Origin of the sequence: Cryobacterium psychrotolerans, assembly GCF_900101115.1 — a bacterium.
Taxonomy (GTDB): domain Bacteria; phylum Actinomycetota; class Actinomycetes; order Actinomycetales; family Microbacteriaceae; genus Cryobacterium; species Cryobacterium psychrotolerans.
In genome coordinates, this window is record NZ_FNFU01000019.1 from 1 (window position 1) to 54968 (window position 54968).

Here is a 54968-nt window from a genome sequence, read left to right on the forward strand (position 1 = left end):
GTCCCTCTCCGGCGGCTCCCGAGCCGACTCCCGCCGACTCGTGGACGTCGGCACAATGATGGCCGAAGCCGAAGCCGCCGAACAGCTCGCCAGACAAGCCGCCGAACAAGCCGCCGACCAGGCCGCGGAACACCCCGAGTGGGACCTCCCGGCCGCCGCCCTCGAAGCGCCCTGGCACGCGCCACTCGGCGACGCCGTCACCGCCGGCCGGATCGGCCTCGACACCGCCGGCTTCCTCCGCAAGGGCCTCGGCGAACCAGCCGCCGGCGTCACCCCGGAGATGCTCCACGACGCCCTGACCGCCCTGATCGAACGCTGCACGGACCTCCGCACCGCCGATCGCGGAATTGCCGCCCGCCAGGGCCTGAACGCGGAACAGGCCTTCACCGCCGCCCGCCACGCCCGCGACCAGATCGACACCAACGGGATCGCCGCCCGCGCCGACGCCCTGCGCGCCGCCCAATACCTCCGCACCTGGCGCAAGCCCAACGGCATGGTCCACGGCGACTTCGACCTCAACCCCGAAAACGGCACCTTCCTCCTCGAAGTCCTCGCCCAGATCACCGGACCCCGCCGCGGCGGCCCCCGCTTCGTCGACAAAGAACGAAAGGCCCGAGCCCAGAAAATCATCGACGACCCCCGCAGCACCAACCAAATCCACGCCGAAACCCTCATCGAACTCATCCACATCGCCGTCAACGCCGACCCCGGCACCGTGTTCTCCGGCTCCCGGCCCACCGCACGAGTGGTCGTGCAACGGGGCACCCCCGGCACCCAGACCGGGAACGGGACGAGCCAGACCGGGAACGGGACGACCACGACCGGGAACGGCAGCACGACCGACCACGGCGCACTCCACGACCACGGCGCGATCGAGGGCCACCCCGACCCGATCCCCCAAGCCGACATCGACCGGCACCTCTGCGACGGATTCACCGCGATCGCCTTCGACGACGACCAGGTCGTCGACATCGGCCGGGAAAAACGCCTCTTCACCGAACGCCAAAAACTCGCCCTCGCCGTCCGCGACGGCGGCTGCCTCTGGCCCGGCTGCGACAAACCCCCCTCCTGGACAGAAGCGCATCACATCAACGAATGGCTCGCCAAGGTCGGCCTCACCAACATCGCCGACGGCATCCTGCTCTGCAGACCAGACCATCTCCGCCTCCATAACGAAGGCTGGACGATCAAACGAGAGGCAACCGGAACCTACTGGCTCGTTCCCCCACCCGGGAAAGACCCCGACCAAACCCCGATCCGCCTCGCCAGCAAAGCGGCCCTGCACCTTAGCTCCCCCGTCACCCTCCCCGCCATCGAGGCGGACGCAGACACAGACACAGACACAGACACAGACACAGACACGACTGGCAGTGTCCGGTCAAACAGCGCCTAGGCGGACGGAGCGCAATTCACGACAGCGCCCGGATCCCCGCCGCGACGCCTGCCGCCGCAATAACGACCAGGATGAACGGCACGCGCAGCGCGAACAGTGCGATCGCCACGACGACCGCGGGAACCCGGGCGTCGACCACGATCTCCTCGCCGGCGCCGAAGGTCTGCACGGCCGCGAGGGCAGCCAGGAGGGCGATCGTCAAGAGGTCGGCCACGCGTGCCGCGGCGGGTTTCTCCAGCAGGCTGGGCGGAACCAGGTATCCGGCGACCTTGAGGGCCAGCACCGCGATGGAAGCGAGGATGATGATCTGCCAGAACGTCAAGAGGCCGTCTCCACGCGCGTGCCGGACGCCGGCAGGGCGGCACCCGGAACCGGCAGGACGTCTTCCGGAACCGGCAGGGTGGCGTCGGACATCGACGGGGCCGCGCCGGGAACCGGTGCGGGGCCATCCGGTGTCCCCAGCCAATTGAACAGGCCGATGGCGACCGCGACGAGCGCGGCGACCAGCACGGGCAGGCCGGGCATCAGCACGGGGGTCAGAACCACCGCGACCACTGCCGCGGCGACAGCCACCGCTCCCGCCTGCACCCGCTTCAGTCGTGGCCAGAGCAAACCGACGAATGCGGCGGCGGCCGCGGCATCCAGACCAAAGGCACGCGTATCACCGAGTGCCTCGCCGATAAGCGCGCCCGCCAGTGTGGTGAGGTTCCAGCCCACAAAGACGGCGATGCCGGTCACCCAGAAACCGGTCCGCCGGCTGCGGGGCGTCGGCTGGGCGAGGGCAACGGCGGTTGATTCATCGATGGTGATCCAGGCGGCGGCGAGCCGTTTCCACGGGCCACCGCCGACGATGGGCGCGGTGCGGATCCCGTAGATGCCGTTGCGCGTGCCCAGGAGGGCCGCACCGGCAATGGCGGCGGGACCGGCTGCCGCACCGCCGGCGGCAAGAACCCCGACGAGGGCGAACTGCGACCCTCCCGAGAACATGACGAGGCTGATGAAGCAGGTCTGCCAGATGTCCAGACCGGACGCCACCGACAGCGCCCCGAAAGAAATCCCGTAGGCCGCGGTAGCGAGGCCGACCGCCAGGCCGGCTCGCGCGGCCGACCTGTGGTGGCGGTCGAAGCCGCCGGGGTCATTCATGTGGGCGGCCCTTCAGCGACCGAGGTCGACGCCGTGGACGCCGTTGTGGAACCGCAGCGAGGGGAAAATTGCCGACACCGAGAAACCGACGCCCGGTACCGTGCGCGCACTGAAGACGCCGCCGAAAGCCTGGGTGCGTTCCCGCATCTGGGTGAGGCCGGCGCCGGTGAGGCTGCCACTGAGAGATTTCAGATCATCATCGATCGTGTACGAGGTGCGTGCCGCGATGTCGCCCTCGCTGCCTCCCTCGCGTCGGGCGGCGGCCCGGATGCCATCGTCATCGACGAGCAGCTGCAGACCGCCCTGGGTCCAGGTGAAGGAAATCCGTGCCGAGGTGCCGACGCCGCCGTGGACGAGTGTGTTGGCCAGCGCGCTCTGCAGGATCCGGTAGATCGCCAACTCTGCCCCCGGCTTCAGCGGAAACTTCTCCCCCGACTCCGTGAGGCTCACCTCGAGCCCCGCATCCCGCATGACCCGAACCAGGTCTTCCGTGGACTGCAGGTTTGGCGTTGGCCGGTTGGATGCTTCACCGTCGCGCACGAGCGTCAGCACCCGGCGCATATCGGCCAGGGCGATCCGCCCGTCGTCGACGAGCGCGGCCGCCGCACGAACGACCGTCGACGGGTCGCTCCTGGCCGCGTACTTCGCACCCTCGGCGCGCGTGATCAGCTGGGCGAGCGAGAGGATGGCGCCATCCTGCAGCTCGCCGATGATGCCCAGGCGCCCTTGCTGCTCGGCGAGGGCGAGCTCCAGCTCGATGCGCAGGCGTTCGGCGGCAATGCGGTCGAAGACGGTGTGCCGGGCCTTCGCGGCGGCCCTGATCCAGAGCACGAGCAGCGCCGCGACAGTCAGGGCGAGGACGGCACTGAGGATGAGCCAGGGGTCCACCCGAACCGCCTTTCGTCGTGCACGCCTTCTGCGGCGAGGGAAGAAAAAAGGCCGTCCAGGGTGGAGCCCGGAACGGCCTTTCGCTCCCCGAGTTGGACTCGAACCAACAACCTGCCGGTTAACAGCCGGCTGCTCTGCCAATTGAGCTATCGAGGAATGCTTTGAACATGAAACGCTTGAACACAGCGTTGCTACTTTACCAAAGGTTCACCGTGTGCCAAATCCACTCGGCCCGTCAGTAGCCGGACCGGGGGTCGACAACGCCGACGAAGCGCCCATCGTCAAGGAAAGCACGCGTATTGAGGCGAATTCTCTCGGCGAGCAGGGGCGCTGTCATCTCGGGCGTGTCGGCCATGTGCGGCGTGACCAGGCAGCGAGGTTCGCTCCACAACGGATGCCCGTCCGGCAGCGGCTCCGGATCGGTCACGTCGAGCGCTGCACCGGCAATCTCGCCCGCAGCGAGGGCAGCCACGAGGGCGTCGGTGTCGACGAGGGCTCCCCGGCCGACGTTGACCAGGTTCGCGTGCGCCGGCATGAGGGCGAACTCCTCGGCGCCGAGCAGCTGCCGGGTTCCGGCAGTGAGCGCGGCGGCCACGACGACCACGTCCGCATCGGGGAGCACGTCGTGGAGGGCATCCGTCTGCACGGTGCGCGCGGCCCCGGGCACCGGCGCCGCGATTCGGCGGACGACCGTGACGACGGCGCCGAAGGGTGCGATGAGGCGGATCAGTTCGAGCGCGATGCCGCCGGCGCCGATGATCACGATGTTACGGCCGTACAGAGAACTGCCCTCGGGAACGGCGTTCCAGTTTGCTGCCCGCGCGCGTTTCTGCAGCACGCGCAAGAGGGCGAGGGTGAGCGCCAGCGCGTGCTCGGCGACTGGCTGGGCGTAGGCACCCTTTGCGCTCGTCCAGAGCAGTCGGGGCCGGGCCTGTGCGGCCAGGACACCGCTGAACCCGTCGACCCCGGCCCAGGGCAGCTGCACCCATTCGATCTGGGGGTTCGCCGCCAGCGTGGCCCCGAGATCGTCGGCACGGCTGTACGAGAGCCAGATCAGCCCTCGGGTCTCGGCAGAGAGCTCGGCGACCTGGCCGCCGGCGTCGCGAACGGCCGCGGCGAAGACCCCGGAGGCAGTCGGCAGGACCGCGATGGGGCCGGGCGTGGGTCGTTCCGCCGGCGGAAGCGCGGTGACGCCGCCGGCCAGCACGGCCCGGTGCTGCCCCGTCAAGCGCACGGTCGTCGCCTGAGCGACGGTCTCAGTATCCGTTGACATGCTCCGCCATCCCGCCGCCGGTCGCCGCGACCTCCTCGGTCTCGGCGGCCTCCTCGGCCACGGCAAGGTGCACCCGGGCGGCCGGTCCTTCTCCGGACAGTGCAGCCCCGAGGCCCGCCACGTAGGGGTGCCACGGGTTGTCGAAGACCTCGTCGATCGTGCCGAGACCCACCAGGACGCCCTGGTACATCACGCCGATCCGGTTCGCAACGCGGCGCAGGACGGCCAGGTCGCTGCTGATCACGAGCGCCGAGAAGGCTCGTTCGCGCTGCAGCTCACCGATCAGGTCGATCACGGCGTTGCGCACGGTGACGTCAACTCCGGCGGTGGGCTCATCGGCGATGAGCAGCGACGGGCCGAACACGAGGGCCCGGGCCAGTGCGACGCGCTGGCGCTGCCCGCCGCTCAGCTCGTAGGGGAACTTGCCGAGCAGGGACAAGGGCAGCCGCACCGCGTCCACCATCGTGGCAACCCGGGTGTCGAGTTCCTTGCGGTCGAAGCGCTGGTCCCGTTCGAGCACGGGTTCAGCGACGATCTCGGCGACGGTCATGCTGGGCGGAAGCGTGTCTGCGGCGTCCTGCGCCACCAGGCCCACCCCGTAGGTCAGGCGGGCAAGCGCCCGTCGGCCGATCCGCCGGAGCGGGATGCCGAGCACCGCCGCCTCTCCCCCGGTGATCTGCGCCCGCACTCCCCCGAAGCCGCCCGAATAGGCGGCGCCGGAGAGCACGCGGGCGATCGTGCTCTTACCCGAGCCGCTCTCGCCGAGGAGTCCGAGCACCTCACCGGGCGCGACGCGCAGGGTGAGCCCATGCACGGCCACGAAGGCCGGGCTGGCACCATGAGCCGGGTACTCGATCGTCAGGTCACTCGTGGTGATCGGGTAGTCCGGTGCGGCGCCGCGTGTCATGGGTCTATCCTGCCGCACGCAGCTTGCGCAGACCCTCCCGACGCTGGGCCTGTTCGGCCGGATCCGGCACCGGCAGCGAAGCGAGCAGCCGCTGGGTGTAGGGATCCTTCGGCGCGCCGAGGACTTCGGCGCCGGTGCCCTCCTCCACCAGCTTGCCCTTGTACAGCACAGCGATGCGGTCGGCGAGGATGTCGACGACGGCCAGGTCGTGGCTGATGAACAGCGCCGCGAAGCCGAACTCCCGCTGAAGTTCCGCGAAGAGCTCCAACACGCGGGCCTGAACCGAGACGTCCAGGGCCGACGTGGGCTCATCGGCGATAAGCAACGAGGGTTCGAGGGCGAGGGAACGTGCCAGGCTGGCACGCTGGCGCTGCCCACCGCTGAGCTCGTGCGGGTAACGGTCGCCGTAGGCGCGTGGCAGCTGAACGGCCTCGAGGAGTTCGTTCACCCGCGCCCGGGCCGCCCCGGGGTTGGACGCCCGGCCGTGCACGACGAGCGGCTCCGCGACACATTCGGCAATGGTCAGCAGCGGGTTGAAGCTCGACGCCGGGTCCTGGAAGACGAAGCCGATGTCGCTGCGAAACTTCTTGAACTCTCGTTCCTTGAACCCGTGCATCTCGTGACCGAGGACCTTGAGCGAGCCGCCCGTGACCCGGGTCAGGCCGGCGATGGCGCGACCGGTCGTGGTCTTGCCCGATCCGCTCTCGCCGACCAGGCCGAGCACCTCGCCGGGGCGGATCGAGAAGCTGATCCCGTCGACCGCCGTGAAGCCGTGGCGGCCGAGCCGGCCGGGGTATTCGATCCGCAGGTCTTTGGCCTCGACGACGGGCGTCTGCTCGGCCCAGCCGGGTGCGCGAGCCTCCGCCCTGGCCGCGGCCCGGACGATGCCCTGCCCCACGTGCGGCACGGCCGCCAGCAGCTTCTTCGTGTACTCGTGCTGGGGCGAGCTGAACAGCTTCTGCGCCGGGGCCTCTTCGACCACCTTGCCCTCGAACATCACGGCGACGCGGTCGGCCAGGTCGGCGACGACACCCATGTTGTGGGTGATCAACACGATTGCGGTGCCGAATTCGTCGCGGACGCGGCGGAGCAGGTCGAGGATTTCGGCCTGCACGGTCACGTCGAGCGCCGTCGTCGGCTCGTCCGCGACGATGAGCCCCGGGTCGAGCACCAGGGCCATGGCGATGACGACGCGTTGCTTCTGCCCGCCGGAGAACTGGTGCGGGTAGTAGTTGACGCGGGTCTCGGGGTCGGGGATGCCGACGCGACCGAGGATCTCGATCGCCTTGACCCTGGCCTCCTTCTTGCTGAACTGGCCGTGGGCACGGATGCCCTCTGCGATCTGCCAGCCGACGGTGTACACCGGGTTCAGCGCGGTCGAGGGCTCCTGGAAGACCATCGAGACGTCCGTGCCGCGCACCTGGCGCAGCTGCTGCTTGGTGAGCGAGACGATGTTGCTCTCGCTGGAGCCGTCCTTGCTGCTGAGGATGACGGCGCCGTTCATGGTCGCCGTCTCCGGCAGCAGGCCGAGGATCGTCTTGGCGGTGACGGTCTTTCCGCTGCCGCTCTCCCCGACGATGGCGAGGACTTCACCGGGGGCGACGGTCAGGCTGACGTCGTCGACGGCCTTGACCGCGCCGGCGTCCGTGGCGAAGGAGATGCCCAGGTTCGTGATCGTGAGGACATTGTTCATGGCCTGGTTTCCAATCCTGTGTCGGGGTGCGTTGCGTTGCTCTCCAGCCCGTCCAGGCCACCGGGGCCGGCGACGAGGGTGCCACCGGGAACGACGGAGGTTTCTGCGACCAGACCCGACGCCTGGGCGACGCGGCGTCGGCCACGCAGACGCGGGTCGGCCAGGTCGTTGAGGCTCTCGCCCACAAGGGTGATGCCGAGCACCACGAGAACGATCGCGAGGCCGGGGAACAGTGACGTCCACCAGATCCCGCTCGTGACATCCGACAGGGCCTTGTTGAGGTCGTAGCCCCACTCGGCCGCGGCGGTCGGCTCGATGCCGAAGCCGACGAAGCCGAGACCCGCGAGGGTGAGGATCGCCTCGGAGGCGTTGAGCGTGAAGATCAGCGGCAGCGTGCGGGTGGCGTTGCGCAGCACGTGCCGGAACATGATCCGGCTGTTGCTGGCGCCGAGCACGCGAGCGGATTCCACGTAGGCTTCCGCCTTGATCCGCACGGTTTCCGCGCGAATCACCCGGAAGTACTGCGGGATGAACACCACGGTGATCGAGATCGCCGCGGCCAGCACACCGCCGATCAGGTCGGACCGCCCACCGGAGATCACGATCGACATCACGATGGCCAGCAGCAGCGACGGAAAGGCGTACACGGCGTCGGAGACGACGACGAGCACGCGGTCGAGCCAGCCGCCGAAGTATCCGGAGACCAGGCCGAGCACCACGCCGGCGAAGATTGACAGGACCACGGCGACAACGATCACGAAGATCGCAGTCTGCGCACCCCAGAGCACCCGGGACAGCACGTCGTACCCGCCCACCGTTGTGCCGAAGAGATGCTCGCCGCTCGGGGGCTGCTGCGAACCGAACCGGCCGCTCTCATCACGCAACTGGCTGAAGCCGTAGGGTGCGAGCAGGGGGGCGAAGATCGCGGTCAGGATGAAGACGCCGGTGATGACGAGGCCGGCGACGAGCATCCCGCGCTGCAGTCCGACGCTCTGGCGCAACTGGTGGATGACGGGCAGGCGGGAGAACAGGCCGGGCTTGCGCGGGACTGTCAGGTCGGAGGTCGAGGTCATGACTAGTACCTCACTCTCGGGTCGATGATCGCCGCAATGATGTCGACGATGAAGTTGGACAGGGCGACGATGACGGCGAGCAGGGCGACGATGCCCTGCACGGCGACGTAGTCGCGAGCCTTGATGAACTCAATCAGCACGAAGCCGAGGCCCTTCCATTCGAAGGTGGTCTCGGTCAGCACCGCGCCGCCGAGCAGCAAGGCGATCTGCAGGCCGATGACGGTGATGATCGGGATGAGCGCCGGACGATAGGCGTGCTTGCTCACGAGCCGGAACTCGCTCACTCCGCGCGACCGGGCTGCGTCGACATAGTCCGTGCCGAGCGTGCCGATGACGTTCGTGCGGACGAGCCGCAGGAAGACACCGGCGGTAAGGAGGCCGAGGGCAAGGGACGGCAGCACGGCGTGCTGGAGCACGTCGATGAGCACGTCGGTGTTCCCGGCCTGAAAGGCAACCTGGATGGCGTCGATCGTGTAGAGGCCTGTCGGGTTCGTCAGGAGCTGCATCTCGAGTTCCGAGCCGGTCGTGGCGCGCCCGGCGACGGGGAGCACGTTGAGCCAGACCGCGAAGACGAGCTTGAAGAGCAGGCCGGAGAAGAACACCGGGGTGGCGTAGCAGAGGATCGCGAAGACCCGCAGGAGCGCGTCCTGACCCTTGTCCCGGAAGTACGCGGCGACCATGCCGAGCGGAATGCCGACGATGAACGCGACGAGGAGCCCGTAGAACGCGAGCTCCGCAGTGGCCACACCGTAGGCCAGGAGCACCTCGGAGACCGGACGGTTCGTGCTGATCGTGGTGCCGAAGTTGCCGGTGAAGATCTGGCCGAGGTACTCGACGTACTGCACCAGGATCGGACGGTCGTAGCCGGCCGCGTGGATCCGTTCCGCCAGCTGCTCCGGACCCAGGCGTCCGCCCAGGGCCGCCGTGATCGGGTCACCGGTGGCGCGCATCAGCCAGAACACCATGGAGACCAGGATGAAGATGGTCGGGAAGATGAGCAGGAACCGGATCAGCAGGTAGCGCCCGATCCCACCCCCGGCTGGTTTGCTCTTGCGCCCAGCCGGCCGGCCGGCCGGGACTGCCGGCGTCGTTGCCACAGTGGTCATTCTTCTTACCTCACGATTACAAAGAGAAGGGGCACCCGGCGAGAACGCCGGGCACCCCCACTTACCGAACTAGAGAAGACTCTAGTCTCTGAATCGCTTAACCCTTGGACAAAGCGGCGTAGCGGAACTTGAACGACGCGTCGAGCGTGTCTTCCACGCCCGCGACGTCTTTTCCGGTGACGGCAACCTGCGCGCCCTGGAGAAGGGGCACGGTCGACAGGTCGGCCGCGACCTTGTCCTGGATCTCCTCGATCAGCTTGGCGCGCTCCTCCGGGTCAGCCGTGACGCCCTGCTTCAGGATCAGGTCGTTGACTTCCTGGTTGTTGTAGTGGTTCTTCAGGAAGCCACCCTCGAGGAAGAACGGGGTCAGGTAGTTGTCGGCGTCGGAGTAGTCCGGGAACCAGCCGAGCTGGTACGCCGGGTAGGCGTCCGTGGTGCGGTCCTTCGCGTACTGAACCCACTCGGTCGACTGGAGCTTGACCGAGAACAGTCCGGAAGCCTCAAGCTGGTCCTTGACGAGTGCGTACTCGTCGGCGGAGCCGGGGCCGTAGTGGTCCGGGTTGTACTGGAGGTTGAGCTCGACCGGGGTGGTCACGCCGGCATCCTCGAGAACAGCCTTCGCCTTGTCGGCGTCCGGTGCGCCCTCGCCGTCGCCGTAGAGGCCCTTGAGGGACTCCGTGGCGCCGGTCAGGCCCTCGGGAACGAAGGAGAACAGCGGGGTGTAGGTGCCCTTGTACACCTGGTCGGCGATTTCTTCACGGTCGACGAGGTTGGCGACAGCCTGGCGCACGGCCAGTGCCTTGGCCGGGTCGGCGTCGGCGGTCTTCGCACCGAACGGCTGCGTGTCGAAGTTGAACGTGATGTAACGGATTTCGCCACCCGGTCCGTCAACGACCTTGACCTTGTCGTTTCCGCGCAGGTCCTCGATGTCGGTGGCCGACAGGCTGCGGAATGCAACGTCGATGTTGCCCTCCTGCACGTCGAGCTTCAGGTTCGAGGCCTCGGTGTAGTACTTGACACGGACGACGTCGGTCTCCGCGGCTCCGAGGAGGCCCTCGTAGTCCTTGTTCGCCTTGTAGCCGATGAGGTTGTTGAAGTCGTAGCTCGTGATGACGTACTGGCCTGCGAAGGCGTTGGCCTCCACGATGTCGTCGTCGGGCGTCAGCGCGTCGGCGGAGAAGGACTCCTCGTCGACGATCGGGCCGGCCGGGCTCGACAGGATCTGCGGGAAGATCTGGTCATTGGCGGCCTTGAGGGTGAAGACGACGGTGGTGTCGTCCGGCGCCGCGGTGCTGGCGAGGTTGTAGAGCAGCGAGGAAGGCCCGTTGTCGGCGGCGATCTTCAGCTGGCGATCGAAGCTGAACTTCACGTCGGAGGACGTGAGGTCGTTGCCGTTGGCCCACTTGAGGCCAGGCTTCAGGGTGACCGTGTACTCGGTCGGCGCCGTGAACTCGGCCTTGGTCGCGATGTCGGGTTCGACGTCCGGGCTGCCGTACGGGGTGTTCATCAGGAAGGGAAAGACCTGGTTCTGAACGGAGAACGAACCGTTGTCGTACGAGCCGGCCGGGTCAAGCGTGGTGACCTTGTCCGTCGTGCCGATGGTGATCGGTCCGCCGGCCTTGGTGTCGCCGCCGGTTGAGCCGCCGGCGGAGCAGCCTGCAAGCACGAGTGCCGCGGCTGCGAAGGCAGCCGATGCAGCGAGTGCGCGCTTGCGGTTTGTGGATGCGGATGTCATATCCGAAACCTCTTCCTGTAGGTGATTCCTTAGGTGTGTCTTATGCCCGGCGCGCGCGATAACGGCAGCCGTGCATAGCTGTAAGCATAGAATTAGCACAGAACGGGCGGTTCAGTGGCGCCACACGGGGCATCTTTACAGACCTGCAACCTAACCGAGTCGCCCAGCGACGGACTTCACTCCTCGCGGAGGTTGCGCCGTTCGGCTTCGACGCGCACGAGTTCACGCTGCAGGGTGGAGTAGACCTCGCGGTTGGCGGCATCCGTGCGTTGCAATCTGCCCAGCAGCTCCGCCTTCTGTCGCAGCAGGTCTCGGTCGACCAGGGCGATCGTGATGTCTCGCACGTAGCGATCGATGTCGCGCTGGGTGCGTTCGGGCAGCGGCGCCATGGCCAGCTGCCTGACCAGGTTCGCGAGCTGCTCCGGCACCTCGGCGACGACAAGGTCCAGCCAGTCCGGGTCCGCCACGTGCGGCAGGCTGGCGAGAATCCCGTCCCGCACGACGGCGAGTGACGGGTTGGCGAACGTCGTGTGCACCGCGCGGGCCAGGAGCTCGGGGGTGACGACGCCCGGATGCTGCAGGATCGCCATCAGGCCGTCCCGCTCCAGGCGTGTGACCGGGTCGGTCGGCAGCTCCAGGAGCGAGAAGGGTTTCTCGGCCGGGGCGCTGTCAGCGCCCTCCCGGCGACTCGCCGCGGCGGCGGGCTCGGGGGCGCGGCCGCGGGCCTGGGCGGCCGTGACGGCCTTCTTCACCTCGCCCAGCTCCATGCCGAGCATCCTGGAGAGCTCGTGGGTGTAGCCGGGACGCAGCGCCGGGTCCCGGATGTCGCCGACGATCGGCGCGGCGGCGCGGAGGGCCGCGACCCGCCCCTCGACCGTGTCGAGGTTGTACTGGCCGAGCAGCTGGCGGATCATGAACTCGAACATCGGCTTCTTCGAGTCGACAAGACGGCGCACCGCGTCGTCGCCGCGGTGCAAGCGCAGGTCGCACGGGTCGAGGCCGTCCGGCCCGACGGCGACGAAGGTCTGCGCGGCGAAGCGCTGCTCCTCGCTGAACGCGCGGACGGCGGCCTTCTGGCCGGCGGCATCCGGGTCGAAGGTGAAAACGACCTCGCCGAGGCGGCTGTCATCGCCAAGCACGCGGCGCAGCACCTTGATGTGGTCGACGCCGAACGAGGTGCCGCAGGTGGCGACGGCCGTGGTGACCCCGGCCATGTGGCAGGCCATCACGTCGGTGTAGCCCTCGACCACGACGACCTGGTGGCTGCGGGAGATGTCGCGCTTGGCCAGGTCGAGGCCGTAGAGCACCTGGGCCTTGTGGTAGACCGGCGTCTCCGGGGTGTTCAGGTACTTGGGGCCTTTGTCGTCCTCGAGCAGCTTGCGCGCCCCGAAGCCGATGGTCTGCCCGGTGATGTCCCGGATGGGCCACACCAGCCGGCCGCGGAACCGGTCGTAGACGCCGCTCGACCCCTCGCGGCTGGAGACGAGGCCGGAGAGGGTGAGCTCCTCTGTGGAGAATCCCCTGCCGCGCAGGTGGTTGGTGAGCTCATCCCAGCTCTTGGGAGCGAAACCGACCCCGAATCGTTCGGCGGCTGTGGCGTCGAAGCCGCGCTCGCCGAGGAAAGTGCGGCCGACCTGTGCGCCCGTGCTACCGAGCTGTTCGACGAAGAAGTCGGCGGCGGCCTGGTTGGCGGCCAGCAGGCGGGCGCGGTTGCTGTGGTCGGGGGCTCCCCCGCCGTCCTCGTAGTGAAGCTGCAGGCCGACCCGGCCAGCCAGCCGTTCGACGGCCTCGGAGAAGCTGACGTGGTCCATCTTCTGCAGGAACGAGTAGACGTCGCCGCTCTCGCCGCAGCCGAAGCAGTGGTAGAAGCCGACCTGGGGGCGCACGTGGAAGCTGGGGCTGCGTTCGTCGTGGAAGGGGCACAGGCCCTTCATCGATCCGACGCCGGCGGACTTGAGGCTCACGTAGTCGCCGATGATGTCGGCGATGTTCGTGCGGGCCTTGACCTCTTCGATGTCGCTCTGTCGGATCAGGCCTGCCATGGCTGAATGCTCCTCCCGCCCATGTCAGTCCTGCACGAGACGTTCGTACCAGGCCAGTGCGGACTGGTCGGTGAGGCTGGCCACCTGGTCGACGACGACCCGCTTGCGGGCGTCGTCATCCGGCGCGGCCTGCCAGTCCTCGCGGAAGCCGGGGTCGAGCTGAGCGTCGCCGGTGGCGAGCAGGGCGTCGGCGAGGAGCGTGAGCACCTGCCGCTGCTGGACGTAGATCGGCTTGCGCGTGTTCCGGGTCATCACGAAGGCCGCCACGATGCCCTTCAGCACCGCGATTTCGGCCTGGATCTCGATCGGCACGACCACGTGCGCCCCGAACCGGATGAGGCGCTCCCCCGGGTAGGCCTCGCGCGTTGCCCGCACGGCCGCGCCGGAGAATCGGCCGATGAGCTGGCTGGTGAGGTTCTTCAGGCGCCCCTGGTCGCGCCGGCCGGCGGTCCAGCCGTCGAGCCAGACATCGAGGGAGTCCAGGCGGTCAAAGGCCCGGATCAGCTGGTCGTAGGTGAGCTCGCCGCCGATCCACTCGTACATCGACGAGACGAGTTCGTCGTGGTCGACCCTGCTGCCCAGGGCGGCGACATCCACATAGCCGTTCACCACGGCATCCTCGAAATCGTGCACGGAGTAGGCGATGTCGTCAGAAAGGTCCATGACCTGGGCCTCGATGCAGAGCTGCCGGTCCGGCGCCCCACTGCGCAGCCACTCGAAGGCGGCGACGTCCTCGGCGTAGAAGCCGAACTTCGCGCGGCCGCTCGGGTCATTGACCGAGGAGCCCTCCGGCCACGGGTATTTGCAACTCGCGTCGAGGCTGGCCCGGGTGAGGTTCAGCCCGTAGCTGCGGCCGTCGTCGCCGAAGACCTTGGGTTCGAGGCGGGTGAGCAGGCGCAGGGTCTGGGCGTTGCCCTCGAACCCGCCCACGTCGAGCGACCAGGTGTTGAGCGCCTTCTCGCCGTTGTGGCCGAACGGCGGATGCCCGATGTCGTGCGCGAGGCAGGCCGTGTCGACGATGTCGGGGTCGAGGCCGAGCCGCAGGGCGAGCTCACGGCCGATCTGGGCGACCTCGAGCGAGTGGGTCAGCCGGTTGCGGGCGAAGTCGAGGCCAGCCGTCGGGCTGAGCACCTGCGTCTTCGCGGCCAGGCGACGGAGGGCACTGGAGTGCAGGAGGCGGGCGCGGTCGCGCGCGAAATCGCTGCGGCCCGAATTGTGTTCCTCCGGCAGCCAGCGCTCCTCGTCGTGCGTGCCGTACCCCGTAGCGTTAGCCACCGCTTGTGTCCCCTTCACCCTCGGTCAGATTGGCACGTTCCGCTCCGGCCAGCTCCTGGGAATCCAGCCAGTGCTCCGGCAGCGCCGTTCTCTTCGGCGTCCCGGCCCGACCGCGAGGCCCCTCGGCGCCTTCACCCGGGTAGGGCAGGGTGCCGTCGAGGGTTGCCAGCAGCTCTTCGAGCTGGGCCAGCGAGCCCACCGTGGCCAGGCTGGCCCGGAGGTCTCCGCCCACGGGGTAGCCCTTGAAGTACCATGCCACGTGCTTGCGCACATCGCGGCAGGCGCGCTCTTCGCTGTCGAAGAACTCGGTGAGCAGTTCCGCGTGCCGATAGAAGGTCGCCGCGACCTGGCCGAGGTCGGGCTGAATTTTCGCCGTCTCCAGGTCACCGCGGAAGGCGGCGGCCAGGTCGCCGAACAGCCACGGGCGCCCCAGGCAGCCCCGGCCGACGACGACGCCGTCGCAGCCGGTCTCCCCGACCATCCGCAGGGCGTCCTCGGCAGACCAGATGTCGCCGTTGCCCAACACGGGCGGGCCGGAGATCGCATTCTTGAGCTTTTCGATGGCCGACCAGTCGGCCTGGCCGGAATAGAACTCGGCTGCGGTGCGGGCGTGCAGGGCAATCGCCGCGACGCCGGCGCCCTCGGCCGCCTTGCCGGCCTCCAGGTAGGTGAGGTGGTCGGAGTCGATGCCCTTGCGCATCTTGATGGTGAGCGGAATCGGACCCGCCGCCTTCACCGCTGCCTCGACGATCTGACGGAACAGGCCGAGTTTCCACGGCAGCGCCGCTCCCCCGCCCTTGCGGGTGACCTTGGGGACCGGGCATCCGAAGTTCAGGTCGATGTGGTCTGCCCGGTCTTCGGCGACGAGCATGGTGACGGCCTCGGCGACCGTTTTCGGGTCGACCCCGTAGAGCTGGATGGAGCGCGTCGATTCGCTCTCGTGGTGATTGATCAGTCGCATCGAGCCCGGCGTGCGTTCGACCAGGGCGCGGGAGGTGATCATCTCGCTGACATAAAGCCCGGCGCCGAATTCGCGGCACAGCCTGCGGAACGCGGTATTGGTGATGCCGGCCATGGGCGCCAGGACGACGGGGACGTCGAGTTCAAGGGGGCCGATGCGTAGCGCCGGCGTAGTCGCTGTGCCTGCCGGCGTAGTCGCTGCTGAAGGAATCATCGTCATCAATTCTCCCAGACTTTAAATACCACCGCGAAACCGCAGTTGTGCTCGATATGAACGCGCCATAACGCGCACAACTGCGGTTTCGCGGTGGGTGGCGGGGCTAGGAACCGCAGGCGGAGCCGCCGCAGCAGCCGCCGCCGGACTGACCGAGCAGCTCGATCTCGGGGACGGTGGCGTCGGTGGCGTCGGTGGGAACTTCCTGGGTGGTGGTTGCGTCAGTCATGCGCTGTTCTCCTCGGATTTATCGGTCCGCGCCTGGCGGAGGGCTTGGGCAAAGGTATCAGGATCCTGCGCTCCGGAGATGCCGTATCGTCCGTCGATCACAAAGAAGGGGACGCCCTGGATGCCGTAGGCGGTGGCCTGGGCGACATCCGCCTTGACGTCGCCCAGGAATTCATGGTCGGTGAGCGCCCGCACGACGTCTGCCCGGTCCAGGCCGATGCCCTCGGCGAGGTCGGCCAGATCCGCGATCCGCCCGACATGGCCGCCGTCGACGAAGTACGACTTGAGCAGGGCTTCCTTCATGTCGAGCTGGCGCCCGCGGGATTTGGCGTAGTGCAGCAGCTCGTGGGAAATGACCGTGTTGGTCTGGTGCACGGCGTCATAGTCGTAGTGGAGACCGACGCTTTCGGCGATCCCGGTGACGCGTTCGAGCATCTCTTCGACCTGCGCGAGCGGCAGTCCCTTGCGCTGGCTCAGGTATTCGACCGGGCTGCCCTCGAAGTCGACCGGGGTATCCGGTGCGAGCTCGAAGCTGTGATATTCGACCTCGATCTCCCCGCCTTCGATGTCAGCGCCGAAGAGGGCGGCCCCGGCCTCGAACTTGCGCTTCCCGATGTAGCACCAGGGGCACTGCACGTCGGACCAGATGTCTACTTTGATGGTTTCGCTCACTCTGGCGCAACCGTGCCCGGTCGTCGGAATATTCCCGCTCAGGTGGCGGGCGTGTCGACGGCGCCGCCGTAGCGGCGGTTCCGTGAGGCGTACAGCTCGATGGCCTGCCAGAGGTCGGCGCGGGTGAAGTCCGGCCAGAGCGTGTCGAGGAAGACCATTTCGGCGTACGCGCTCTGCCAGAGCAGGAAGTTGCTGGTGCGCTGCTCGCCGGAGCTCCGCACGAACAGGTCCACGTCGGGCAGGTCCGCGGTGTACAGGTGCCGCTGGATGGCCTTCTCGGTGATGCCGGACGGCTTCAGCCTGCCCGCGGCGACGTCCTCGGCGAGGGCGCGCACGGCATCCGTGATCTCGGTGCGGCCGCCGTAGTTCACGCACATGGTGAGCGTGAGCACGTCGTTGCCGGCGGTGAGCCTCTCGGCATACTGCAGTTCGTTGATGACGGATGCCCAGAGCCGGGGCTTCCGGCCGGCCCACCGCACGCGCACCCCCCACTCGTTCAGCTGATCCCGGCGGCGGTGCAGCACGTCCCGGTTGAAGCCCATCAGGAAGCGGACCTCGTCGGGCGAGCGCTTCCAGTTCTCGGTGGAGAACGCGTAGACGCTGAGCTGCTTCACGCCGATCTGGATGGCCCCGGCGACGACGTCGAGCAGCGCCGCCTCCCCCGCCTTGTGCCCCTCGACGCGGGGCAGGCCGCGGGCGTTGGCCCAGCGGCCGTTGCCGTCCATGACGACGGCGACGTGCCCGGGAACGGCCCCGGACGGCAGCGACGAAGGGTACAGGCCCGTCCAGTCGAGCGGTTTGAAGGGGACGGCGTCTTTGTGGGTGAACGGTTTGGGGCCGCGGCTGAACGGGTTCAGGGTCATTTGCTGACATGCTCCAGTGATCGGAGGCCGCGTTCCAGGTGGAACTGCGTGTACGCGGCGACGACGCCGGTGGCCTGGGCCTGGGTGCGCTCGGGTGTGGCCTTCGCGTGCTCCCAGTCTCCGGTGAGCAGGGCGCTCAGGAGGGCGACCGCCTCGACGTCGAGGCGCGGCGACCCGGGCGGAGCGCAGTCATCGCAGACGATGCCGCCCAGTTGCACGACGACGGCGGAATGGTCGCCGACCGTGCCGCACCGCGCGCAGTCCTGGAAGCTCGGCGCCCAACCGGCCATCGACAGGGCTCGGAGCAGGTACGAGTCGAGGGTGAGGCCGGCGCCGTGCTCGCGACGCGACAGCGAGCGGAGCGCGCCGACGAGCAGCAGGTACTGCTGCAGGGAGCCTTCGGACTCGGTGAGTTTGTCGGCGGTTTCGACCATCACGCTGGCCGCGGTGTAGCTGGGGTAGTCCGCCGTGATCAGGGCACCGTAGGAACCGAGCGACTCCGCCTGGGTGATGATGTCGAGGCTGCGGCCCTCATACAACTGCACGTCGGCGACCATGAATGGTTCGAGCCGGGCGCCGAATTTCGACGCTGTGCGCCGGACCCCCTTGGCGACGGCCCTGACCTTGCCGTGCTGCCGGGTGAGCAGGGTGACGATGCGGTCGGCTTCACCCAGTTTGTGGGTGCGCAGCACGACGGCTTCATCACGGTAGACAGGCACGGGGCAATTCTCCCACTATCGGCCGGGGAGCGGGTGAAGGGCGCGGTCGGCGGGCTCGTTGCGTGGTACTAGTTGTTAGTGCCCTCCACCCTTTTCACGATTCCCCTCTGGCTCGACCTTGCCGCCGTCGGGATCGGGGCGATCCAGGGCGCCATGTTCGCCGGCCGTTTCAAGGACGCCCGGTTCGACCTGCTCGGCGTAGCCCTGATCGGCGTCGTGGTCGGCCTGGGCGGCGGACTCCTGCGCGACATCTTCCTCGGCGGCGTTCCGGCCGCGCTGCTGAGCAATTGGTACCTCCCGGTGGCGACCGGCGCTGCGCTCCTCGGCATGCTGCTGCAGAGCCACTTCAACCGTCTGGGCCCACTGATCATCGGGCTCGACGCTGTGACGATTGGGCTGTTCGGCGCCATCGGCACCTCGAAGGCGCTCGCCGCCGGTCTCCCCGAGGTCCCCTCCCTCTTCGTCGGCGTGGTCTCGGCCGTCGGCGGTTCGGCCGTGCGGGACATGATGCTCAACGTGCCCATCGCGGTCATGCACGTCGGCTCGCACTACGCGGTTGCCGCGGGAGTCGGCAGCGGCCTGCTCGTCATGCTCTTCCTGCTGGATGTGCCGATCACGATCGCCGGGATCGTCTGCGTTGTCGCGACCACCGTCATCCGGGTGCTCTCGGCGCGGTACGGATGGAGCCTCCCGCAGCAGCGGGCGATCGGCAGCTGGCCGCGGTGGCGCCGCACGGACGGCCGCACGGAGGGCCGCCCGGCGCCGCGCGCGGCGGGCCGCCGCTGGCGCTGGGGCCCCTAGCCAGGTCGACCGAATACGGGTGTCGTTCGGCCCGGAGGAGGCATACGCTGTGCGTGTGACCAGAGCCCAGCGGGTGCTTCTCGTCGCCATCATCGTCACCTTCGTGGCGTTCCTCGATGGCGCGGTCATCAACGTCGCGCTGCCGGCCATGCGCGAGGACCTGGGCGGCGGACTCGCGTTGCAGCAGTGGGTCGTCGACGGCTACCTGATCACGCTGGGCGCATTCATCCTGATCGCCGGATCCCTGTCGGACTCGTTCGGCCGGATGCGGATTATGCGCATCGGCCTTTACGGCTTCGGGGCCACCTCCCTGCTCTGCGCGGTCGCCCCGACGGCGCTGGTGCTCGTCATCGCCCGTATCCTGCAGGGCGCGGCCGGGGCCCTGCTCGTGCCGAGTTCGCTCGCGCTGATCATCTCGACGTTCGCCCCGTCCGAACAGGGCAAGGCCATCGGCAAGTGGACGGCGTGGACGACCGCCGCGTTCGTCGTCGGGCCGCTCGTCGGCGGCATGCTCGTCGACGCGGCATCCTGGCGGCTCATCTTCGCGATCAATGTGCTGCCGATAGCGGTTGCCTTGTGGCTGCTTGCGGGCCTGGGCACCGACGCGCCCAATCCGGCCCGGCCGCGCGTCGACGTCGTGGGCGCCATCCTCGGCGTACTGGGCCTCGGCGGCCCCGTCTTCGCCCTGATCGAACAGGGACGCCTGGGCTGGTCGAGCCCGGCCATCTACCTGCCGTTCGTGCTCGGGATTGCCTGCTTCGCCGCCTTCCTCTGGTGGGAGAACCGCTGCGACGATCCGATGATGCCGCTCGAAATGTTCACCGTGCGCAACTTCGGCATGGGCAACATCGCCACCGTCTTCATTTATGCGGCGTTCACCTTCGGTCCTTTCGTGCTCACGGTGTTCCTGCAGGAGGTCGGCGGGTACACCGCGCTTGCGGCCGGCGTGGCCACACTGCCCGCGGTGGTGCTGCTGATCCTGCTCGCCTCCTGGTTCGGCGCCCGGGCCGATCGGATCGGGCCGCGCCTGTTCATGACGGTCGGCCCGCTCGTCTGCGCGGTCGGCTTTCTCCTCACCCTGACCATGACCTCGGAGGCCGCCTATTGGACGCAGGTCCTGCCCGGTATCTCCGTCTTCGGCCTCGGCATGGCCATCACGGTCGCTCCCCTGACCACGGCGATCCTGGGCGCCGTCGACCCGGCCAGGGCGGGCATCGGCTCTGCCATCAACAATGCCGTCGCCCGGGTCGCCGGGCTCATCGCGGTCGCCTGCACGGGAATCATCGTCGGTTCGGCGCTCGACCTGAACGGCTACCTGCGGGCGGCGATGGTCACTTCGGCGCTCCTGGTGGTGGGCGGCCTCGTCTCCCTGGCGGGCATCCGCAATCCCACGCTGACCGGTGCGGGGTCGGCGGTGTCGGCGGAGCCCACCCCGTAAATCCGGTTCGCCTACGCAGCCGAGTCGGGCTCTTCCATCCACCACTCCGTGAACTCGTTCGCCCGGCCGTCCGGAGCCAGCCGGATTACCCAGAGGTTCCGGTAGCTCGGCCCGTCGCGGTAGACCGTCGTCGCCAGGACGACGGCTACATCGTCGGTGATCGCCAGTGGCGCCCAGCGGAACGAGGTCTCCCCCGGTTCGTCGGCGGCGAACAGCCACTCGGCGACGATGGCATCCTGCCCGACCCAGGGGTCGGCGTAGGGCTCGGTTCGGTACACGGCCCGCTCGGTGAACAGCGCCCGGATGTCCCCTGGCCGGTTTGATTCCCAGGCGCGGCGGTAACCGTCAATCCACGAGGCAAGCGCCGCTAGTTCAGCCATGGCACTGTTCTACCCCGTGAGGGCCTCGGCGGACAGGCCACTGGTATTTCATCCCCTGCGGGGTGAGACTGGAAGGCAACGGTTCACGTCTCATGGAGGTTCCTCATGACACAACACTCGGCCGGCGCGCCGGAGCTGATGCCGGTGCTTTCCCGAGGGAAGCACCGCACCCCGCGGAGCGGCGGATGCTTCATGGAATTCGCGTCCTACCTCGCAGGCGAATCCTGGAGCGACCATCCGGCCTGCACGCACCCGACGCTCGCGTCGATGGCGAGGATGGTGAACGACTGCACCTCCGACGCGGCCCGGTCCCGGCTGACGAGCCTGATTCCGTCCGTCATCGGCCTGCGCGGCGACGACCCGCGAGTCGAGTTGCTTGTCGCCCTGCGCGCGGCAACCCAGGCACTGCCGGTCGCCAGCATGGAGCGCCAGCGTGCCCTGGCGGTGGGCATCCTCACCTGCGAACGCAACCTCGCCGGGATGGACGCCGGGTCTTCGGCGAACGTCACGGAACAGGTCAGGGAGGCCTTCCGGCGGGCGCCGGACACCGAGCGCTGGGCGCGGGACTTCATCGGGTTCGTCGGCTCCCGGCCCCGCTCGAAATTCACCACCCACAGTGCCGAGTCGATCCTGCGCATTTCCGTTCCGGGCATCGCGGAGGCCTGCGTGCCCGACACGGACGCGCGCCTGTACGACCTCCTCGCCCGGGCCATCGAAGATTGCACCCGCATCCTCGGGGCGCCGGCGACGGCTCGCTCCGCGTCGGTCCCGGTCCTGCGCTGACAACCGCTGACAAACGCTGAAAAACGCTGACAACGACGGGGCGGGGCCGGCTGGTGATCCAGCCGGCCCCGCCCCGCAACCGGTCCCGGTCCCGTGCCCTGTCGCGGGCGGTGCTGTCCTAGGCCGTGGCGAGTTCGCGGTTGCCGACCTCGGCACGAACGCCGCGGTTGACCGCCGACACGACCGACTTCAGCGACGCGGTGGAGATGTCAGCGTCGATTCCCACTCCCCAGTAGCGCTTGCCGTTGACGTCGAGTTCGACGTAGGCGGCAGCGAGGGCGTCCCCGCCGGCCGACATGGCGTGCTCGACGTAGTCATAAAGCGTGATCTCGATGCCCCGCTCCGCCATCACGCCGAGGAACGCCGCGATCGGGCCGTTGCCCGACCCGGTCGCATTGGCCACGGAGTCGTCGTCGCGCAGGTCGACCGTGAGCTCGACCGTGCCGGACAGGTCGCTGGCGGTGCGGGTCGAGTAGAGCTCGAACCGCCCCCACTTGGCATCCGGGTTGGACCGCTTCGCCGGCAGGTACTCGTCGTTGAAGATGTCCCAGATCTGCTCGCTCGTCACCTCGCCGCCCTCGGCGTCGGTCTTGGCCTGGACGACGCCGGAGAATTCGATCTGCAGCTTGCGCGGCAGGTCGAGGGCGTGGTCGGTCTTCAGCAGGTAGGCCACGCCGCCCTTGCCGGACTGCGAGTTGACGCGGATGACGGCCTCGTAGCTGCGGCCGAGGTCCTTCGGGTCGATCGGCAGGTAGGGCACGGCCCACGCCAGCTCGTCAACGGAGCGGCCCTGCGCCGCGGCATCCGCGGCCATCGCCTCGAAGCCCTTCTTGATGGCGTCCTGGTGTGAACCGCTGAAGGCGGTGAACACGAGGTCGCCCGCCCACGGGCTGCGCTCGGGCACGGGCAGCTGGTTGCAGTATTCAGCCGTGCGCTTGATCTCGTCGATATTGCCGAAGTCGATCTGCGGGTCGATGCCCTGCGTGAACATGTTGATGCCGAGGGCGACGAGGTCGACGTTGCCGGTGCGCTCGCCGTTGCCGAACAGGCAGCCCTCGATGCGGTCGGCCCCGGCCAGGTAGCCGAGCTCCGCTGCGGCGATCGCGGTGCCGCGGTCGTTGTGCGGGTGCAGCGACAGGATGATGTTCTCGCGGTGGGCGAGGTGACGGGACATCCACTCGATCGAGTCCGCGTAGACGTTCGGGGTGGCCATTTCGACGGTAGCGGGCAGGTTGATGATGACCTTGCGCTCCGGCGTCGGCTCGAGGATCTCGATGACCTGGTTGCACACGTCTACCGCGAACTCGAGCTCCGTGCCGGTGTAGCTCTCCGGCGAGTACTCGTAGTAGACGGTCGTTCCCGGGATAGTCGCCTCGGCCGCGCGGCAGAGGCGCGCGCCGGACAGGGCGATGTCGGTGATGCCCTGCTTGTCCTGGCGGAAGACGACCTCGCGCTGCAACACACTCGTGGAGTTGTAGAAGTGCACGATGGCCTGCTTCGCCCCTGCGATGGACTCGTAGGTGCGGTGGATCAGGTGCTCGCGAGCCTGGGTGAGCACCTGGATGGTCACGTCATCCGGGATGGCGTCGTCTTCGATCAGGCTGCGCACGAAGTCGAAGTCGGTCTGGCTGGCGGACGGGAAGCCGACCTCGATCTCCTTGTAGCCCATCCGGACCAGCAGGTCGAACATGATGCGCTTGCGCTCGGGGCTCATCGGGTCGATGAGTGCCTGGTTGCCGTCGCGCAGGTCGACCGCGCACCAGCGCGGGGCCTGAACGATGTGCCTGTCCGGCCAGGTGCGGTCGGGCAGCGAGACCCGGAACTGCTCGTGGTACGGACGGTACTTGTGGATCGGCATGGCCGATGCGGTCTGGTTGTTCTTCATGATCCCTGATCTCCTCGCGAATGGTGGTCAGCCCACGACAGACTCCGCGACGAGTGAGGCCTCAGATTAGGTCTCGTCGCGGCAGCTAAGGAGGAGCACACCGAACAGCACCATTTCAGGCTAGCACCGTTCGCCGGCCAACGGATGCCAGCCGCGAGAATCGTCGTTTCCGCCGAGAGTCGCCGTTGGACCGGCGATTCTCGGCGGAAACGGCGACTCTGGGCGAGCGGCCGGGACGGCTAGAAGCCGAGGCGGCCGAGCTGCTTCGCGTCGCGCTGCCACTCCTTGGCGACCTTGACCCGGAGCGAGAGGAAGACCCGCTTGCCGACGAGCGGTTCGATCTGCTTGCGGGCGCGCACGCCGACATCCTTCAGCCGGCTGCCCGACTTTCCGATGATGATGCCCTTCTGGCTGTCCCGTTCGACGAACAGGTTGGCGTAGATCTCGACCAGCTCCTGGTCGTCGCGCTCGATCATGTCGTCGATGGTCACGGCGATGGAGTGCGGCAGCTCGTCGGTGACGCCCTCGAGCGCGGCCTCGCGGATGTACTCCGAGATGCGCGACTCCAGGGTCTCGTCGGTCACCGTGTCCGCCGGGTACAGCGGGGCATCGGCGGTCGGCAGCAGACGCAGGAGCTCGGCGCTGAGTACGTCGAGCTGGATGCGGCTCTGGGAGGAGATCGGCACGATCGCCTCCCAATCCCGCAGCTGCGACACCGCCAGGAGCTGCGCGGCCACGTTGGTCTTGGACGAGGCGTCGATTTTGGTGACGATGGCCACCTTCTTCGCGCGCGGGAAGGAATCCAGCTGCTCGTTGATGAACCGGTCGCCCGGGCCGATCGGCTCGTTGGCCGGGATGCACAGCCCCACGACGTCGACCCCGGCCAGCGTGGTCTGCACGAGGCTGTTCAGACGTTCGCCGAGCAGCGTGCGCGGCCGGTGGATGCCCGGGGTGTCGACCAGGATCAGCTGCCCGTTCTTCTGGTGCACGATGCCGCGGATGGCGCGGCGCGTGGTCTGCGGCTTCGACGAGGTGATCGCGACCTTCTCCCCCACCAGTGCGTTCGTCAGCGTGGACTTGCCGACGTTCGGCCTGCCCACGAAGGACACGAATCCCGCTCGGTACGCGTCTTCTTTAGCCATGGCCATTTGCTCCTTCATCGTCCGACATTCCCAGGAATGCGGTCTGCGCATCAATCAGCGCTTCGTCTCGTTCCACCAGCACGGTGCTAATTCTCTTGCGTCGGCCCTCGGTGCGCTCGGCGGTGAGCACCAGGCCGCTCACCGAGGCGACGGATCCGGCGACCGGCAGGCGTCCGAGCGTCTTCGCCAGCAGCCCGCCCACCGAGTCGACGTCGTCGTCGTCCAGGTCGAGGTCGAACAGTTCGCCGAGCTCGTCGACGGGAAGCCGCGCGGCCACCCGGAAGCGTCCGCCGCCGAGGTCCTCGACCTCCACGACGTCCCGGTCGTACTCGTCGGAGATGTCGCCGACGAGTTCCTCGATCAGGTCCTCCAGGGTGACCAGGCCGGCGATGCCGCCGTACTCGTCGACCACCATCGCAAGGTGGTTGGACTCCAGCTGCATCTGGCGCAGCAGGTCGTCGGCCTTCTTCGATTCGGGCACGAAGACGGCGGGCCGGGCCAGTTCGCCCACGGTCAGCTGCTCCACGTTCAACGGCCGCTCATAGACGAGCCTGGCCACATCGCGCAGGTACAGGATGCCGGTGACGTCGTCGACCTCGCCGTCGACGACGGGCACCCGGGAGTAGCCCTTGCTCAGGAAGATGCCCATGGCGGCGCCGATGGACGCGCCGGCGTCGATGGTCACCATGTCGGTGCGCGGGATCATCACCTCGCGCACGACGGTGTCGTTGAACTCGAAGATCGAGTGGATGAGTTCCCGGTCCTCCTCCTCCAGCACGTCGAGTTCGGTGGCCTCGTCCACCATGCTCAGCAGCTGGTTCTCCGAGGTGAAGGTGGCGAGGCGGGTGCGGCCGGGTGTCACCCGGTTGCCCAGCGCGACCAGGGCGTTCGCGATCGGACCGAGCAGCACCCGGACGAAGTGCACCAGCGGCGCCGTGCCGGCCAGGAGGCTCGTCGGGTGTGCGCGGCCCACGCTGCGCGGGCTGGCACCGACGAGCACGAAGGACACGGCCGTCATGATCAGGGCGGAGAGCAGAAGCGCCAGCCACAACTCCTCGATGGAGGTGGCGAAGACGAGGGTCACGAGCACTGCGGCGGTCGTCTCGGCGATGATGCGCACGAAATTGAGGGCGTTGAGGTGGGCGCCGGTGTCCCGCGCGATCGCCTGGAGGGAGCGCTTGGCGCGCGAGGTGTCGGCCAGGTCGAAGATGTCCGCCCGGGATTGCGCGGTGATGGCGGCGTCCACGGCGGCCATCAGCCCGCCGAACGCCACCAGCAGGATCGCCGCCGTGACAAACCACCCGATCATCATCAACCGCGCGTGCGTTCCTGCAGGGTGAAACCGATCAGGATGTCCCGCTGGATGCCGAACATCTCTTTTTCCTCGGCCGGCTCGGCGTGGTCGAACCCGAGCAGGTGCAGCACGCCGTGGGTCGTCAGCAGGAGCAGTTCCTCGAGGGTGGAGTGCCCGGCGGTCTCCGCCTGGGCCTGGGCCACCTGCGGGCAGAGCACGATGTCGCCGAGTAGTCCGGGCGGCGTCTCGTTGTCCTCCGTGCCCGGGCGCAGCTCGTCCATCGGGAAGCTGAGCACGTCGGTCGGGCCGGGCTCGTCCATCCACTGCACGTGGAGCTGCTCCATGGCGCCCTCGTCCACGAGCACGATCGCGAGCTCGGCATCCGCGTGCACGTGCATCGCGTCGAGCGCGTACGCGGCCAGCCGGAGGATGGCGGCCTCGTCGACTCGGATGTTCGACTCGTTATTGATTTCGATGCTCAACTGGGTCTCCGTTTCGGAAGGCGATCACGCGGGCCGGCGGAGCGCGGGGTGGCACGGGCGGCGAATTCGCGCGCCTGGTCGCTTTCGTAGCGCTGGGCCTGCTTCTGCGCGTCGTATTCGGTGTACGCGTCGACGATGCGTCCCACGAGGGAGTGCCGCACGACATCCGCGCTGGTCAGCTGCACGAAGTGGATGTCGTCGAGATTGTCGAGCACACGGCTGACGAGCTTGAGGCCGCTCGCACCGGCGGGCAGGTCGACCTGGGTCACGTCACCGGTGATGACCATCCGGGAGCCGAAGCCGAGCCGGGTGAGGAACATCTTCATCTGTTCCGGCGTGGTGTTCTGGGCCTCGTCGAGCACGACGAAGGATGAGTTGAGCGTGCGCCCGCGCATGTACGCGAGCGGGGCAACCTCGATCGTGCCGGCCGCGAGGAGCTTGGGGACGAGCTCGGGGTCCATCATCTCGAAGAGGGCGTCGTAGAGCGGCCGGAGGTACGGGTCGATCTTCTCGGTGAGGGTGCCCGGCAGGAAGCCCAGGCGTTCACCGGCCTCGACTGCCGGGCGGGTGAGGATGATCCGGTCGACCTCCTTGCGCTGCAGCGCCTGCACGGCCTTGGCCATCGCAAGGTAGGTCTTGCCGGTTCCGGCCGGGCCGATTCCGAAGGTGATGGTGTTCTCGTCGATCGCGTCGACGTAGTGCTTCTGGCCGAGGGTCTTCGGGCGGATGCTCTTGCCCCTGGAGCTGAGGATGGCCTGGCCGAGCAGCTCAGACGGGCTCCGGGTGCTGTCGGCGCCGAGCATCCGCGCCGACGTCGAGATCTCCGCCTCGCCGAGGTCGCGGCCGTCGCGGAGCATCAGCTGCAGTTCCTCGATCAGGCGCCGCACGGCTTCGACCTGTGCGGGGTCCCCGGTCAGGGTGATGTCGTTGCCGCGCACGTGCACAGTGACGTCAGGATACTCGTGTTCAATCGTGTCGAGGAACCGATCCTGCGGCCCGAGGAGCCGCACCATGGCGATCCCGTCGACCTGCATCCGGAGCTCTGCGCGTTCGGCGCCGGCCGACGTCGCGTCAGTGGGAGCCAAGCGACCCCTCCTTCAGCTGTCCGCCCATGATGTGGGCGTGCACGTGGAAAACGGTCTGTCCCGCGGACGGGCCGGTGTTGAAGACGAGGCGGAATTCCCCGCCCGTGCGCTCGTCGGCGACCTGCCGGGCCACATCGACGAGTTCGGCCAGCAGGGCGGGTTCGGCCGCGGCGAGTTCGACCACGTTGCGGTACTGCTGCGTCTTGGTCGTGATGACGACGTGCACGGGCGCCTGCGGGTGGATGTCGTTGAAGGCGATGATGCGGTCGGTCTCGGCCACGATCGTCGCCGGGATTTCACGGGCGACGATGCGGCTGAAGATGGACGGTTCTGCGCCGGAGGAAGACATGTCTCTATCTTAAGCGGCGCTACCAGCGGCCGAGCGTCGCGTTCAGGATGGCCACCGCGGCCGGCCCCGCGGTGGAGGTGCGCAGGATGGTGTCGCCGAGGCGCACCCGCGTCGCGCCGGCCGCTTCGAGGATGGCCAGCTCCGACGGGGCGATTCCGCCCTCCGGCCCGACGACGAGCAGGATGTCGCGGTCGTCGGTCGGCGCGGGCACCTCGGTGAGCCGGGCCGAGGCGGTCGGCTCGAGCAGGAGCATCCGCGCGGAGCCGGCCAGGGCGGCCAGCGCTTTCGTACTCGCCAGGCCCTCGACGCTCGGCAGCCAGGGTCGGATCGACTGCTTGCCGGCCTCGCGCACGATGCTGGCCCAGCGCTCACGGCCCCTGGCGATCTTCGCACCCTCCCACCGGGACACCGATCGCGCCGCCGCCCACGGGATCACACCGTCGATACCCAGCTCGGTGGCGGCCTGGACGGCCAGTTCGTCCCGGTCGCCCTTGGCGAGGGCCTGCACGAGCAGGATCCGGGGCCTGGCCGGCGGCGCCACCGTGTTCGTGTCGACGCGGAGGGACAGCTCGGTCGGCTCCGCCGTGACGACGGTGCCGCCGAGGATGAGCCCGGCGCCGTTGCCGAGGAGCAGCTGCTCGCCCGGCCGGATCCGGCTGACCGTGACGGCGTGCCTGGCTTCGCTGCCGCCCACGCGGACGACCGCGCCCGGGGCGCAGTCCTCTGCCCGGAGCGACTCGTCGAGAAAGAAATGCGCCATCAGGCGGCTTCTAGCCGAGGAACCGATCGCGCAGCTTCGCGAACAGTCCCTGCTGGAAGTGGCTGAGCGAGGGTGCGGGCACCTTGTGCCGGGCCGCGAACGCCTCGATCAGCTCGCGCTCCTTGTGGTCGAGCTTGGTCGGGGTGAGAACCTGCACGCCGATCCGGAGGTCGCCGCGGCCGTTTCCGCGCAGCTTGGTCACGCCGCGGTCCTTGATCGTGAGGATCTCCCCGCTTTGCACGCCGGGCCGCAACTGGACCTCGATGTCGCCGTCGAGCGCGGCGACCGTCGTGGTCGTGCCGAGGATCGCGGTGGTCATCGGGATGTCCAGGGTGCAGAGCAGGTCGTCACCGTCGCGGCTGAAGACGTCGTGGTGGCGCACCTTCATTTCGAGGTAGAGGTCGCCGTTGGGGCCGCCGGCCGGGCCGGCCTCGCCGCTGCCGGGCATCTGCAGGCGCAGGCCGGTGTCGACGCCGGCCGGGATGTCGATGGGGACCTTGCGGCGGGCACGCACGCGCCCCTGGCCCTGGCAGGTGACACACGGGGTGGCGATGATGGTGCCGTAGCCGCGGCAGGAGCCGCAGGGGCTCGACGTCATCACATTGCCGAGCAGGGACCGCACGGCCCGCTGGATGTTGCCGGTTCCGTGGCAGATGTCGCAGGTGACCGGGGCCGTTCCCGGCTGGCAGCAGGTGCCGCTGCAGGTGCCGCAGACCACGGCCGTGTCGACCTCGATGTCGCGGTGCGTGCCGAAGATGACCTCGTCGAGGTCGAGCTCGACCCGGAGCAGCGCGTCCTGGCCGCGTTCGCGGCGCGATCGGGGTCCGCGGCTCCCGCCGCCTCCGCCGCCGAAGAAGGTCTCGAAGATGTCGCCGAAGTTGCCGAATTGGCCGTTGTCGAATCCGCCGCCGCCCTGCCCGCCCCGGTCGTACTGCTGGCGCTGTTTCGCGTCGCTCAGCACGTCATAGGCGTGAGTGACCGACTTGAACCGCTCGGACGCGTCGGCCCCCGGGTTCACGTCGGGGTGCAACTGGCGGGCCAGGCGCCGGTAGGCCTTCTTGATCTCGTCGGTGGTGGCATCGCGGGCGACGCCGAGTACTTCGTAATGGTCAGCCAAAGCTGGCTCTCCTTGAATATCTTGGGGGTGAGGTTCTGGAAATGGTGAGGTTCTGGAAATGGTGAGGATCTGGCCGTGGGTTCGCGGGCGGTGCGGGTTCGGGACCTAGTTCTCGCCGAGGAGGCGGGACAGGTACCGGGCGACGGCTCGGACCGCGGCCATGTTGTTGGAGTAGTCCATGCGGGTCGGGCCGAGCACGCCCAGCCGGGCAAGGTCGCCGCCCGGCGAGGTATAGCCGCTCGTGAGCACGGACGTCTCGCCCAGTCCGAACGGCGCGTTCTCGCGCCCGATGCTCACCGAGACGCCGTGCTGGTCGGTGGCCATTTCGCCGAACAGGCGCAGCAGCACGACCTGTTCCTCGATGGCCTCGAGCACCGGGTAGATGCTGCCAGTGAAGTCATGTTCGGTGCGGACCAGGTTGGCCGCGCCGGCCATCACGAGCTTGTCGTGACGGTTCGCGCCGATCTGGTCGCCCAGGGTGGCGGTGATCGGGCCGACGACATCCTCGAGGTCCCGTGGGACCAGCCCTTCCGGGCCGGACAGCGCCGTTGCCGCCTCGCTCATGCTCAGGCCGGACACGGCGGAGTTGAGCCGGGCGCGCACATCGCCGAGCTGCTGTTCGTCGAGGGCGCGAGGCAGCTCGATCACTCTCTGTTCGACCCGGCCGGAGTCCGTGATGAGCACGGACAGGATGCGGGTGCCGCCCAGGGGAACGAGTTCGATGTGGCGCACCCTGGCGCGGGACAGGGACGGATACTGCACCAGGGCGACCTGGTGGGTGAGCTGGGAGAGCAGCCTGACGCTCCGGGCCAGAACCTCGTCGAGGTCGGCGGACTCGCCCAGGAAGGTCTCGATGGCCCCTCGCGCAGCCGCGGACAGCGGTCGCAGGTCGGCCAGGTGGTCGACGAAGACCCGGTAGCCCTTGTCGGTGGGGATGCGCCCGGACGAGGTGTGCGGGGCGACGATCAGCTCTTCCTCCTCGAGGAGGGCCATGTCGTTGCGGATCGTCGCGGCAGACACACCAAAGGAGTGCCGATCGACGATGGTCTTCGACCCGACAGGTTCCCGTGAAGCGACGTAGTCCTGCACGATGACCCGCAGGACCTCGAGGCTGCGATCAGATACCATGACGGGTCGCTTCCCTCTCCGCTCGTGCTGCCGTGTTCTCGTGGCATGTGGTTGGCGGTGTTGGCACTCGCCCTTCCTGAGTGCCAATCATACCGCGACCCGCACGGGATCACCCATTGCTACAAGCGGATCGGGGGCAGTAGCTTATGCATATCGGCGCGGGAATCCCCGGCAGCCGACGAGCACCATTCGCTGAAAGGCACCCCGATGAGCGATCCGAACGCCCAGATCCCCGACGACCCGTACCGCGGCCAGCGACCGCCCCAGGACCCCTACCGGGCCCCGTACCAGGGCCCCGCCCCGGTTCCGGCCGCCCCGCTCACCGAGGCCGACGACCGGCAGTGGGCCTCCTTCGCCCACCTCGGCGGCATCCTGAGTTTCTTCCCGTCCCTGCTCATCTGGCTGATCTTCAAGGATCGCGGCCGCTTCACGGCGGAGGAAGCCAAGGAAGCCCTCAATTTCCAGATCACCCTCGTCTTCGGCTACGTGGCGATCAACATCATCGCCAGCTTCCTGGCGTCGATCACCTTCGGGATCGGTGGGATCTTCGGGATTTTCTCCGTGGCGCTGTGGGTCGTGAGCCTGATCTTCTCCATCCTTGGCTTCCAGCAGGCCAAGGACGGACACCACTACCGTTACCCGTTCGCGGTTCGCCTGATCAAGTAGCCCGGCCGCTACTCTGGTGTCGGCGTGACCGCACCAGGGGCCGACCAGACCGTGCCGACCAGACCATAAGGAGTCCGAATGTCCTCAGCACCTCCCCCCTCGAACCAGTACCAGGCCCCGACCCCGATGAACCCGGCCGACGAGAAGCTCTGGGCGACGCTGATCCATATCGGCGGAATCCTCTTCGGCCCGCTGCCGGCGCTGATCGGCTACCTCGTGCTGAAGGACCGCGGCCCGTTCATCCGCGCGCACACGGCGACGGCCCTGAACTTCCAGATCACCCTGCTGATCGCCTACATCGTGGGCGGCGTCACCGCGATCCTCCTGATCGGCTTCCTCATCCTCGGCGCGGCGTGGATCCTCGCCATCGTCTTCGGAATCATGGCCGCGATGGCAGCCAACACGGGCCGGTACTACACCTACCCGCTCACAATCAAGTTCGTCAGCTAGGGATCGACTGCCGGCGCGGTCAGTCGGTCAGGCGCCGGACGACCGCGTCCGCCAGCAGCCGGCCCCGGAGGGTCAGTTCGATCGAGCCGCCGATCGCCGCCGCGCCGTCGATCAGCCCGTCGGCGATCAGCCCGGCGACCTCATGGCGTCCCTGCGGCGACAGCGACGCGACCGCAATGCCCTCCCGGATGCGGCTCCGCAGCAGCACCCGCTCAACCTCCCGGGTCGCGTCGTCGAGCGTCTCCCGGCCGGCCGCAGGCGAGAGCCCGGAGAGCACCCGGTCCGCGTAGGCGGCCGGGTGCTTGACGTTCCACCAGCGCACGCCGCCCATGTGGCTGTGTGCGCCGGGACCGACGCCCCACCAGTCCTGGCTGCGCCAGTAGGCGAGATTGTGGCGGGAACGGTGGGCGTCGTCCGTGGCCCAGTTGCTCACCTCGTACCAGGAGTACCCGGCGGCGGCGAGCAGTTCGTCGGCCAGCTCGTAGAAGTCCGCCTGCAGGTCTTCGTCGGGCTGGACGAGTTCCCCGCGCCGGATCTGCCGGGCGAGCTTGGTGCCCTCCTCGACGATCAGCGAGTACGCGCTCAGGTGGTCGGGGGCCTGTGCAATCGCGTGCTCCAGGCTGGCTCGCCAGTCGGCGAGGGTCTCCCCCGGCGTGCCGTAGATGAGGTCGAGGCTGACGTCGAGCCCGGCGTCCCTGGCCCAGCGCACGACGAGCGGCACCCGCTCGGGGTCGTGGGTGCGTTCGAGGGTGGCCAGCACGCGCGGCACGGCCGATTGCATGCCGAACGAAACCCGGGTGAAGCCGGCGCCGGCAAGGTGGGCCAGGTAGGCCTCGTCGACGGAGTCGGGGTTCGCCTCCGTGGTGACCTCGGCGCCCGCGGCGATGCCCCAGACGGACCTCACCGACGCAAGCATCCGGGCCAGGTGCTCGGCCGGCAGCAGCGTCGGGGTGCCGCCGCCGAAGAAGACGGTCGAGGCCTCGCGGGCCGGCAGCCCGGAGTCTGTCAGGATGCGGCCCGCCGCCTCGACCTCGAGGACGGCCTGGCTCGCGTAGTCGCTCTGCTTGACGCCGCGCAGCTCGGTCGCCGTGTACGTGTTGAAGTCGCAGTAGCCGCAGCGCACGCGGCAGAACGGCACGTGCAGGTAGACGCCGAAGTCGCGCTCCGGCGCGCCGACCGCCGCCCCGGCGGGCAGCAGGCCGTCCGCCGGGGCAGGGTCTCCGAGGGGCTGAGGACCGGCCATCGGCGCCTACGCCGCGCCGGCGGGGTGCAGGGCCCGGAGGTAGCTCCGGGTGAACCGCGCCTGCTGCATCCGCAGGATCGGCCAGACCAGGCGGTAGTACCAGGTGCTCGGGCGGGAGAAGGCCCTGACCGTCAGCCAGACGGAGTCGTCCTCGTGCCGGGCGACGACGAAGGATTCCTCGCCGCTTTCCGGGTGGCCCTTCATCGTGCCGTAGGCGAAGCCGACCCGGTCGACCTCGTCGATCACGTAGACCACGCGCACCGGCGCCGTCACGGTGAACGGACCGAAGGGAACCCTGAGCCGGGCCGTCATGCCGTTGATGATGTAGGGCGTGCCGTCGTCCGAGAAGGTCTCTTCGTTGTCCGATCCGTTCTGGTCGGCCGCAGCGGTGCCGTCGGCGTTGAACCGGAGGCCGGAGTACTGCACCCCGGTTCCGCTTTCCAGGTCGGTGACGCTCATGCCGCTGCCGCGCTGCACACCCCAGGTCATCAGCGACCGCGAGGCCAGGCGGAAGCGCTCTTCGCCGCTGCCGAGCCGCACGCTGCGCTCCTGCGGCCGGTGCCCCTGGGGCGGGTAGCGGAGCAGGTCGGGCGCGAGGGTGCCGCCGATGGCCCCGTAGGTGACGGCGGCGTCGGTGAAGGTTTCCCGGCGCATCCGGCTACTTCTTCTCTTTCTTGGGCGGTTCGTCGCCGGAGAGCGCCGCGATGAATGCCTCCTGCGGCACCTCGACCCGGCCGACCATCTTCATGCGCTTCTTGCCCTCTTTCTGCTTCTCGAGGAGCTTGCGCTTGCGGGAGATGTCGCCGCCGTAGCACTTGGCCAGCACGTCCTTGCGGATGGCGCTGATGCTCTCGCGGGCGATGATCCGGGCGCCGATCGCGGCCTGGATCGGCACGTCGAACTGCTGCCGCGGAATGAGCTTCCGCAACCGCCCGGTCATCAGCACGCCGTACTCGTAGGCCTTGTCGCGGTGCACGATCGCGCTGAACGCGTCGACCTGCTCGCCCTGGAGCAGGATGTCCACCTTGACCAGGTCTGCTTCCTGCGAGCCGATCGGCTCGTAGTCGAGCGAGCCGTAGCCGGCCGTGCGGCTCTTGAGGTTGTCGAAGAAGTCGAACACGATCTCGCCGAGGGGCATGGTGTAGCGGATCTCGACCCGGTCCTCGCCGAGGTAGTCCATGCCGAGGAGGGTGCCGCGGCGGCTCTGGCAGAGTTCCATGATCACGCCGACGTAGTCCTTGGGCGCCAGGATGGCCGCCTTGACGACTGGCTCCTCGACCTTCGCGATCTTCCCGTTCGGGAATTCGCTCGGGTTCGTCACCGTGACCGTCTTCTTGTCGTCGGTGGTGACCTCGTAGATCACGCTGGGCGCGGTCGTGATCAGGTCGAGGCCGAACTCCCGGTCGAGGCGTTCGGTGATGATCTCGAGGTGGAGCAGGCCGAGGAAGCCGCAGCGGAAACCGAAGCCGAGGGCCACGGATGTCTCCGGCTCGTAGACGAGGGACGCGTCGGAGAGCTTGAGCTTGTCGAGCGCTTCGCGCAGGGCCGGGTAGTCGCTGCCGTCGATCGGGTACAGCCCGGAGAAGACCATCGGCTTGGGCTCGGTGTAGCCGGGCAGGGCGACCGTCGCCGGCTTCACCGCGGTGGTGACCGTGTCGCCGACCTTGGACTGGCGCACGTCCTTCACGCCCGTGATCAGATAGCCGACCTCTCCGACGCCGAGTCCCTGGCTCTGGGTCGGCTCGGGCGAGCTGACGCCGATCTCGAGGATCTCGTGGGTGGCGCGGGTGGACATCATCTGGATTTTCTCGCGCGGGCCCAGCTTGCCGTCGATCATGCGCACGTAGGTGACCACGCCGCGGTAGCTGTCGTAGACCGAGTCGAAGATCATCGCGCGGGTGGGGGCATCCGGGTTTCCGACCGGGGCCGGGATGAGCCGGGTGGCCCGGTCGAGCAGTTCGCTCACGCCCACGCCGGTCTTGCCGGACACCCGCAGCACGTCGTCGGGGCTGCCGCCGATGAGGCTGGCCAGCTCCTTCGCGTATTTGTCGGGGTCGGCCGCCGGCAGGTCGATCTTGTTCAGCACCGGAATGATGGTGAGGTCGTTCTCGAGGGCGAGGTAGAGGTTCGCGAGGGTCTGCGCCTCGATGCCCTGGGCCGCGTCGACGAGCAGGATCGCGCCCTCGCAGGCGGCGAGGCTGCGGGAGACCTCGTAGGTGAAGTCGACGTGGCCGGGCGTGTCGATCATGTTCAGCGCGTAGGTCTGGCCCTCGAGCTCCCACGGCATCCGCACGGCCTGGCTCTTGATCGTGATGCCGCGCTCGCGCTCGATGTCCATCCGGTCGAGGTACTGCGCCCGCATGGAACGCTCGTCGACGACCCCGGTGATCTGCAGCATCCGGTCGGCCAGGGTCGACTTACCGTGGTCGATGTGGGCAATGATGCAGAAGTTACGGATGAACGCCGGCGGGGTGGCGGACGGTTCAAGCGCCTTGAGAGCTCTGGGTGACATGGTGCCCCAATTCTTTCATGCTCAGCGGCGCCGCAGGTCTACCCGCGCACAGCGAGCCGTTCGCTGCGCTCGACGACACGTCCGGCGCCGTCGGACCAGCGGTAGACCTCGACCCCGGAGATGAGCACGAGTTCGGCGCGGGAGTTGATGTCGAGCGGGTCGCCCGACCAGACCACGACATCCGCGTCGAGGCCCGGCGTGAGCGAACCGACGCGGTCCTGCAGGCGCATCATCGCGGCCGGGTTCACCGTGAGGGCCTCGAGCGCAACCCGCGCCGACAGGCCCTCCTTGACGGCGAACGACGCCTGGTGCACGAGGAAATTGATCGGGACGACGGGGTGGTCGGTGGTGATGGCCACCCGCACCCCGGCCGCGGCAAGCGCGACGAGGTTGCCGATCGCGCGGTCGCGGAGCTCGACCTTGGTGCGGGAGGTGAACAGCGGCCCGAAGATCACCGGGATGTCGCGCTCGGCGAGCACGTCGGCGAGCTTGTGCCCCTCGGTGCCGTGGTTGATCACCAGGCGGTAGCCGAACTCGTCGGCCAGGCGGAGTGCGGTGGCGATGTCGTCGTGGCGGTGCACGTGCTGGTCCCAGGCGAGCTCACCGGAGAGCACCCGGGCCAGGGCCTCCTTGCCGAGGTCACGGGTGAAGGGTTCGTTCTTCTCCGCGGCGGCGTCACGCGCCTCGGCGTAGTTGCGGGCCTCGACGAAGGCCCGGCGGATGATCAGGCTCACGCCCAACCGGGTGCTCGGGGTCTGCTTCTTGTCGCCGTAGACCCGCTTGGGGTTCTCGCCGAGGGCGGACTTGACGCTGACCGACTCGCTGATGACCTGCTCGTCGACGGTGCGGCCGCCCCAGCTCTTGATCGCGACCGTCTGCCCGCCGATCGGGTTGCCGGAGCCCGGCTTCACCACGATCGTCGTGACTCCCCCGGCCAGGGCGTCCCGGAATCCCTCATCGTCGATGTTGATCGCGTCGATGGCACGCACGCCGGCCGTGTTGGGGTCGGTCATCTCGTTGGTGTCGTTGCCGGCCCAGCCGTTGGCCTCCTCGTCGATGCCGACATGGCCGTGCGCCTCGATGAAGCCGGGCAACACCCACTTGCCGGCCGCGTCGATGATGACGGCGCCGCCCGGGATGGACAGGTCGGCGCCGACCGCGGAGATCAGTCCGTCCTCGATCAGCACGGTGCCCCGTTCGATCGGGTCGCCGGCGACCGGGACGACCCGGGCGTTGACGAGGGCGATCACGCGGGCGGAATTCAGCGGTGAAGTCATGACTCGACCCTAGCCACTCCCGACGGTCATCCCTTCGATGGATGCCCGGGAGCATCCGCTCTGGTTAGGCTGGGCGCAATGTCCAGCCCTGCCGCCCCGGGCCCAGTCGCCCCAGGCCCTGTCGCCACCCTGCCGTCCGCCAGCATCGGCGGCGGCCTGCCTTTGTCGGCGCTCACCCCGGTGTTCACCGGGCTGCGAATGGGACTCCACCTGCTGATCGCCGCGCTGACCGCCCTGGTCGTGGTGCGCGCCCTGTTCGGCGCCTGGCCCGACCCAGCTCTGATCGTCGGCCTGGCGGCCGTGTTCCTCGGCAGCTACTTCGGCGGCAGCTACCTCGCCCGCACGCGCCGGGAACGGTGGATCATCCCGGTCTGGCTGGGCCTGCTGCTCGTGGAGTGGCTCGGTCTCACCCTCCTGGCCCAGGACGCCGCGTACATCGTCTTCCCGCTGTTCTTCCTCCAGCTCCACGTGCTCCCCCTCCGCTGGGGCGTGCCGCTCGTCCTGGTCAGCGTGCTGCTGGCGGTGTGGGCGCTCAGCCGCAACCTCGGTTTCAGCGTGGGGGCCGCGCTCGGGCCGCTGGTCGGCGCCGGCGTGGCCGTCGCGATCGGGCTGGGCTACCGGGCTCTGCTGCGCGAGGCCGCCGAACGCCAGGCCCTGATCGGTGAGCTTCGGGGCGCCCAGGCCGACCTCGCCGCGACCGAACGCCAGGCGGGCATCCTGGCCGAGCGCGGACGGCTCGCCCGCGAGATCCACGACACGCTCGCCCAGGGCCTGTCCAGCATCCAGCTGCTGATCCATGCCGCCGAGCGCACGGTGACGGATGCCGCGGCGCTCGAGCACCTGCGCCTCGCCCGGGACACCGCGGCCGCGAATCTGCAGGAGACACGCCGGTTCATCCGCGAGCTCACTCCCCCGGCCCTGGACACCCAGACCCTCCCCGGCGCCCTCGCCCGCCTGGCCGACACCGTGACCCGCGAGGCCGCCGGGAGCAGGGAGGCGACGGCGGTGAGCCTGCACGTCACCGGGGAGCCGGTCGAGCTGCCCATGCGGCTCGAAGCCACCCTGCTGCGGATCGCCCAGGGCTCGCTGGCCAATGTGGTCCAGCACGCGGCGGCGACCCGCGCCGAGGTCACCCTCAGCTACATGAGCGACGAGGTCACGCTCGATGTCGTCGACAACGGGCGGGGCTTCACCGCGACGGAGCCCACGCCCGGGCTCCGCACCGAGTCGTTCGGGCTGGTCGCCATCCGGCAGCGGGTGGAGCAGCTCGGCGGAACGTTCGTGGTGGAGTCGCGCCCGGGGCGCGGGACAGCGGTCGCCGTGACCTTCCCGCTGGGCGAGGGTGCGGCGTGATCCGCCTCCTCCTGGCCGACGACCACCCGGTGGTGCGCGCTGGCCTGCGCGCCCTGTTCTCGGCCGAGGCAGACATGGACGTCGCGGCGGAGGCCGGCAGCGCGGAGGACGCGGTCGCGCTCGCCGCGGCGGGCGGCGTCGACGTGGTGCTGATGGACCTGCAGTTCACCGGAGCGCTGCAGGGAGCGGAGGCGACCCGGGCCGTGCGTTCGCGCCCGGGAGCGCCTCGCGTGCTCGTCCTGACCAACTACGACACGGATGCCGACATCCTGGGCGCAATCGAGGCCGGGGCCAGCGGCTACCTGCTCAAGGACGCCCCGCCGGCCGAGCTCATCGCGGCCGTCCGCGCTGCGGCGGCCGGGGAGAGCGCGCTCGCGCCCGCCGTCGCCTCGCGACTGGACACCCGCGCCCGGGTGCCGGAGACCCGGCTGTCGCTGCGGGAGGCCGAGGTGCTCACGCTCGTCGCGGCCGGGCGATCGAACCGCCAGATCGGCCAGGACCTGTTCCTCAGCGAGGCCACGGTCAAGTCCCACCTCGCGCACATCTTCGCCAAACTCGGGGTCGGCTCGCGCACCTCGGCCGTGGCAGCGGCCCGGGCCGCCGGAACCATCAGGAACAGCTGATGGCCGCCATCCCGATCCTGCTCGTGCACGGCATCCGCACCTCGGCCTCGATGTGGCGGCAGCAGGTGGAGCGGCTCCGAGACGACGGGCACTCCGTGCTCGCGATCGACCTGCCGGGCCACGGCGCGCTGCTCGGCGAGGAGTTCACAGTGGAGGGCGCGCTCCGCGAGATCGATACCGGCGTGACCGCACTCGGCGGCCGGGTGATGCTCGTCGGCCTGTCGCTCGGCGGCTACTACGCGATCGCCTACGCCGGCGCGCACCCCGAGCGGGTGGCCGGGCTCGTGGCGGCCGGCTGCTCCACGGTGCCGGGAGGACCGGGACTGGCGGCATACCGCGGCCTGGCCAGGGGCATCCGCCTGCTGCCCGACCGCGGGCTCTGGCTGCACACGACGATGGTGCGCGCCCTGGTTCCCCGCCAGGGTGCGCACGACGTGCTCGCCGGGGGCGTGGCCCTGGACGTCATGGATGCCGGGCTGCGCGCCACCGGGACTCTCCGGCCGCTGGCGAGCCTGGCCGCCTACCCGGGGCCGGTGTGGTTGGTGAATGGGGCTCTGGACCAGTTCCGCCTGAACGAACGGCGCTTCCTCGCGGCCTGCCGTCGTGGACGCCTCGTGATCGTGCCGGGCGCGACCCACCTGGTGAGCCTCGCGCAACCGCAGCGCTTCACCGCGGTGCTCCGCCGGGTGGCCGCCGAGCTGTCGGCGGGCTTCCCGGCCGAGGAAGCGGGCGGGGAGCCGGGTGGGGAGCCGGGGCCGATTGTCGGGCCGGGCCAATAGCTGGTATCGTTTCCTGTTGGCTTGCGTGTTGGGTCCCACCCCACACGATTTTCGCCGCGAAGCGCCCTCTACCGCTGAGTGGCATGTCCGTAAAAGAATCTAAACGAAAGCGTGCAAACGTGGCAAACATCAAGTCGCAGATCAAGCGCATCCTCACCAACAAGAAGTCCCAGGAGCGCAACAAGGCGGTCAAGAGCGAGTTCAAGACCGCTATCCGCATCGCGCGCGCCGCGATCACCTCCGGTGACAAGGACAAGGCCGTCGCCAGCCTCGCCGTCGCTTCGAAGAAGCTCGACAAGGCCGTCAGCAAGGGCGTCATCCACAGCAACCAGGCCGCGAACAAGAAGTCCGCGCTCGCGAAGTCGGTTTCCGCCCTCAAGTAGTCTCCGACCGGGGCTTCGGCCCTCGGTTCATAAGTCCCCGCCCTCGCCGGCGGGGACTTTTTTTGCGTTCGTCGCCTGGTTGCACGGTTCCGCCTAGTCGAACGGTTCCGCCTAGTCGAACGGTTCCGCCTAGTCGAACGGTTCCGGTCGAGTTGCCCCGGTGCACCGGGCGGTCTCGACCGGAACCGGCGACGTCGGCGAGCAGCGGCCCCGCCGGTCAGTCTTCGCCGCGCCGCGCGATCACGCCGATGAGGCGCTCGAGCGCGAACACGGGGTCGCGACCGCCGCCCTTCACGTTCGCATCCGTCTCGGCGAGCATGGTGATGCAGCGGGCCAGGCCCTCGTCGCTCCAGCCGCGGAGGTCCCGCTGGGCACGCTCCACCTGCCAGGGCGCGAGTCCGAACTGGGAGGCGAGCTGGCCGGAACCGCCCCGGACTCCGAACAGCTTGGCCATCGTGCGGATCTTCATGGCGAAGGCGGCGACGATGGGCACCGGATCTGCCCCGGAGGACAGCGCATGCCGGAGCGTGACCAGCGCCTCCCCGTGGCGCCCGGCGATGGCCGAGTCGGCCACCTTGAACGCGTTGGCCTCGACCCGGCCGCCGTAGTAGCGATCGACGGTGACCTCGGTGACCTCCGCACTCGAATCGGAGATCAGCTGCTGGCAGGCGGCCGACAGCTCGGCGAGGTCATCCGAGAACGCCGAAACGAGGGCGCGCAGGGCGCTGGCGGTCACGCGTTTGCCCGCGGTCTTGAATTCGGCCGAGGCGAAGTCGTGCTTGTCGGTGTCCTTCTTGAGTTCGGCGCAGACGATTTCGATGCCGCCGCCGACGCCGCTGCGGATCGTGTCGAGGAGCTTCTTGCCGCGCACTCCCCCGCCGTGCCGCAGCACCAGGTAGGTGTCTTCGGCCGGGTTCTGCAGGTAGTCGAGGGCCTCGGTGAGGAACGCGTCGGTGCACTTCTCGACGGAGCGCACCCGGATCAGGCGAGGCTCCCCGAACAGCGAGGGGCTGGCCAGGGTCAGAATTTCGCCGGGCGCGTAGCTGTCGGCCTGCACGTCGCTGACCTCGAGCTCGGGGTCCTCGAGCTTCAGGAAGTCCCGGAGCTGCCGGATGGCGCGTTCGGCCAGGAATGATTCGGTGCCGGAGACCAGCAGGACCGGCGCCGGACGCACCTGGTGCCAGGCCAGCTGCGGGATAGCCGCGGTCTTCGGCGTCGACTTCGAGGCCGACTTCTGGGCCGGCTTCAGTGCCCGTGGTGCGGTGGTGCGAGCGGCCACGCGGTTCCCTTCGATTGCTCGTTCCAGCCTAGCCGGGGCCGGTGACGGGCCCGCGCGCCGGCTGTCGCGCGCGCCCGGGCTCCCACTCGCCCGGGGCGGCACCTTCTCGGTCCACACGGTGAGCGCGCCGCCGCGCTGGGCGGCCGGCGCAACCACGAGCATCCCCTGCCGGTCGGTGCGGAAGGCGGTCGTTCCGACTCCGGAGAGCATGTCCAGCAGCGCATCCGTCGGGTGCCCGTAGCCGTTGTCCGCGCCGACCCCGATCAGCCCGACCGTGGCGCGGAGGCGGGCGTACAGCTCCGGGCTCTGGTCGGCCGAACCGTGGTGGGCGACCTTCACGACATCCAGTGCCGCCGGCCTGGACGCGCGCGACATGGCGTCCTGCGCCTCCTCGCCCAGGTCTCCGAGGAACAGCGACCGGATGCCGCGCCCGTCGAAGCCGATCGTCACACTTCCCGGGTTGCCGACCTGCATCACCGGTGAGCCCCTGACCGGCCAGAGGATCTCCCAACGCAGCCCGCCGAGGGCCCCGCTGTCGCCCCGGGCAGACTGCCGCAGCAGCGCGCCGCCCTCGGCGAGCCGGTCGTGCAGGCGCCGGTCCTGGTCGTTCTCGGGGATCCCGACCAGGGCGGTGTCCACCCGGCCGAGCACGGCGTCGATCCCGCCGATGTGGTCCATGTCGTAGTGGGTGAGCACGAGCAGGTCGATCCGGTCGATGCCGAGGGTGCGGAGGCAGGCGGCGAGCGGTTTCGGGTCCGGTCCGACGTCGATGAGCGCGTACCGGTCCCCGTCGCGCACGACCACGGCATCACCCTGGCCGATGTCGCAGGCTGCGATCTGCCAGTCGTCGGGGAAGGCGGCGGCCCGCCCGACCCCGGTGCCGATGAGCGACCCGGAATATGCGCCGAGCGAGGCCAGCAGCAGGGCCAGCGCCGCGGTCCGCCGCCGCGCGCCGCGCGCTCCCGCCTGCCGGAAGACGAGGATCAGGACGAGAAGCGTGACGAGCACGATGCCGGTGAGGCCGACGGCCCCGCCGGGCCACGGCAGCCGGCTTCCCGGCAGGGCTGCCGTAGTTCGAGCAACCGCGGCGATCCACGCCGACGGCAGCCAGGCCGCGCCCAGGAGGGTCCCGGCGAGCCCAGGAGCCCACGGCAGCAGCAGGCAGCCGAGGAGTCCCACGACCGTCGCCAGGGGCGCGGCCGGGGCCGCCAGCAGGTTCGCCGGCACCCCGTAGAGCGGGAGGCTGGGGCTCAGCAGCACGAGTACGGGCTGGCAGGCGAGTTGAGCGGCGAGCGGGATCGAGATGAGGGCGGCGAGGCCGGTGGGCATCCAGCGGGACAGCGCCCGGGTCACGGGACCGGCGAGGACCAGCAGGCCCGCCGTCGCGAGCACCGACAGCGCGAAGCCGTAGTTGCGGGACAGCCACGGGTCGCCGGCCAGCAGCACGATCACGACCAGGGCGAGGGCCGGCATCCCGCCGCCGGGCCTCCCGATGCCGATCGAGAGCAGCACGACGGATGCCATCACCCCGGCCCGGAGCACGCTCGGCTCGGGCGTCACGAGCGTCACAAAACCCACGAGCACCGCCAGGGACAGGGCGATCCGCACGCCTCGGCGCAGGCGGAGAGCCCCGCCGAGCAGCATGATCGACGCGATCACGACCGCGCAGTTCGCCCCGGAGACGGCGGTGAGGTGGTTCAGCGAACTCGTCTTCATCTCGCCGTCCAGCTCGTCGCTCACCGCTGTGGTGTCGCCGATGGCGAGGCCGGGCAGCAGGTCGCCGCCGTCGCCGGGCAGCCGGGAGGCCGCATCGGAGAACCCGTGCCGGAGCTCCCCGGCCCACCCGAGCCACCACGGCGGACCCGTGCCGGCCTCCGGTGGGCCGCGTCCGAAGAAGAGAACCGCCGCGGCATCCCCCGGTTGGGCGACCTGAACCGTGCCGGTCAGCCGCACGGAGGAACCGATCTCCAGCGCGCGCGAAGCGGAAGCAGTGGATTCGGCGAACACCACCACGGGAACGGACACCGGCACGGTCCGGCCGTCCAGCCGCAGCTCGGTGAGGGTGCCGCGGAACCGGACCCGACTGGAGAAGCCGCTGAACCCCTGGAACGATTGCGTCTCGGCGGCCATCGTGCCGATCGTGACGGTGCCGGTGACGATCGCGTGCCGTTCAGCGGCCGACCTCACCTCGCCCGGGAGCCGCGCGGACGCGGTGGCGGCGATGACCGTGGCGACGAGCGCGGCGGCGGCGAAGGTGACGCCGAGCGTACCCCACAGGGCGCGCCAACCCGGGCGGCCCGGGGCTGGCGCCGGGGCTCGCCATCGCCCCCGAAGCTGAGACCCTTTCTGGGACCGCGACCGCCGAGGCCAACGATCGACGAGGCCGATCCCGATGGCCGCCACCGACCCCAGCCAGAGCAGACCAGCCGCCGCAGCCACCTGCCCCGGAGCGGCGCAGAGCACCCCGGCAGTGAGCCAGCAGGCTGCGGCCGGGGCGGCCAGGCGCAGGTCGGCCGTCACGGCGTGACCAGCGCCTTCAGGCCGTCGAAGGTCTTGTCGCCGATTCCGGTCACATTGCGGAGGTCTTCGACGGCGGCGAACGGGCCGTTGGCCTCCCGGTAGTCGATGATGCGCTGGGCCATCAGCGGCCCGATCCGCGGGAGGGTGTCGAGTTCCGAAGCGCTCGCGGAGTTGAGGCTGACCTTCCCGCCGGCGGCGTGGGCCGCGCCGCCGGACCCGCCCGGCGGGGTACCGGGTTGCGTTTCGCCGAGCTTCGGAATGTAGAGCTGCTCCCCGTCGCCCACGAGCCTGGCCAGGTTGACGCCGGCCGGGTCGGCCGTGGCCAGGAGGCCACCGGCGGCCGCGACGACGTCGATCACCCGCGCCCCGTCTCGGACTTCGAAGAGACCGGGCCGCCGAACCGCGCCGAGTACGTGAACGAACAGGATGCCGCCGCTGTCTGCCGAGGGGGACGTGGGAACGCCGGACCCCTCGTTGTCGCCTCCGGACGACCCGGTTCCCGGGCCGCTGCCGACGGGCACGACGACCTGCCCCGGCGGCTGCCCGAACGCGGACACGACGACGGCGGTCACCAGCGCGACAATCAACAGCACAACCGCGGCGCCCACCCCGATGCGGCGGCGCGCGCGTTCCGGGGCACGCGCCGACGGGGCGAGGCGTGCGAGGGCATCACTCGCCTCGTCGGACTCCATGCCGGAAGGCTAGGCCGCGCCCCGGCTCCGCTCCCGCGCCGGCCCCAACCCGTGCGCAATCTCCCCCGCCGCCGCCTGTGGAGGTCTCCTCCCCACCCGCGAAACCGCAGTTGTGCGCGCTAAACGCCCTTCATAAATGGCACAACTGCGGTTTCGCGGGGAGGTCAGGGCTTCGTGACGATGCTGACCAGGCGCGGGGCGCGCACGATCACGTTCACGATCTCGCGGTCGCCCACCGAGCGGATGATGGCGGCCGACTCGCGGGCCAGCTTCTCCAGGTCCGTACTCGTGATCTTCGGCGACACCTCGAGGCGGTCGCGCACCTTGCCGTCGACCTGCACGACGGCGGTGACCGCTTCCGCCACGAGAAGCGTCGGGTCGGCCTTGCGCCACTGGGCCAGGGCGACGCACGGCTCGTAGCCGAGGCGCTCCCACATGTCCTCCGCCGTGTACGGCGAGAACAGGTTCAGCGCCATCGCGGTCGTCTCGGCCGCCTCGCGGACCGCGGCATCCCCGCCCCCGGCGCCCGTGTCGATCACCTTGCGGGTGGCGTTCACGAGCTCCATCAGGCGGGCGACGACGACGTTGAACTTGAACGCCTCGATGAGCGATGGGGCGTCGGCGAGGAACCGGTGAGTCACCCGACGCAGGGCCTGGTCGCCCGTCTTCCACTCGATGCCGGGCGTGCTCGTGACGTCCCTGGCCATGCGCCACGCGCGGGCGAGGAACTTGGCCGAACCAACCGGCGAGACATCCGCCCAGTCGATGTCGTCCTCGGGCGGGCCGGCGAAGGCCATGGTCAGGCGCACGGCGTCGACGCCGTGCCGCTCAACCTCCTCGGTGAAGTAGACGAGGTTGCCCTTGCTCTTGGACATCTTGGCGCCGTCCAGCACGACCATGCCCTGGTTCAGCAGCGACGTGAACGGTTCGGTGAAGGTGACGTGACCCAGGTCGAAGAGCACCTTGGTGATGAAGCGCGCGTACAGCAGGTGCAGGATGGCGTGCTCGACGCCGCCGACGTACTGGTCGACCGGCGCCCACTTCTCGGCTTCCTTCGGGTCGAAGGCCTGGGTGTCGTCGTTGGGGTTCAGGAAGCGCAGGAAGTACCAGGAGCTGTCGACGAAGGTGTCCATCGTGTCCGCGTCGCGGCGGGCGGGAGTGCCGTCGATCGGGTTGGGCACGTTGACCCAGTCCGTCGCCCCGCCGAGCGGCGAGGTGCCCTTGGGCGTGAGGTCCAGGCCCTCGCTGGAGGGCAGGAGGACGGGAAGCTGGTCCTCCGGGACCGGGATCTCGGAGCCGTCCTCGCCATGGATGATCGGGATCGGGGTGCCCCAGTAGCGCTGGCGCGAGATCAGCCAGTCGCGGATGCGATAGTTCTTCGCCGTCCGGCCGGTGCCGTCGCTGGTGAGCTGTTCGATCATCCGCTTGACGGCGTTGTTCTTGCTCAGCCCGTTGAGCGCGCCGGAGTTGATCAGGCGGCCCTCCCCGGTCAGCGCGATGCCCGTGGCCGCCGGGTCCAAAGGCGGGAGTTCCTCGCTGCCGTCGAGCATGGCCTCGGTGATCACCGGGATCGTGCCGGTGACCGGGGCGGTGGTGTCGACGACGACCCGCACGGGCAGGTCGAAGGCGCGGGCGAAGTCCAGGTCGCGCTGGTCGTGGGCGGGGACGGCCATGACCGCGCCGTGCCCGTAGTCCGCGAGCACGTAGTCGGCCGCCCAGATGGGCAGGCGCTCCCCGTTGGCGGGGTTGATCGCGTAGCGTTCGAGGAACACGCCGGTCTTCTCCCGGTCGGTGCTCTGGCGCTCGATCTCGGTGCTGTTCTGCACCCGGGTGAGGTAGCCCTGGAAGGCTTCCTGAACGGCGGGCGAAGCGCCGGCGGCGAGCTCGGCGCCCAGGTCGGAGTCCGGGGCGACGACCATGAAGGTGGCGCCGAACAGGGTGTCGGGGCGGGTCGTGAAGACGCTGATCGGGGTGTCACGGCCCTCGATCACGAAGTCGACGTCGGCGCCGATCGACCGGCCGATCCAGTTGCGCTGCATGGTGATCACCTTGGCCGGCCAGCTGCCTTCGAGCTGGTTGAGGTCGTCGAGCAGCCGGTCGGCGTAGTCGGTGATCTTGAAGTACCACTGGGTGAGCTTCTTCTTCACGACAACGGCGCCGCTGCGCTCGGACGTGCCGTCCGGCAGGACCTGCTCGTTGGCGAGCACGGTCTGGTCCACCGGGTCCCAGTTCACCCAGCTGTCCTTGCGGTAGGCGAGGCCCTTCTTGTAGAGCTGCAGGAACAGCCACTGGTTCCACTTGTAATACTCGGGGTCGCTGGTGTGCAGCTCGCGCTCCCAGTCGAAGGATGCCGCGTAGAGCTTCATGCTCTTCTTCTGCTGGGCGATGTTGTCGTAGGTCCACGCCCGGGGGTCGATGCCGCGCTTGATGGCGGCGTTCTCGGCCGGCAGGCCGAAGGAGTCCCAGCCGATCGGGTGCAGCACGTTGAATCCCTGCTGGCGCCAGTACCGGGCGACGATGTCGCCCAGCGCGTACACCTCGGCGTGGCCCATGTGCAGGTCACCGGAGGGGTAGGGGAACATGTCGAGCACGTACTTGCGCGGGCGGGTGTCGTCGGGGTCGCTCGTGCGGAAGGGCTTCCGTTCCTCCCAGACCGGCTGCCACTTCGCCTGGATGGCCGCGAAGTCATAGAGGTCTTCGTCGGTCTCGCGGCCGCTCTCGGCGCCGGTCGGTGCGGTGTGCTGCTCGTGTGCCACGTGGCTCTCATTCGGTGCGGTGTTGGGGACGTGCGGCTCGCCGGCATCCGCCGACGGCTGGGCCAGGTTCTAGGTTACTCACTCCCGGGGTGGCGGCGTCGCGTGGGTGCGGTGCCGGCGCCGAGGGCGTCGAGCAGGGCAGCGGCCTTGATCCGGGTCTCCTCGATCTCGGAGGCCGGAACGGACAGGGCCGTGATTCCCCCGCCCGTGCCGATGGATGCTCCGTCGCCGTCGAGCACGATGCTGCGGATGACCATGGCCAGGTCCACCGCGCCGTCCAGCCCGACGTAGCCGAACGCGCCGGCATAAATGCCGCGCGGGCCATCCTCGAGGTCGTCGAGGATGGTCATGGCGCTGATTTTCGGGGCGCCGGTCATCGACCCGGCGGGAAAACAGGCGGCGACCGCGTCCACCGAGGACAGGCCGGGGGCGAGCCGGGCCTCAACGGTGCTGACCAGCTGGTGCACGTGCGCGTAGCTCTCCACGGCGAGCAGGCTGGAGACGGTGACCGAACCCAGCTCGGCGATCCGGCCGAGGTCGTTGCGCATGAGGTCGACGATCATCAGGTTTTCGGCGCGCTCCTTCTCGCTCGATTCGAGTCCGGCGCGCAGCTCGTCGTCGAGCGCGGCGGTGCCCCCGCGCGGGCTGGTGCCCTTGATCGGCTTCGTGGTGACCAGGCCGTCGCGGGTGACGGCCAGGAACTGCTCCGGCGAGGCGCTGAGCAGGGCGGTGGCGCCGAAGCGCAGCAGGCCGCCGTGGTGGCTGGGACTCCCGGCGCGCAGGGCGAGGTAGGCCACGACCGGGTCCGGCCGCGCGTCGATCCTGATCTCGTTGGTCAGGCAGAGCTGGTAGGCGTCGCCCTCGCGGATGGACGCCTGGCAGCGGAGGATCAACTCCGCGTAGCGTTCCGCGTCGTGTCGCCAGTGCGCCACCGGCCGCGCGGCATCGACCGGCACCGGCCGAGCGGCATCGGCCGGCACCGGCTCCGGCGACGCACGCAGGGTCGCGCTGACCGCCCGCGCCCAGTCCTCCGCGCTCCCCGTGCCGTCCACCGTGCCCTTCTCGGCGCTCCAGGAGGGCACGTGGATGAGGGCAGTGACCGTGCGGGCCGCGTGGTCGAAGACGAGGGCGCGGTTGACCTCCAGCAGGGCGGCATCCGGGTACCGGGACACGTGCACGGGCGTCCCGACCGTCTGCGCCCCGAGCTCATAGCCGAGCCAGCCGACCCAGCCCAGGCGGAAACCCTGTTCCGTCGTGTCGTCCAGGGCGGCGCGGCGCGCGAGGTCCTCGCGGAGGAACTCGAAGATCGTTTCCGGCGACGTGATCGCCGGCGCCGGCTCCACGGACGGATCCGGGGCGCCCACCACGGTGACAGTGACGGTCCCGTCCGGAACGGAGGCGGTCACGAACCGGGAACCCGGGGCGGCCTCCGCCAGGTAGCTGACGCCGGTCTCGGCGCCCTCGCCGGCGTCCAGCCAGAAGGCGTACGGACTGCTCTCATAGAGGGCGACGAAGGCGCGCGCGGGGTCCCACCATCGGGGCAACACCGCACGCTGGATTGACCCGGTCACGACCCCAGCCTAGGAGACAGCGAGCGACTCGGAGATCTGTCCGGCCCTCCCCTCGTCCGCCGCGCGATCGGGCCTGGCGCAGGGCCCCGGCCTGGTTCCCGATCGCCAACCGGCAGAGAGAGCGGTCGCGCTGCTCGTCGAGATGCTCGCCGACGACCAGGCCCTTGCCCCGGGGCAGGAAGGGGGACCGCCCGAAGGCGACCTCCCCCTGCCACCGCGTCGGACGCTGCACCGGCTTACTTGACTGCCTTGCTGCCCTTGAATTCGAGATCCACGGTTCCGGACCCGTCGCCCTTGGTCGTGCCGTTGACGGCGGAGGTGGTCTCCCCAAACGTCATCATGGTGTGAGCGATAGCGTCGGCCATCTGCTCCAACACGGCCCGGCGTCGAGGCCCGGGAAACCGGCCTGCGGGCGAGAATATCCGTCGAATTCGTGGGAAGTGGCTAGAACAGTTTTGCCTGCTTGAGCCAGGCGGCAGCGATGTCTTCGGCCTTCTTCTGGTCGTTGAAGCTCTGGGCGTTCAGGCTCACCAGGTCCTCGGCGGACAGGGCCGCGCTGACCGTATTGAGAACCTTCTCGGCCTTGTCGGTGACCCTGTCGGAGACCACCGGCACGACGTTGTCGGCGAAGAAGAGCCCGTCCGGGTCGGCCAGGGCAACGAGCTTGTCCGACTTGATGTTCGGGCTGGCCGTGTAGATGTTGGTGATCTGGATGTCACCGTCGACGAGGGCCTTGACGGTGAGCGGGCCTCCGCCATCCTCGATCGGCTTGAAGCCGGCGGTTTCGATGCCGTACTTCTCCTTGAGCGCCGTCGGTCCGTAGGGCCGGGTCTCGAGCTCGGCGTTGCCGCCCACGACGATCGGTTCGGTGACGTTCTTCAGGGATTCGATGTCGGTCAGCTTGTACTTGTCGGCGAACGCCTGGGTGACGGTCCAGGAGTTCTGGTCGGAGGCATCGGCTTTGTCGAGCACGCGGAGACCCTCGGGCAGGGCTTCCTGGAGGGTTGCGTAGGTCTCGTCGCTCGTGCCCCCGGCCGCGTTCTTGTCGAGGGCCTGCAGCAGGCTTCCGGTGTACTCGGGGAACACGTCGATCTTGCCCGCCTCGATGTCGGGAAGGTAGACCTCGCGCTGGCCGATGCGAAAGTCCCGGTCGACGGCGATGTCGTTGGCCTCGAGCGCCTGGGCGTAGATCTCGGCGATGATCTCGTTCGAGTAGTAGTCCTGCGATCCGACAATCAACTTGTCGCCGGACGCCTTATCCGACCCGCTGTCCAGCGGGTCGCCGGACGCACACCCTGCGAGGGCTACGACGGCCCCAACCCAGGCCGCACTGACTAGCGCGAGCCGGCCTCTTTTTACTGTGAACATCTATTTTCTTCCTTTCGCGATGGTGGATTCCATCCCCGGGCGAGGTCTGACTGACCCGGCCCGGACTTCTGTGGGCCGACCCGCGGCAACGCCGCGCGGCAGGATGACTCTGTGGATGACCGAGAAAATACCCTCCAGGACCAGGGCCAGCAGGATCACGAGGATCGAGCCGCCCAGCATCTCGGCGTAGTCGCGGGTCTTCAGTCCGGAGAACAGGAAGCGACCGAGCCCGAAGTCCGCGACGTAGGCGGCCAGGGTGGCCGTGGCGACGACCTGCAGCGTTCCCGAGCGAAGACCGCCGATCAGCAGCGGCAGCCCCAGGGGGATTTCCACCTTGCGCACGATCTGCCACTCGGACATGCCCACCGAGCGCGCGGCGTCGATGGTGGCCCGGTCGATCGCCTCGAATCCGGTATACGCGCCGGCCAGCACCGGCGGAATGGCCAGCACGGTCAGCGCCACATACGGTGCCTCGAGTCCGATACCGACCCACAGCGCCACCAGGGTGAGCAGGCCGAGCGTCGGCAGGGCCCGCAGCCCGCCGGACACCGCCACCGCCAGGCCCCGGCCGCGTCCGGTGTGGCCAATCAGGAAGCCGAGCGGAAGGGCGAGCATCGACGCCATCAGGAGGGTGACGAAGGTGAAGACCAGGTGCTCGAGCAGGCGCGAGGGGATGGAGCCGTCCCCCACGTAGTTGGCCGGGTCGAAGATCCAGTTCAGCGCGTCCAGGAAGAGAGTCATTTGGCCGCCTCTCCGCCGTGAACGGCCGCGCCCAGGGCTTTCGGCCCGGGGGTTAACGGGGCCGACGAGCGCGTCGGACGTGCCGGGCGCGACCACGGCATCAGCAAGCGCCCCAGCGCGACGAGCGCCCCATCGAAGGCCAGGGCGAGCAGGACGGTGCACACGATCCCGGCCACGATCTCGGCTTCGATCCCGCGCTGGAAGCCGTCGGTAAACAGGCTGCCGAGACTCTGCACCCCGATCACCGCGCCGACCGTCGCCAGGCTCACCGTGCTCACGGCCACAACACGGAGGCCCGCGAGGAGCACCGGCCCGGCCAGCGGCAGCTGCACCTGCCAGAACAGGGCCCAGCCGGAGAAGCCCACGGCGGTGGCCGACAGGCGCACATCGGGGTCGACCGAGGCCAGGCCGTCGGCGACCACCCGCACCATCAGGGCGACGCCGTAAATCGTGAGTGCGATGACCAGGTTGAGCGGGTCCCGGCCGCTGGTGCCGACGATCGCCGGCAGAACCACGAACAGCGGCAGCGAGGGGATGGCGTAGAGCAGACCCACCGAGATCAGGATGAAGCCGCGGCCCAGGCGGAATCTGTGCGCCAGCCACCCGATCGGGAGCGCGATCAGGAAGCTCAGGATGATCGGCGGCACGCTGAGCACGAGGTGATCAAGGGTGCGGTCCCAGATGAAGTCGAGGTTCGACCAGATCCAGGTCACCGGGAATCCCCACCCTGCGCCGAAGCACCCGAACCCGGAACCGGGTCGGCCTCGCCGGGACGTGACCCGCCGGTGAGCACCCCGGCCAGCCGACCCTCGCTGTCGACGAGGATGTCGCGGCCGCCTTGGCTCTCCAGGTGCAGGGCGCGCTTGCCCCGATCGGCGCCGACGAAGCTGGCTACGAAGTCGTCGGCCGGGCTCGCCAGGATCTCCGTCGGGGAGCCGACTTGCGCGACCCGCCCGCCCTGGCGCAGGATGACGACCTGGTCGCCGAGCAGGAACGCCTCCTCCACATCGTGGGTGACGAAGACCACGGTCTTGCCGAGCTCTCGCTGCAACCGGATGAGTTCCTGCTGGAGTTCGGCACGCACGATCGGGTCGACGGCACCGAAGGGCTCGTCCATGAGCAGGATGTTGGGGTTCACGGCGAGGCCCCGCGCCACGCCGACGCGCTGCTGCTGCCCGCCGGAAAGCTGGCTCGGGTAGCGGTCCGCCAGGGAACGTTCCAGGCCGACCGTGTCGAGCAGGGCCAGGGCATCCGCTCTCGCCCGCTTCTTCGGCACGCCGCGCAGCAGCGGCACGGTGGCGACGTTGTCGACGACGGTGCGGTGCGGGAGCAGCCCCGAATTCTGCATCACGTAGCCGATGCTGCGGCGCAGCTTGACCGGCTCCAGGCCGGCGATGTCGACCCCGTCGATCTCGATGGCGCCGCCGGTGGGATCGACCATGCGGTTGATCATCCGCAGCAGGGTGGTCTTTCCCGAGCCGGAGGAGCCGACCAGGACGGTGGTCTTGTGGGAGGGCAGCACGAGGCTGAAGTCATCGACGGCCAGGGTGCCGTCGGGGAACTGCTTGCTTACCGAGCGGAACTCGATCATGGACGTGGCTCATTCCTCGCGGGGACCGGGTCAGCGCGCGGCGAACCCAACCACACTGTATTCGTAAGTCGCTCTCAAATCGGATTGGCAGCACAGAAACGGATTCCCGCCGGGCCCGGCGCGCGGGCACGCCTCAGGAGTGGTGGGAGAGGACCGGGGCTTTCGAGCCGACGCTCGGCCCGTAGTAGCCCACGAGGTAGTCGTGCATGATCCGACGGCATTCGGCGATGATCCGCTCGTCGCCCTGCAGGTCGGAGGCGAAGGCGCGCGACAGCAGTGCGTCGGCCATTTCGACGGTCATTTCCAGCCGGAAGTTCAGGTCGGGCCCGGCCGGCAGGCCGAACTCCTCGGCGAGGATGCCCGCGAGGCGGCGGGCGAAGAAGCCCGATTCGACGTCGTCCGAGTCGACCTCCGCCGTGCGCTCCCGGTCGGCGAAGTGCAGGATGCGGAAACCAGCCTCTGACCGGTAGAGCCCTACGAACGCGGTGACGGCGCAATCGACGGCATCCCACCAGGTTTCCGGACGGGTGAGCTTCATCTCCTCGACGAAACGCTGACGGAAACGCAGCACGGCGCGCTCGCGCAGCGCGTGCAGCACGGCAACCCGGTCGGGGTAATAGCGGTACACGGTGCCGATCGAGGCGCCGGCCCGTTCGGCGACCATCGCGGTCGTGATCCGGTCGAAGCCGACCTCGTCGACCACTGCTGCGGCGGCGTCGAGCAGGGCAGACAGTCGGGCTGCACTGCGCTGCTGCATGGGTTCGGTGCGGATCTGCTGGCCCTGGCCGGCTGATCCCTCCCCGATGATGTCATTAAGTGACACGTTTCCTCCTCGACGACTCGTCATATCCTACGGGTTACCGACTGTGGCTTCGTGTTGCGGCGCGCATGACAGACTGGGTAGGTGCCAGAGTCCCCCGAAACGCCGAGCATGACCGCCCCAGCGAGCATCATGCACAGGGCTGCCCGCGCCGAGGACTGGCTGCACGACGTGCGGGAGCGGTACGCGCGCAACCGCGGCTACCGGCCGATCATCATCCCCTATGCCGGCTACGGGACGACCGAGCGGGTGCGCATCCTCTGTCGTGTGCTCCTGGCCAAACCCGTTGATCCCGAGAGCCAGGCGAAGCAACCCCGGCGCCGCACCGACGGACGGGATTCGGGCATCCGCGGCTGGCGCAGCTTCACCAGCGTGCCCGTCAACGACGTGACCGTGACGATCGAGATCGGCGGGGGAACCCACCGGGTGCAGGCCGACCGGGGCGGCGTGGTCGACACCGTCGTCGAGGCCCGGCTCGCGCCGGGCTGGCACGTGGCCCGGTTGCACACGGATGACTCGGCGCCGGTCGAGGCGCCCTTGTTCATCGTCGCACCCGCGGTGCGCCTCGGAATCATCTCCGACGTCGACGACACCGTCATGGTGACGACCCTGCCTCGCCCTCTCCTGGCGGCCTGGAACACGTTCGTGCTCGACGAGCACGCCCGGGTTCCCACGCCGGGCATGGCCGTGTTTCTCGACCGCCTCGTGGCGGCGCACGAGGGCGCCCCGGTCATCTATCTCTCGACCGGGGCCTGGAATGTCGCCCCGACGCTGACCCGCTTCCTCTCGCGGAACATGTATCCGGCGGGTGCGCTCCTGCTCACCGACTGGGGGCCCACGCACGACCGCTGGTTCCGCAGCGGCCGAGACCACAAGCGGGCCAACCTGCGCCGACTGGCCCAGGAGTTCCCCGACATCCGCTGGATCCTGATCGGCGATGACGGCCAGCACGACGAGGCCATCTACAGCGAATTCCAGCGTGACTTCCCGGCGAGCGTCGCCGCGGTCGCGATCCGCCGGCTCTCCCCCAGCGAAGCGGTGCTCGCCGGCGGCCGGTCCAGGGATGCCGCCCAGGCGCGTCCTGGCGCGCCCTGGGTCTACGGGCCGGACGGTTCGAGCCTGGCCGACCAGCTCGCCGAACACGACCTGTTCTAGCAGGCTGGTCTAGCAGGCTGGTCCAGCAGACCGGTCTAGACGCTATGGGGTATTGAGCTGGGGCCTCCCGATCGCATAGACCGTGGGTTGCGGGCCGGGTGTGTCTGGCTCGTAGTGCCACATATGTGAGGGAGGCCCCAGTGGTTATCGAGCGTACGAGTGTTGGATTGGATGTGCACGCGCGGAGCGTGGTCGCGGCCGCGATCGACGAAGTCTCGGGCGAGTTGACGCAGCGTCGTCTGGGCGCGAGCGTCGAGGAGGTCGTGGCGTGGGTGACGGGGTTGCCGGGCCCGGTGGCGGCGACGTATGAAGCCGGCCCGACGGGGTTCGGGCTGGCGCGGGCGTTGCGGGCGGCGGGGGT

General features: G+C 69.1%; 51 protein-coding genes, 1 tRNA gene and 2 pseudogenes. 12 read left to right on the forward strand and 42 right to left on the reverse strand.

Going from position 1 to position 54968, the window contains the following annotated elements; translation table 11 throughout:
- Positions 1 to 1393 (forward strand): HNH endonuclease signature motif containing protein (locus BLQ39_RS12900; RefSeq protein WP_092324524.1); only part of this gene is annotated, 1393 nt, incomplete at its 5' end.
- A 16-nt stretch (positions 1394 to 1409) separates the two neighbouring features.
- On the opposite strand, the gene BLQ39_RS12905 is transcribed toward BLQ39_RS12900, so the two are convergent.
- The 17 genes from BLQ39_RS12905 to recO form a co-directional block, all read right to left on the reverse strand.
- Positions 1410 to 1715, reverse strand: a complete 306-nt coding sequence (locus BLQ39_RS12905) for an AzlD domain-containing protein (RefSeq protein WP_092324526.1) — start codon at positions 1713 to 1715, stop codon at positions 1410 to 1412.
- Positions 1712 to 2536: an AzlC family ABC transporter permease gene (locus BLQ39_RS12910; protein WP_092324527.1), complete on the reverse strand. Its 825-nt coding sequence runs from the start codon at positions 2534 to 2536 to the stop codon at positions 1712 to 1714. The genes BLQ39_RS12905 and BLQ39_RS12910 overlap by 4 nt, the downstream gene beginning before the upstream one ends.
- A 12-nt stretch (positions 2537 to 2548) precedes the next feature.
- Positions 2549 to 3424 (reverse strand): sensor histidine kinase, encoded by an 876-nt coding sequence (locus BLQ39_RS12915; protein WP_092324529.1) that lies wholly within the window; start codon positions 3422 to 3424, stop codon positions 2549 to 2551.
- Positions 3425 to 3507: 83 nt separating this feature from the next.
- Positions 3508 to 3580: transfer RNA gene (locus tag BLQ39_RS12920), tRNA-Asn, on the reverse strand.
- A gap of 79 nt (positions 3581 to 3659) precedes the next feature.
- A complete protein-coding gene (locus BLQ39_RS12925) occupies positions 3660 to 4697 on the reverse strand; it encodes a D-isomer specific 2-hydroxyacid dehydrogenase family protein (RefSeq protein WP_092324530.1) in 1038 nt (345 codons plus the stop codon).
- Entirely contained in the window at positions 4681 to 5604 is a 924-nt protein-coding gene (locus BLQ39_RS12930; protein ID WP_092324532.1) for an ABC transporter ATP-binding protein, read from the reverse strand. The genes BLQ39_RS12925 and BLQ39_RS12930 overlap by 17 nt, the downstream gene beginning before the upstream one ends.
- 4 nt (positions 5605 to 5608) lie before the next feature.
- Complete coding sequence (locus BLQ39_RS12935; RefSeq protein ID WP_092324533.1) at positions 5609 to 7297, reverse strand: ABC transporter ATP-binding protein; 1689 nt, start codon at positions 7295 to 7297, stop codon at positions 5609 to 5611.
- Positions 7294 to 8370 carry an ABC transporter permease gene (locus BLQ39_RS12940; protein ID WP_092324534.1) on the reverse strand — a complete coding sequence of 359 codons (1077 nt, stop codon included), beginning with the start codon at positions 8368 to 8370 and terminating at the stop codon, positions 7294 to 7296. Before BLQ39_RS12940 ends, BLQ39_RS12935 begins: the two co-directional genes overlap by 4 nt.
- A gap of 2 nt (positions 8371 to 8372) precedes the next feature.
- The gene (locus tag BLQ39_RS12945) at positions 8373 to 9476 is read right to left on the reverse strand and encodes an ABC transporter permease (RefSeq protein WP_092324536.1); all 1104 of its coding nucleotides are present in this window, start codon (positions 9474 to 9476) and stop codon (positions 8373 to 8375) included.
- Between the two features lie 97 nt (positions 9477 to 9573).
- Positions 9574 to 11211, reverse strand: a complete 1638-nt coding sequence (locus BLQ39_RS12950) for an ABC transporter substrate-binding protein (protein ID WP_092324537.1) — start codon at positions 11209 to 11211, stop codon at positions 9574 to 9576.
- Between the two features lie 176 nt (positions 11212 to 11387).
- The gene (gene dnaG, locus BLQ39_RS12955; RefSeq protein WP_092324539.1) at positions 11388 to 13253 is read right to left on the reverse strand and encodes a DNA primase; all 1866 of its coding nucleotides are present in this window, start codon (positions 13251 to 13253) and stop codon (positions 11388 to 11390) included.
- Between the two features lie 24 nt (positions 13254 to 13277).
- The gene (locus BLQ39_RS12960; RefSeq protein WP_174775326.1) at positions 13278 to 14528 is read right to left on the reverse strand and encodes a deoxyguanosinetriphosphate triphosphohydrolase; all 1251 of its coding nucleotides are present in this window, start codon (positions 14526 to 14528) and stop codon (positions 13278 to 13280) included.
- Positions 14521 to 15702: a tRNA dihydrouridine synthase DusB gene (gene dusB / locus BLQ39_RS12965; RefSeq protein ID WP_092324588.1), complete on the reverse strand. Its 1182-nt coding sequence runs from the start codon at positions 15700 to 15702 to the stop codon at positions 14521 to 14523. Before dusB ends, BLQ39_RS12960 begins: the two co-directional genes overlap by 8 nt.
- Positions 15703 to 15808: 106 nt before the next feature.
- A complete protein-coding gene (locus tag BLQ39_RS16185) occupies positions 15809 to 15931 on the reverse strand; it encodes a hypothetical protein (protein ID WP_255452843.1) in 123 nt (40 codons plus the stop codon).
- The gene (locus tag BLQ39_RS12970) at positions 15928 to 16602 is read right to left on the reverse strand and encodes a DsbA family oxidoreductase (protein WP_092324542.1); all 675 of its coding nucleotides are present in this window, start codon (positions 16600 to 16602) and stop codon (positions 15928 to 15930) included. The genes BLQ39_RS16185 and BLQ39_RS12970 overlap by 4 nt, the downstream gene beginning before the upstream one ends.
- A 38-nt stretch (positions 16603 to 16640) precedes the next feature.
- Complete coding sequence (locus BLQ39_RS12975; protein ID WP_092324543.1) at positions 16641 to 17465, reverse strand: isoprenyl transferase; 825 nt, start codon at positions 17463 to 17465, stop codon at positions 16641 to 16643.
- Positions 17462 to 18184 carry a DNA repair protein RecO gene (gene recO, locus BLQ39_RS12980; protein ID WP_092324545.1) on the reverse strand — a complete coding sequence of 241 codons (723 nt, stop codon included), beginning with the start codon at positions 18182 to 18184 and terminating at the stop codon, positions 17462 to 17464. The genes BLQ39_RS12975 and recO overlap by 4 nt, the downstream gene beginning before the upstream one ends.
- Before the next feature lie 78 nt (positions 18185 to 18262).
- On the opposite strand from recO, the gene BLQ39_RS12985 reads away from it, so the two are divergent.
- Positions 18263 to 18985: a trimeric intracellular cation channel family protein gene (locus BLQ39_RS12985; RefSeq protein WP_092324547.1), complete on the forward strand. Its 723-nt coding sequence runs from the start codon at positions 18263 to 18265 to the stop codon at positions 18983 to 18985.
- 55 nt (positions 18986 to 19040) lie between these two features.
- Positions 19041 to 20423 (forward strand): DHA2 family efflux MFS transporter permease subunit, encoded by a 1383-nt coding sequence (locus tag BLQ39_RS12990; protein ID WP_092324590.1) that lies wholly within the window; start codon positions 19041 to 19043, stop codon positions 20421 to 20423.
- Positions 20424 to 20434: 11 nt separating this feature from the next.
- On the opposite strand, the gene BLQ39_RS12995 is transcribed toward BLQ39_RS12990, so the two are convergent.
- Positions 20435 to 20803 (reverse strand): nuclear transport factor 2 family protein, encoded by a 369-nt coding sequence (locus BLQ39_RS12995; RefSeq protein WP_092324549.1) that lies wholly within the window; start codon positions 20801 to 20803, stop codon positions 20435 to 20437.
- 105 nt (positions 20804 to 20908) lie between these two features.
- Here BLQ39_RS12995 and BLQ39_RS13000 point away from each other — a divergent pair, with 105 nt between their 5' ends.
- Positions 20909 to 21586 (forward strand): hypothetical protein, encoded by a 678-nt coding sequence (locus tag BLQ39_RS13000; RefSeq protein WP_198417075.1) that lies wholly within the window; start codon positions 20909 to 20911, stop codon positions 21584 to 21586.
- 118 nt (positions 21587 to 21704) lie between these two features.
- Here the strand turns inward: BLQ39_RS13000 and leuA are convergent, their stop codons facing one another.
- The 9 genes from leuA to hrcA all read right to left on the reverse strand — a co-directional run bounded on the left by leuA (position 21705) and on the right by hrcA (position 30828).
- Positions 21705 to 23471: a 2-isopropylmalate synthase gene (gene leuA, locus BLQ39_RS13005; RefSeq protein ID WP_092324550.1), complete on the reverse strand. Its 1767-nt coding sequence runs from the start codon at positions 23469 to 23471 to the stop codon at positions 21705 to 21707.
- Positions 23472 to 23710: 239 nt separating this feature from the next.
- Positions 23711 to 24613 (reverse strand): GTPase Era, encoded by a 903-nt coding sequence (gene era / locus BLQ39_RS13010; protein ID WP_092324593.1) that lies wholly within the window; start codon positions 24611 to 24613, stop codon positions 23711 to 23713.
- On the reverse strand, positions 24606 to 25925 hold the full coding sequence (locus BLQ39_RS13015) for a hemolysin family protein (protein ID WP_092324552.1): 1320 nt from the start codon (positions 25923 to 25925) through the stop codon (positions 24606 to 24608). Before BLQ39_RS13015 ends, era begins: the two co-directional genes overlap by 8 nt.
- Positions 25925 to 26389: an rRNA maturation RNase YbeY gene (gene ybeY / locus BLQ39_RS13020; protein ID WP_092324554.1), complete on the reverse strand. Its 465-nt coding sequence runs from the start codon at positions 26387 to 26389 to the stop codon at positions 25925 to 25927. Before ybeY ends, BLQ39_RS13015 begins: the two co-directional genes overlap by 1 nt.
- The gene (locus tag BLQ39_RS13025; RefSeq protein ID WP_092324595.1) at positions 26386 to 27423 is read right to left on the reverse strand and encodes a PhoH family protein; all 1038 of its coding nucleotides are present in this window, start codon (positions 27421 to 27423) and stop codon (positions 26386 to 26388) included. Before BLQ39_RS13025 ends, ybeY begins: the two co-directional genes overlap by 4 nt.
- Positions 27424 to 27460: 37 nt before the next feature.
- On the reverse strand, positions 27461 to 27823 hold the full coding sequence (locus tag BLQ39_RS13030) for an HIT domain-containing protein (RefSeq protein WP_092324555.1): 363 nt from the start codon (positions 27821 to 27823) through the stop codon (positions 27461 to 27463).
- A gap of 19 nt (positions 27824 to 27842) precedes the next feature.
- The gene (locus BLQ39_RS13035) at positions 27843 to 28583 is read right to left on the reverse strand and encodes a 16S rRNA (uracil(1498)-N(3))-methyltransferase (RefSeq protein ID WP_092324557.1); all 741 of its coding nucleotides are present in this window, start codon (positions 28581 to 28583) and stop codon (positions 27843 to 27845) included.
- A gap of 10 nt (positions 28584 to 28593) precedes the next feature.
- Positions 28594 to 29700: a molecular chaperone DnaJ gene (gene dnaJ / locus BLQ39_RS13040; protein ID WP_092324558.1), complete on the reverse strand. Its 1107-nt coding sequence runs from the start codon at positions 29698 to 29700 to the stop codon at positions 28594 to 28596.
- 105 nt (positions 29701 to 29805) lie between these two features.
- Entirely contained in the window at positions 29806 to 30828 is a 1023-nt protein-coding gene (gene hrcA / locus BLQ39_RS13045; RefSeq protein WP_092324560.1) for a heat-inducible transcriptional repressor HrcA, read from the reverse strand.
- 207 nt (positions 30829 to 31035) lie between these two features.
- Here hrcA and BLQ39_RS13050 point away from each other — a divergent pair, with 207 nt between their 5' ends.
- Both BLQ39_RS13050 and BLQ39_RS13055 read left to right on the forward strand, forming a co-directional pair.
- A complete protein-coding gene (locus BLQ39_RS13050; RefSeq protein ID WP_092324561.1) occupies positions 31036 to 31494 on the forward strand; it encodes a DUF4870 domain-containing protein in 459 nt (152 codons plus the stop codon).
- 78 nt (positions 31495 to 31572) lie between these two features.
- Positions 31573 to 31944: a DUF4870 domain-containing protein gene (locus tag BLQ39_RS13055; RefSeq protein ID WP_241982895.1), complete on the forward strand. Its 372-nt coding sequence runs from the start codon at positions 31573 to 31575 to the stop codon at positions 31942 to 31944.
- A 19-nt stretch (positions 31945 to 31963) separates the two neighbouring features.
- Here BLQ39_RS13055 and hemW read toward each other — a convergent pair whose 3' ends face one another.
- From hemW to BLQ39_RS13075, 4 genes are read right to left on the reverse strand one after another with little or no spacing between them, the layout of a single operon-like run.
- On the reverse strand, positions 31964 to 33187 hold the full coding sequence (gene hemW / locus BLQ39_RS13060; RefSeq protein ID WP_092324563.1) for a radical SAM family heme chaperone HemW: 1224 nt from the start codon (positions 33185 to 33187) through the stop codon (positions 31964 to 31966).
- Positions 33188 to 33193: 6 nt separating this feature from the next.
- Positions 33194 to 33841 carry a DUF1990 domain-containing protein gene (locus tag BLQ39_RS13065; RefSeq protein WP_092324564.1) on the reverse strand — a complete coding sequence of 216 codons (648 nt, stop codon included), beginning with the start codon at positions 33839 to 33841 and terminating at the stop codon, positions 33194 to 33196.
- Positions 33842 to 33845: 4 nt separating this feature from the next.
- Complete coding sequence (gene lepA, locus BLQ39_RS13070; RefSeq protein WP_092324566.1) at positions 33846 to 35699, reverse strand: translation elongation factor 4; 1854 nt, start codon at positions 35697 to 35699, stop codon at positions 33846 to 33848.
- A 38-nt stretch (positions 35700 to 35737) separates the two neighbouring features.
- The gene (locus BLQ39_RS13075) at positions 35738 to 36976 is read right to left on the reverse strand and encodes an amidohydrolase (RefSeq protein ID WP_092324567.1); all 1239 of its coding nucleotides are present in this window, start codon (positions 36974 to 36976) and stop codon (positions 35738 to 35740) included.
- A 78-nt stretch (positions 36977 to 37054) separates the two neighbouring features.
- On the opposite strand from BLQ39_RS13075, the gene BLQ39_RS13080 reads away from it, so the two are divergent.
- The 4 genes from BLQ39_RS13080 to rpsT all read left to right on the forward strand — a co-directional run bounded on the left by BLQ39_RS13080 (position 37055) and on the right by rpsT (position 40114).
- Positions 37055 to 38329 (forward strand): sensor histidine kinase, encoded by a 1275-nt coding sequence (locus tag BLQ39_RS13080; RefSeq protein WP_092324569.1) that lies wholly within the window; start codon positions 37055 to 37057, stop codon positions 38327 to 38329.
- Positions 38326 to 38952 carry a response regulator gene (locus BLQ39_RS13085; protein WP_092324571.1) on the forward strand — a complete coding sequence of 209 codons (627 nt, stop codon included), beginning with the start codon at positions 38326 to 38328 and terminating at the stop codon, positions 38950 to 38952. Before BLQ39_RS13080 ends, BLQ39_RS13085 begins: the two co-directional genes overlap by 4 nt.
- Complete coding sequence (locus tag BLQ39_RS13090) at positions 38952 to 39731, forward strand: alpha/beta fold hydrolase (RefSeq protein WP_241982896.1); 780 nt, start codon at positions 38952 to 38954, stop codon at positions 39729 to 39731. Before BLQ39_RS13085 ends, BLQ39_RS13090 begins: the two co-directional genes overlap by 1 nt.
- 119 nt (positions 39732 to 39850) lie before the next feature.
- Positions 39851 to 40114, forward strand: a complete 264-nt coding sequence (rpsT, locus tag BLQ39_RS13095) for a 30S ribosomal protein S20 (RefSeq protein WP_092324572.1) — start codon at positions 39851 to 39853, stop codon at positions 40112 to 40114.
- Between the two features lie 217 nt (positions 40115 to 40331).
- On the opposite strand, the gene holA is transcribed toward rpsT, so the two are convergent.
- The 11 genes and pseudogenes from holA to BLQ39_RS13140 all read right to left on the reverse strand — a co-directional run bounded on the left by holA (position 40332) and on the right by BLQ39_RS13140 (position 53455).
- Complete coding sequence (gene holA / locus BLQ39_RS16190; RefSeq protein ID WP_422386358.1) at positions 40332 to 41393, reverse strand: DNA polymerase III subunit delta; 1062 nt, start codon at positions 41391 to 41393, stop codon at positions 40332 to 40334.
- A 318-nt stretch (positions 41394 to 41711) separates the two neighbouring features.
- A pseudogene (locus BLQ39_RS16195) lies at positions 41712 to 43523 on the reverse strand (ComEC/Rec2 family competence protein); the annotation flags it as partial.
- 386 nt (positions 43524 to 43909) lie between these two features.
- Positions 43910 to 44605, reverse strand: coding sequence for a helix-hairpin-helix domain-containing protein (locus tag BLQ39_RS13105; RefSeq protein WP_092324575.1), 696 nt, complete (start codon positions 44603 to 44605; stop codon positions 43910 to 43912).
- A gap of 164 nt (positions 44606 to 44769) precedes the next feature.
- Positions 44770 to 47361, reverse strand: coding sequence for a leucine--tRNA ligase (leuS, locus tag BLQ39_RS13110; RefSeq protein WP_092324577.1), 2592 nt, complete (start codon positions 47359 to 47361; stop codon positions 44770 to 44772).
- Between the two features lie 74 nt (positions 47362 to 47435).
- Positions 47436 to 48932 (reverse strand): anthranilate synthase component I family protein, encoded by a 1497-nt coding sequence (locus BLQ39_RS13115; protein ID WP_092324578.1) that lies wholly within the window; start codon positions 48930 to 48932, stop codon positions 47436 to 47438.
- 236 nt (positions 48933 to 49168) lie between these two features.
- Positions 49169 to 49297, reverse strand: coding sequence for a hypothetical protein (locus BLQ39_RS16200; RefSeq protein WP_256332763.1), 129 nt, complete (start codon positions 49295 to 49297; stop codon positions 49169 to 49171).
- 79 nt (positions 49298 to 49376) lie between these two features.
- Entirely contained in the window at positions 49377 to 50300 is a 924-nt protein-coding gene (locus tag BLQ39_RS13120) for an ABC transporter substrate-binding protein (protein ID WP_092324580.1), read from the reverse strand.
- Positions 50301 to 51041 carry an ABC transporter permease gene (locus BLQ39_RS13125; protein ID WP_092324581.1) on the reverse strand — a complete coding sequence of 247 codons (741 nt, stop codon included), beginning with the start codon at positions 51039 to 51041 and terminating at the stop codon, positions 50301 to 50303.
- Positions 51038 to 51754, reverse strand: a complete 717-nt coding sequence (locus BLQ39_RS13130) for an ABC transporter permease (protein WP_092324583.1) — start codon at positions 51752 to 51754, stop codon at positions 51038 to 51040. The genes BLQ39_RS13125 and BLQ39_RS13130 overlap by 4 nt, the downstream gene beginning before the upstream one ends.
- Positions 51751 to 52632 carry an ABC transporter ATP-binding protein gene (locus BLQ39_RS13135; RefSeq protein ID WP_092324585.1) on the reverse strand — a complete coding sequence of 294 codons (882 nt, stop codon included), beginning with the start codon at positions 52630 to 52632 and terminating at the stop codon, positions 51751 to 51753. Before BLQ39_RS13135 ends, BLQ39_RS13130 begins: the two co-directional genes overlap by 4 nt.
- A 133-nt stretch (positions 52633 to 52765) precedes the next feature.
- On the reverse strand, positions 52766 to 53455 hold the full coding sequence (locus tag BLQ39_RS13140) for a TetR/AcrR family transcriptional regulator (RefSeq protein WP_092324586.1): 690 nt from the start codon (positions 53453 to 53455) through the stop codon (positions 52766 to 52768).
- 108 nt (positions 53456 to 53563) lie between these two features.
- Between BLQ39_RS13140 and BLQ39_RS13145 the strand changes: the two genes are divergently transcribed.
- Both BLQ39_RS13145 and BLQ39_RS13150 read left to right on the forward strand, forming a co-directional pair.
- Positions 53564 to 54607 (forward strand): App1 family protein phosphatidate phosphatase, encoded by a 1044-nt coding sequence (locus BLQ39_RS13145; protein ID WP_422386359.1) that lies wholly within the window; start codon positions 53564 to 53566, stop codon positions 54605 to 54607.
- Positions 54608 to 54747: 140 nt separating this feature from the next.
- A pseudogene (locus BLQ39_RS13150) lies at positions 54748 to 54968 on the forward strand (IS110 family RNA-guided transposase); the annotation flags it as partial.

Coding starts and splice junctions, on each gene's coding strand:
- BLQ39_RS12910 (WP_092324527.1), bottom strand. CDS start 2,536: ATGAATGACCCCGGCGGCTTCGACCGCCACCACAGGTCGGCCGCGCGA.
- BLQ39_RS12925 (WP_092324530.1), bottom strand. CDS start 4,697: ATGTCAACGGATACTGAGACCGTCGCTCAGGCGACGACCGTGCGCTTG.
- BLQ39_RS12930 (WP_092324532.1), bottom strand. CDS start 5,604: ATGACACGCGGCGCCGCACCGGACTACCCGATCACCACGAGTGACCTG.
- BLQ39_RS12935 (WP_092324533.1), bottom strand. CDS start 7,297: ATGAACAATGTCCTCACGATCACGAACCTGGGCATCTCCTTCGCCACG.
- BLQ39_RS12940 (WP_092324534.1), bottom strand. CDS start 8,370: ATGACCTCGACCTCCGACCTGACAGTCCCGCGCAAGCCCGGCCTGTTC.
- BLQ39_RS12945 (WP_092324536.1), bottom strand. CDS start 9,476: ATGACCACTGTGGCAACGACGCCGGCAGTCCCGGCCGGCCGGCCGGCT.
- BLQ39_RS12950 (WP_092324537.1), bottom strand. CDS start 11,211: ATGACATCCGCATCCACAAACCGCAAGCGCGCACTCGCTGCATCGGCT.
- dnaG (WP_092324539.1), bottom strand. CDS start 13,253: ATGGCAGGCCTGATCCGACAGAGCGACATCGAAGAGGTCAAGGCCCGC.
- dusB (WP_092324588.1), bottom strand. CDS start 15,702: ATGATTCCTTCAGCAGCGACTACGCCGGCAGGCACAGCGACTACGCCG.
- BLQ39_RS16185 (WP_255452843.1), bottom strand. CDS start 15,931: ATGACTGACGCAACCACCACCCAGGAAGTTCCCACCGACGCCACCGAC.
- BLQ39_RS12975 (WP_092324543.1), bottom strand. CDS start 17,465: ATGACCCTGAACCCGTTCAGCCGCGGCCCCAAACCGTTCACCCACAAA.
- BLQ39_RS12995 (WP_092324549.1), bottom strand. CDS start 20,803: ATGGCTGAACTAGCGGCGCTTGCCTCGTGGATTGACGGTTACCGCCGC.
- BLQ39_RS13000 (WP_198417075.1), top strand. CDS start 20,909: ATGACACAACACTCGGCCGGCGCGCCGGAGCTGATGCCGGTGCTTTCC.
- leuA (WP_092324550.1), bottom strand. CDS start 23,471: ATGAAGAACAACCAGACCGCATCGGCCATGCCGATCCACAAGTACCGT.
- era (WP_092324593.1), bottom strand. CDS start 24,613: ATGGCTAAAGAAGACGCGTACCGAGCGGGATTCGTGTCCTTCGTGGGC.
- BLQ39_RS13015 (WP_092324552.1), bottom strand. CDS start 25,925: ATGATGATCGGGTGGTTTGTCACGGCGGCGATCCTGCTGGTGGCGTTC.
- BLQ39_RS13025 (WP_092324595.1), bottom strand. CDS start 27,423: ATGCAGGTCGACGGGATCGCCATGGTGCGGCTCCTCGGGCCGCAGGAT.
- BLQ39_RS13030 (WP_092324555.1), bottom strand. CDS start 27,823: ATGTCTTCCTCCGGCGCAGAACCGTCCATCTTCAGCCGCATCGTCGCC.
- BLQ39_RS13035 (WP_092324557.1), bottom strand. CDS start 28,583: ATGGCGCATTTCTTTCTCGACGAGTCGCTCCGGGCAGAGGACTGCGCC.
- hrcA (WP_092324560.1), bottom strand. CDS start 30,828: ATGGTATCTGATCGCAGCCTCGAGGTCCTGCGGGTCATCGTGCAGGAC.
- BLQ39_RS13050 (WP_092324561.1), top strand. CDS start 31,036: ATGAGCGATCCGAACGCCCAGATCCCCGACGACCCGTACCGCGGCCAG.
- BLQ39_RS13055 (WP_241982895.1), top strand. CDS start 31,573: ATGTCCTCAGCACCTCCCCCCTCGAACCAGTACCAGGCCCCGACCCCG.
- hemW (WP_092324563.1), bottom strand. CDS start 33,187: ATGGCCGGTCCTCAGCCCCTCGGAGACCCTGCCCCGGCGGACGGCCTG.
- BLQ39_RS13065 (WP_092324564.1), bottom strand. CDS start 33,841: ATGCGCCGGGAAACCTTCACCGACGCCGCCGTCACCTACGGGGCCATC.
- lepA (WP_092324566.1), bottom strand. CDS start 35,699: ATGTCACCCAGAGCTCTCAAGGCGCTTGAACCGTCCGCCACCCCGCCG.
- BLQ39_RS13075 (WP_092324567.1), bottom strand. CDS start 36,976: ATGACTTCACCGCTGAATTCCGCCCGCGTGATCGCCCTCGTCAACGCC.
- BLQ39_RS13080 (WP_092324569.1), top strand. CDS start 37,055: ATGTCCAGCCCTGCCGCCCCGGGCCCAGTCGCCCCAGGCCCTGTCGCC.
- BLQ39_RS13090 (WP_241982896.1), top strand. CDS start 38,952: ATGGCCGCCATCCCGATCCTGCTCGTGCACGGCATCCGCACCTCGGCC.
- BLQ39_RS13105 (WP_092324575.1), bottom strand. CDS start 44,605: ATGGAGTCCGACGAGGCGAGTGATGCCCTCGCACGCCTCGCCCCGTCG.
- BLQ39_RS16200 (WP_256332763.1), bottom strand. CDS start 49,297: ATGGCCGACGCTATCGCTCACACCATGATGACGTTTGGGGAGACCACC.
- BLQ39_RS13120 (WP_092324580.1), bottom strand. CDS start 50,300: ATGTTCACAGTAAAAAGAGGCCGGCTCGCGCTAGTCAGTGCGGCCTGG.
- BLQ39_RS13125 (WP_092324581.1), bottom strand. CDS start 51,041: ATGACTCTCTTCCTGGACGCGCTGAACTGGATCTTCGACCCGGCCAAC.
- BLQ39_RS13135 (WP_092324585.1), bottom strand. CDS start 52,632: ATGATCGAGTTCCGCTCGGTAAGCAAGCAGTTCCCCGACGGCACCCTG.
- BLQ39_RS13145 (WP_422386359.1), top strand. CDS start 53,564: ATGACCGCCCCAGCGAGCATCATGCACAGGGCTGCCCGCGCCGAGGAC.